The following is a 55,704-nucleotide window of genomic DNA, read 5'->3' as shown; positions in this document are numbered from 1 at the left end:
GTGAAGGCGCCGCTGGACAGTATCGACCCCGTGAAGGTCACGATGGGCGTAAGCTGGGAGGAGCCGGAGGAAGGCCGCTTCGGCGGCGAAATCTCGGCCGTCTATTCGGCATCCAAATCGGCGGGGCGCATCGCGGCGGCCTGCACCCCCTCCTGCTTCACGCCCGGCGATTTCATCGTGCTGGATGCCACGGCCCGCTGGCGCATCGGCGAGGCGGCGACCCTGCGGGCCGGCATCTTCAACATCACGGACCGCAAATACTGGTGGTGGAGCGATGTGCGCGGCCTGTCCTCCACCTCCGCCGTGCGCGACAGCTATACCCAGCCTGGCCGCAACGCCAGCGTCTCGCTGACCATCAAGATCTGACCGACCGGCCGAGCGATAAGGACGACCCCCGATGAAGACCCGTTTCAAATATGGATTGGCGGCTTTGGTGCTGCTGGCGGCGGCACCGGCCTTCGGCCAGACGGCCGTGGATTGCGGCAAGGCGGACTGCACCGCCTTCAACGCCGACCGTGCCGCCATTCTGGGCATGGCCGGCACCTACCGCGTGAAGTTCGACTTCCGCGAGACCGTGGCCTTCGTGCCCGATTACGAGCCGATCGAGCCCAAGCGCAGCGGCGGGTTCGAGGCCGTGCGTGTCATCGAGGATACCGGCCGCGTCATCCGCCTGCAGCACCTGCTGGTCGTGAAGGACGAGGAGGACAAGCCCTTCATCATCAAGCATTGGCGCCAGGACTGGACCTATGAGCCGGAAACGGTGCTGACCTATGAAGGGCCGGACCAGTGGAAGCTGACGCCAGTGCCCGCGGCCGACCGTGCCGACGCCTGGGCGCAGACTGTCTGGCAGACCGACGACAGCCCGCGCTATGGCGGTGTCGGCCAATGGAAGCACGACCGGGGGGAGCATCGCTGGATCAGCGGGGAGACGGCCCGGCCGCTGGCCCGCCGCGATGCGATCCGCAAGCCGATCTATGACCGCTATGTCGGCACCAACCGCCATGCCCTGACCCATGCCGGCTGGGTGCATGAGCAGGATAATGCCAAGGTCGGGACGCGCGGCGGCACGCTGGCGACCATCGTGCATGAGGTCGTGCTGAACAGCTATGTCCCGTCCACGGATTTCGATTTCGGGGCGGCCGACGATTATATGCGGAAGACGGCCGGCTTCTGGGCCGCCGTGCGCCGGCAATGGGACGACGTGGCTCTGCGCGATGGCGGCATCCATCTGATGCAGGAGGCGGAAAACGGCTCCAGCACGGGCAAGCAGCTTATGGAACTGGCCGACAGGCTGGCCAAGGAGGAGGTGACGCTGGGCGACGCCGTGTCCCGGGCCCGCTTCCTGATCGACGGTTCCACGAAACCGGCCGCCGCCACGGCCGGCGCGTCGCGGGGGTGACGCGCACCCGGCGGGGATGCCGACAAAGCGGGCCGGCATCCCCGCCGGGCAGATTTCCGAACAGGGCGGATGGTGAAATTCAGGCGCCATCCCGCCCTTCGGGGCCGGTTCCCATTGGGGCCGGCCCCCCAGGACCGGCCGCCGCCACGGCCGGCGCGTCGCGGGGGTGACGCGCAAGCGGCAGGGGGATGCCGACAAAGCGGGCCGGCATCCCCCTGCCGCCAGAACAGGGAAAAGGCCTTTCCGGTTGCCCGGAAAGGCCTTTCCTCATGCATGCCGCTTTTTCATGCATGCCGGTGTGGCACGGTGCGGCGGCCGGTCAGTCGGCCGCCAGCACGCCGCGTTCCACCTGGTCACGCTCGATGCTTTCGAACAGGGCGCGGAAATTGCCCTCGCCGAAGCCTTCATCCCCCTTGCGCTGGATGATCTCGAAGAAGATCGGTCCGATGACGGTGGAGGTGAAAATCTGCAAAAGCAGGCCGCCGCCCGGCGCCCCGTCCAGCAGGATGCCGCGCCGGCGCAGTTCCTCGGTCGGCTGGCCATGGCCGGGCAGCCTTTCCTCCAGCATGTCGTAATAGGTGCCCGGCGGCGGGGTCATGAAGACCACGCCGTTTTCCTTCAGCGCGTCGAAGGTCTTGATGATGTCGTTGGTGGAAAGGGCGATATGCTGGATGCCCTCGCCCTTGTATTCGCGCAGATATTCCTCGATCTGGTCGACCCGGCCCTCGGCGCCGGCGCTCTCGTTGATCGGGATGCGGATCCTGCCGCACGGCGCGGTCAGCGCCCGGCTTTTCAGGCCGGTCAGCTTGCCTTCGATGTCGAAATAGCGGATCTGCCGGAAATTGAACAGCTTGGCATAGAAATCATACCAATTGTCCATCCGGCCGCGGAAGACATTGTGCGTCAGGTGGTCCACCTCCACCAGGCCGCAGCCGGCCGGGTTCTGGTCCACCCCGTCCACGGGCACGAAATCGATGTCGTAGATGGAGGCCGGCGACTTGTACCGGTCCACCAGATAGATCAGGCTGCCGCCGATCCCCTCGATGGCGGGGATGTTCAATTCCATCGGGCCGACCGTGCCCTTGACATCCGTGGCCCCCAGTTCCAGGGCGCGCCGGTGTGCGGCGGCGGCATCCTTCACGCGGAAGGCCATGGCACAGGCACTGGGCCCGTGATCGCGGGCGAACTGCCGGGCCAGGCTGTCGGGCTCGCCATTGACGATGAAGTTGATATTGCCCTGGCGGTAGAGGCTGACATTCTTTGACCGGTGCCGGGCCACCTTCGTGAAGCCCAGGATCGTGAACAGCGCGTCGAGCTGTCCGACATCGGGGGCGGTATATTCGACGAATTCGAAACCGTCGGTCCCCATGGGGTTGTCCCACAGGTCGCCCACCAACTGCCCGTTTTCCACGCGCGCCGCGCCGCCGTCCGCCATCGTCAACTCCATCATTCATCGGATTGGTTGGGGAATGGTTCGATGATAGGGCCGAAGGGCGGGGCATGTCCTTGCGAACTGTCGCCGGAATCTGGCAGTGTCTGGTGAGAAATTGCGCGATATTTTGAATAAGGGGCAGATAATGAGTGCTAGCGGTTTGGATGCAGCAGATATCCGCATACTTGCTGCGTTGCAGCGCAACGGCCGGCTATCCAATGTCGACCTTGCCGACCAGGTGGGCCTGTCGCCCAGCCCCTGCCTGCGCCGGGTGCGCGACCTGGAGGAAAAGGGCTTCATCCAGGGCTATACGGCCATCCTGGACCGGCGCCGGCTGGGTATGGGGGTCGTCGCCTTCGTGGAGGTCAAGATCGACCAGAACGCGGAAGGCGATGTGGATTTCCGGCGGGGCATCCTGTTGCTGCCGGAGGTCGTGTCCTGCTTCGTCATGACCGGCGCCATGGATTACCTGCTGCAGGTGGTGGTGGAGGATCTGGACAGCTTCGCCGATCTGTCCATGCGCAAGCTTCTGTCCATCAAGGGCGTGAAGGAGGTGCGATCCAGCTTCGTGCTGGATGTGGTCAAACATTCCACCAACCTTCCATTGCCCAAACCGACATGATCGGGGCATGATATGCCCTAATTTGCCGAAACGGCAGTTTGAATATTGCGGGAGTCCCTTTCCGGTTTTTAACTGCGCAAGGAAATGCCCCCGGTTCGGCGCTATCATCCCTTCCAGGAAATCCGGCTTGCGGGAAGGGGAACGGCATGTGCGACCAGAACCGGGATGTGGCCATCCTTGTCACCGGTGGTGATGGCCAGGGTGCGGCACTACGCGGCGATTATGCCCGTTCCGGGGCCGGCTTCATGGTCGATCAGGGGTGGGACGGGTACAAGGCGGCCGATCACGCCCTGTGGCGCGCGCTTTACGACCGCCAGTCGGCGCTGATGGCGCGCTATGCCGCGCCGGCATTCATCGACGGGCTGAAACGGCTGGACGCACGCGACGGCATCCCCGATTTCCGCCGCACCAGCGAGGTGCTGCACCGGGCCATGGGCTGGACGCTGGTGGCGGTGCCCGGCCTGATCCCGGAGAAGGATTTCTTCGACCATCTGGCGGCACGGCGCTTTCCCGTCACCAACTGGCTGCGCCGGCCGGAGGAGATGGATTATCTGGTGGAACCGGATGTGTTCCATGATTTCTTCGGTCATGTGCCGCTGCTGACCCACCGTGTCTTTGCCGACTATCTGGCCGCCTATGGCGCCAAGGGGGCGCAGGCCATCGCCCTGGGCGGGCAGGAGGCGTTGGCGCGGCTTTACTGGTACATGGTGGAATTCGGGCTGATCGCCACGCCGGACGGCCTGCGGGCCTATGGTGCCGGCATGCTGTCGTCGCGCGGGGAAACGCGCTTCTGTCTCGACAGTCCCGAACCCCATCGCATTGGCTTTGACCTGGAACGGGTGATGCGCACCCGGTACCGCATCGATGATTACCAGCGGACCTATTTCGTCCTGGACAGCTATGACCAGCTTTTCCAGGCGACCGGGGCGGATTTCGCCCCGGTCTATGCCCGCCTGAAGGGCCTGCCCGATATCGCTCCGACCACGCTGCTGCCGACCGACCGCGTCTTCACCCGCGGCCGGCAGGTGGGCTGCCCCCGCGCCGCGTGACCAGGCCGGGGCGATCCGGATCAGCCGGCCCGGACCTTGGCCACAAACTGGGCGACCTGACGGTTCAGCGCCTGGCTCTCCCCGACCAGATCATTGGCCGCGCTCAACACGTCGCCCGCCATGCTGCCCGTTTCCGCGGCCGCGCGTGTCACCTCGCCGATGGTGGCGCTGACATTCTGCGTGCCCGTGGCGGCCTGGGCCACGGAACTGGCGATTTCCCGCGTGGCTGCCCCCTGTTCCTCCACCGCCGTGGCGATGGTGGCGACGATGCCGCTGATCCGGCCGATGGTGCCCCCCACGCCGCGGATGGCATCGGCGGCGTTGCCTGCGGCCGACTGCATGGCGGCGATCTGGTTGCCGATCTCGTCCGTGGCGCGGGCCGTCTGGGTGGCAAGCTGCTTCACCTCGCTGGCGACGACGGCGAAGCCCTTGCCCGCATCACCGGCGCGTGCCGCCTCGATCGTGGCATTCAGCGCCAGCAGGTTGGTCTGGCTGGCGATGTCACCGATCAGGCGCACGATTTCCCCGATCCGCTGGGCGGCATCGACCAGCCCCGCCACGGTGCTGTTCGACCGGTCCGCCTCGGCCACGGCATCGCGCGCGATGCCGGCGCTTTCACTGACGCGGCGGGAAATCTCGTTGATGGAAGCGGTCAGTTGCTCTGCCGCCGCCGCGACGGTGTTCACATTCTCCGCCGCCTGCTCGGCTGCGGTGGCCACGGCCTCGGACTGGCGGTTCGTCTCGTCGGCGACGCTGTTCAGCCCCTGGGCCGTGCCGCGCATGCGGTTGGCGGCCCCGCCCACGGCGCTGACCACGGCGTTCATGCCGCTTTCGAAATCGTCGGCCAGACGGACCAGTGCCTCGCGCTTCTCCATTTCGACCCGTTCCTCCATCGCGTCCTGCTCCTGGCGCATGCGTTCGGCGTCGCGCATGCCCTGCTGGAACACGGCCAGGGCGCGGGCCGTGGCCCCGATCTCGTCGCGCCGGTCGCCCCCGCGGACGGCGACGGACAGGTCGCCATCGGCCAGCCGGGTCATGGTCGCCACGATGCGCCGCAGGGGCAGGGAGATGCCGGCCATGCCCATGGCGATGCCAAGGCCCAGCACGACCGCCGTCCCCGTCAGGCCGACGATCAGCGTGACGGCCAGCGCCTGGTCGTACCGGTCCTGTGCGGCCTCCTTCCCGGCATTCATGGCGGTCTGCACGTCGGTGGTCGTGACCTCCAGCCGGTCCAGCACGTCGGTCAGCTTGATGTCGAACCGGTCGACCAGGACGGAGGCCGCCTGCTCGCCCTTGCCGTCCATGGCCAGGCGCCGGGCCTGTTCCACGATCTCCAGCATGCGGTGGCTGTCCTCGCGCACCTGGTCGATATCGGCCTTGCGCTCCGGCAGCAGCCGTTCGACCTGGGCCAGGAAGTCCAGCAACTGGTCGCGCTTCAGCGCCACCTCGTCTTCCATGCTTTCCAGGATGAAGCTGTCGGTCTCCGCCACCATCGTGTAGCCCAGCCGGCCCAGATCGGTCGCTGCCTCCCGCGCCATCAGGATGGCCTTGCTGCGTTCCGACCGGTCCAGCATGGCGCGGTAATCACCGCCCACCACTTCCATCTGCGACAGGGCGTAAAGCGAAGTGCCGATGGTCAGGCCGCCCATGAGCAGCAAGGGCAGGATCAGCTTCCACACGATGGGAAGATTCTTCAAAGCGCGCATATGCCCTCCCAAGCATTTCAATGGCCCCGTCGTTATCTTGCGGGGCCTTGGCTTTTCGTCAGGATGCAAGGATGCTATCAGTAAACTGACGGCTTTCCTAATCTGGAAGACGAAGGATTCTTACGTTTCTCAGGGGATGTGACAGAGATGTTTCGCTTTTTGTTGGTGCTGATTTTAGGTATGTCGAGAAAATGAAATTTATTGATTGGGTATAATTTGAAAATTACGATCATAATATCTAGTGATATTGATGCTTATCTAAGTCAATATTGCTCTTCGGGTAAGAAATTTTTCGACCTCCCTTAATGAAAGAAGGAGGATTTGATACGTTTTGTCGCAGGTGAACTGACCTTACGTAATCGTCAAGTAAGTGTGACGACTGCGGAAACCGGGGGTTTTAACCTGCAATTCGCGCATGGATGGATTGAAAATAAAAGGGGCGCCGCCATTGGCGACGCCCCGTTCGACCCGGTCGGATGATGCCCCCGCCAGGGGCCGCGGCTCAACTGCGCAGGGATGCGCCCGTGGCCTTGGCCACAGCGGCCACGACCTTGGCGGCGACGGCGTCGATTTCCGTGTCCGTCAGGGTCTTGCCGGTGGGTTGCAGGGTGACCGACAGGGCAACGGACTTGAAGCCCGGTTCCACGCCCTTGCCCTCATACACATCGAACAGGCTGACATCGCTGATCAGGGTCTTGTCCGCACCCCTGGCGGCCTTCACCAGCTTGTCGCTGTCGGTCGTGCTGGCCACCAGGAAGGCGAAGTCGCGGTCCACGGGCTGGAATGCCGACAGGACCAGCAGCGGCTTGGCCGTGCCGCCCTTCTTCTTGGGCGCGGGGATGGCGTCCAGGAAAAGTTCGAAGGCCACCACGGGGCCGGCAACATCCAGTACGGCCAGCAGGGCCGGATGCACCTCGCCGAAACGGCCCAGGATGGTGGGACCCAGGCGCAGCACGCCCGACCGGCCCGGATGGTACCAGCCCGGCGCATCGCGCGTGACCTGCAGGTTGGCCGTCGGTGCCCCGGCGGCTTCCAGGATGGCCATCGCGTCCCCTTTGGCATCGAAGGCATCGACGGGGCGCTCGCCCTTCGCCCAGTTGCGGGGCACCGCCGCACCGGCCCGCACGCCGGCCACCATCAGGTCCTGGCCCTTTTCCGATCCATCGCGGAAGGCGGGGCCGACCTCGAACAGGCCGACATCCTTGAATCCCTTGGCGGCATTGCGGCCGGCCGCGGGGATCAGGGTGCCCAGCAGCGACGGGCGCATGACGGCCAGATCGGCGCTTATCGGGTTCAACAGGCGCAATTCGTCCTTGTCGCCATCGAACAGGGCCGCGACCTTGGGATCGACGAAGGACCAGGTCACCGATTCGAGCAGGCCGCGCTCCGCCGCTGCACGGCGGGCGTTGAAGCGGCGGCGCTGGTCGGCGGTCAGGGCCGGGACGGGCGTGCCCACCGCACGCGGCAGCGGCGTGGCCGGAATCTTGTCGAAACCGGTGACGCGCAGCACCTCTTCCACCAGATCGGCCTCACCCTCCACGTCGCGGCGCCAGGACGGGACGTCTGCCGCCAGCACGCCGTCGTCGCGGCGGGCGACGGTAAAGCCCAGGGCGGTCAGGATACGGACCTGTTCATCGACCGCGACATCGACACCGCCCAGGGCGGCCACGCGGGCCGGTCGCAGGGTCAGCGTGCGTTGCCATGCGGGTTCGGCGCCGGTCAGGCTGACGGCACCGGCGGAACCGCCGCACAGGTCCAGGATCAGGGCCGTGGCCAGTTCGACCTTTTCCACGATGTTGGCGGGATCGACCCCACGCTCGAACCGGTAGCGGGCATCGCTGTCCAGTTGCAGGGCGCGGCCCGCCTCGGCGATGCGCACCGGCTCGAACGTGGCGACCTCCAGCACGACATCGGTCGTGTCGGCGGTGACGCCCGTCGTCTCCCCACCCATGACGCCGGCCATGGAGATCATGTGCGCATCGTCATAGATGCCGATCAGGCCGGCGGGCGGGGCATATTCCTTGCCGTTCAGGGCCAGCAGCGTGTCGCCCTCTGCCGTGGGGCGCAGGGTGATGCCGCCGGTCAGCCGGCCCGCGTCGAACACATGCAGCGGGCGGCACAGGTCCAGACTGAAATAGTTGGTGATGTCAACCAGGGCGCTGATCGGGCGCAGGCCCACGGCCAGCAGCCGGTCGGCCAGCCATTTCGGGCTGGGGCCGTTCTTCACGCCCCGGATCAGGCGGAAGGCGATCTGCGGGCAGCCGGGATGATCCAGCGTCACCTTCAGCGGATTGTCGAAGGCGGGGGCCACGGGCGTGGCGGCCAGCGGCTTCAGCGTGCCAAGGCCGGCGGCCGCCAGATCACGGGCCACGCCGCGCACGCCGGCGCAATCCACGCGGTCGGGCGTCAGCGCGATTTCGATCACCGGGTCGGACAGACCGCGCCAGTCGGCGAAGGAGCCGCCGACCGGGGCATCCTCCGGCAGCTCGATGATGCCGTTATGTTCGTCCGACAGCAGCAATTCGCGCTCCGAACACATCATGCCCCGGCTTTCCACACCCCGGATGGTGCCGATGGACAGGGTGTCGCCTGACACGGGGATGACGGTGCCGGGCGATGCGAAAACCACCTTGATGCCGGCCCGCGCATTGGGCGCGCCGCAGACCACCTGCACCGGGTCCCCCGCGCCGGTATCGACCATGCACAGGCGCAGCTTGTCGGCGTTCGGGTGCTTTTCGGCCGACACGACATGGGCGATGCGGAAGGCGGCCAGGGCGGCGCCGCGATCCTCGACCCCCTCCACCTCCAGCCCCAGGGCTGTCAGCGCGTCGGTGATCTGGTCCAGCGTGGCATCGGTGTCGAGATGCGTCTTCAGCCAGGAAAGGGTGAACTTCATTTGAACGTCCTTGGTATCCGGTCGTGGCTGATCAGCGGGAAAGGCCCTGGGCCAGGTTCGGCTGGTCCAGCGGCACGAAGCCGTAATGGCGCAGCCAGCGCAGGTCGGCATCGAAGAAGGAGCGCAGGTCGGGGATGCCGTATTTCAGCATCGCCACGCGCTCGATCCCCATGCCGAAGGCGAAGCCCTGGTACTTGCTGCTGTCGATGCCGCAATTCTCCAGCACCTTGGGGTGGACCATGCCCGAGCCCATGATCTCCAGCCAGTCGCCATGATTGCCCAGCTTCAACTCGCCCCCCTTGCGCGAACAGCCGATATCCACCTCGGCCGACGGCTCGGTGAAGGGGAAGAAGCTGGGGCGGAAGCGGATGGGCAGGTCATCGATCTGGAAGAAGGCGCGGCAGAATTCCAGGATGCAGCCCTTCAGATGGCCCATATGGATATCCTCGCCGATCACCAGGCCTTCGATCTGGTGGAAGACGGGCGTGTGCGTCTGGTCATAGTCGGAACGATAGGTGCGGCCGGGCGCGATGATGCGGATCGGCGGCTTCTCCTTCAGCATGGTGCGGATCTGCACCGGGCTGGTATGGGTGCGCAGCACGCGCGCCGCCCCTTCCGCCGACGGCGGCAGGTAGAAGGTGTCGTGCATCTGGCGCGCCGGATGCTCCGGCGGGATGTTCAGCGCCGTGAAATTGTTGAAGTCCGTCTCGATATCCGGACCTTCCGCGACCGTGAAGCCCATGGCGGCGAAGATGGCGACCATCTCGTCAACCGTCTGGCTGATCGGGTGGATGCGGCCCTGGGTCTCGGGTCGGACGGGCAGCGTGACATCGATGCGCTCGGCGGCCAGCCGCCTTTCCAGTTCGATGCCCTTCAGTTCCGCCCGGCGGCCTTCGATCGCGGCCTCCACGGCGGTCTTCACCGCGTTCAGGGCGGCACCACGGGCCTTGCGCTCGTCCGGCGTCAGGGACCGCATGTCGCCCATCAGCGCCGTGATGGAGCCCTTCTTGCCCAGGACGGCGACCCGCACCTCTTCCAGGGCGGCGCTGTCGGTGGCAGAGGCGATGGTGGCCAGCGTTTCGGCCTTGAGCGTATCGAGCGTGTCCATGATGGTCCTGGTTGGATCAGGCAGGGGAGGGGGCGGAAGCGCCCGGTTGGAATTCGGTGAGTGACGTGACGAGGCTGGCCCAGGGCGGGCGGGGAGTGATCTGCCTGACCTTTTCTGAGAGCCGCCGATCCGCGGTGATCAACGGTGCCGAAAGTTCCTGTGCCAGGGCGACATAGAACATGTCGTAAGCGGGATGCCCCGCCGTCCGGGCCAGCCATGCCGCATCCGTCAGAAGTACCTTCGACGGTGTGATGGACACTCTCAATTGGCCAATGACATCAAGTGCTTGAGCGGCAATGGCGTCTGTCAGTTCCTCACGGGCCAGCTTCTTCCACAGGATGTTGGCCACCTCGGCATACAAGAGATCGGGTGCATGAAGTTCTGCACGCAGCAAGGGTTCGGCCAGATGAGAATCCGGCTCCGCAATGGCCAGTTTGATGGCAACGGAAGCGTCCAGCTCGTATTTCATCGATGCTCGCCATCGCGGTCTTCCCGAAGCAGCACTTCCGAGGGGGTGCGGCACATGCCATGCGTGGCGGCACGCAGAGAGGCGAGACGGGCGATCAAATCTGGTGACTGGCCACCGCTGCCGACCTGTGCCGCAAGCACGGCAGCCGCCTCTTCCTCAATGGTGCGACCGGAACGCATTGCGCGGTCGCGCAGGCCCTGCAGCAGGCTGTCGTCAAGATTGCGGATGGTGAGCGAACCCATGGCGTCCTCCGGTCCCGGTGCGGTCCCGATGATAGCACAGATGGCAGACGCACAAGCAAAAGGGGGAGCGGGCCCGCCGGGCCTGCTCCCCCTTTCAACTTGCAACCGTTCTGAAATCCGTTACCGGAAATCAGGCGGCCTTGAGAGCAGCCTGGGCCTGATCGCACAGGCTCTTAAAGCTCTCCGGCTCGCGGGCGGCCAGATCGGACAGGACCTTGCGGTCCAGCTCGATGCCGGCGCGCTTCAGGCCGTGGATCAGGGTGCTGTACTTCAGCCCGTGCAGGCGCGCACCGGCGTTGATACGCTGAATCCACAGACCGCGGAAATCGCGCTTCTTGTTGCGACGGTCGCGATAGGCGTAACGAAGCGCCTTCTCGACCTTCTCGATCGCAACGCGATAGCACGTGGAACCGCGGCCGCGATAGCCCTTGGCCAGCTTCAGGATCTTCTTGTGACGGGCGTGGGTGGTGACGCCCCGCTTAACGCGTGCCATTGGTCAGCCTCCTCACTTAACCCGCAGGAAGTTTTCGGCGATCTTCTCGCCATCCGCCTTGAACATGACGAAGGTGCCGCGCGCGTTGCGCTTCATCTTGTTCGGACGCTTGCTCATGCCGTGGCGCTTGCCGGCGGCCTGGGCCTTGACCTTGCCCGACGCGGTAAACTTGAACCGCTTCTTCGAGCCGGAGTGGTTTTTCAACTTGGGCATTTTCGGTCCTTCTAACATATGAACGGCGGGCATGCCCCGGGCATCTCGCCCGGCCTCGCCGTTCGATAGAGCGGGTGTGTATAGTGGACCGGCCCCGGAATGACAAGGCTGAACAAGGGCGCCAGGCACGCAACGCCGGCATGGCCGCCCGGCAGGAGACCAGGACATGACATTGTTCACCATCGGGTACGAGGGTGCATCGCAGGGCGCGGTCATCGCGGCGCTGAAGGCGGCCGGGGTCCGGCTTCTGCTGGACGTGCGCGAACTGCCATCCTCCCGTCGGGCCGGCTTTTCCAAGTCCCCCTTGCGTGCCGGGCTGGAGGCGGAGGGGATCGGCTATCTGCACCTGAAGAAGCTGGGCACGCCGAAGGAGGGGCGGATCGCCAACCGGGCCGGGCGGATGGCGGCATTCTGGTCGATTGTGGAGGACGGGCTGGCCCGCGGAGAGGCGCAGTATGAACTGGCGCTGGCCGGCAGTCTGGCCCTGGAACAGCCGGCCTGCCTGCTGTGCTTCGAGGCGGATCACACCCATTGTCACCGGCTGGCCGTGGCCGACCGGCTGGTGGCCGCCCACGGGCTGGATGTCGTCCACCTGCGGCCCGACCCCGGATTCTGATCCCGCCGCCGCCTTTTCCACTGCGCCGGCGCCGGTTGGCGGGGCCTACTGTGCCGGCGCCGGCCGGCGGGGATAATCCAGGCGCGGCGGCAGCCGGTGATGCAGCATGGCGTACAGCGTCATGGCCAGCGACCCGGCCATGGCGATGGCCAGCAGTTCCAGTGCCGGCATGGCCGATCCCGCCACCACGACGGGCATGGCACCGGCCGGCGGATGCGTCAGGCGCAGCAGCGACATGGCGGTGATGGACAGGCCCACCGCCAGCCCCACGGCCCACCAGTCCGCAGGCAGCAGCAGATGCAGCGCCAGCGTCACCAGCCCGGCCAGCAGATAGCCGCCCACCACATTGACGGGCTGGGCCAGGGGGCTGGTGCCCTGCGCGAACAGCAGGACGGCGCTGGCCCCGAACGGCGCCAGCAGCAGGGGCAGATGCGTGACCCCCGCCAGCCAGCCGGCCGCCGCGATGGCCAGGGCAGCACCCAGGCCGGCCTTCAGATGGGCGGCCAGGCGGGGGTGGGGCTGTTCGTGACGGGTCAGCAGATGGCGGGGCATGGGGAATCCTGTGCGTTGGATGCCGGTTTTTCTTGCCGCTGGCTGCGCATTTTGCAATCAGCCTCTGCGATGGTGCCCGGTTGACGCCGATGCATGGCTTGCGACAAATTTCCATCGATTTCGGAATACATGCATAGTCGGATTTGTTTGGGCCGGTGCAGGAGTGGTGATGATGATGCGGGTAGTGATCTGCGGCCTTCTGGTGATGGGCACGTTGCTGGGCATGGCCGGCATCGACCTGATCCTGCCGGCCGTGCCCGCCATCGCCCAATGGCCGGGTGCCGGCCCGGCCCCGGCCCAGCTTGTCATCGCCGCCTATATCGGCGGGACGGTGCTGGGCCTGCCGCTGTTTGCCATGCTCAGCCAGCGCTTCGACCGGCGCTGGCTGCTGGTGCTGTCGCTGGCGGGCACCGCATTGCTGTCGGCGGCGGCGACCTGGCGGCAGGACATATGGATGCTGGTGGCCATCCGCTTTGTCCAGGGGGTGGTGGCATCGGCCCCGGCCGTCTTCGCCCCCGGCATCATCCGCCGCCTGTTCGACGAGATCGGGGCCATGCGGGCGCTGGCGGCGCTGGGCAGTATCGAGGCCATCGTGCCGGGTGCCGCCCCCATCGCCGGTGCTGCCCTGCTGGTCTGGGGCGGATGGCAGGCGCCGTTCCTGGTGACGGCCGTGCTGGCCGTCTTCGTGCTGGCCTGCCTGCTGGCCGGTTTCCGCGTGCTGCCGGCCGGCGGTGCGGAGGCCCGGCCGGATGGCAGCTACCGGCGCCTGCTGACCGATCCCGTGTTCCTGCGCTATGCCCTGTCGCAATCCTGCGTGCTGGGCGGGTTGCTGATCTTCGTGTTCGGCGCCCCCCTCACCATCACGGCCACCATGGGTGGGGAGATGCGGGACTTCATCATCATGCAGGCCATTGGCGTCACCCTGTTCGCCGTCACCGCCAATCTGGCGGGCGGGCTGGCGCGCCGCTGGGGGATCGAACGGATGATCAGCATCGGCACGGCGCTGGCGCTGTTCTCGTCGCTGTTGCTGCTGGGCGCGGCGTTGGCCGGCCTGGCGGAAGTCTGGATGCTGCCCCTGCTGATCGCGCCCCTGAATATCGGCCTGGGCCTGCGTGGCCCGCCGGGCTTCCTGCGCGCCATCATGGCCGGGCGCGGCGATGATGACCGGGCCTCGGCGCTGGTCATCCTGTTCATCACGGGCATGGCGTCGGGCGGCACGGCGCTGCTGGCGCCTTTCATCATGATGGGCCTGCCCGTTCTGGCTGCTGCCGTGTTGTTGATGCAGGTGCTTGGAATGGTCTGCCTGCTGACACTGCCGCGGCTGAAGGCGTGAGGCTTGTGCCTGCCGTGGCTTTGGCCCACGCTGGCGGGCGAGAGCAATGTTTCCGGTCAGCGGAAATACGCTGGAAAGCGCCGGCGCCGCATCCGCGGCGTGGGTTTCACGCGGCACGGGTCGCGCGGCGGCAGACCGCACGGGCTGCGCGGCGGCAGACCGAAGGATCGGAGTGGCGGGCGCATGGCCTGGAGCATGGGATTGGCGGGACGGTTGGCGGACTGGCGGCAGGCGGGCCTGATCGATGCCGATCAGGCCGGGCGCATTGCCGCGTTTGAAGCCGCCCGCGGCCGGCCGCGTCTGGCCATGGCCCTGGGTGTGCTGGGCGCCTTCACGGTGGCGGTCGGCATCATCGCCATCGTCGCGGCCAATTGGGATGCCATCCCTATCGTCCCGCGCCTGGCCGTCCATGTCCTGGCCAACCTGGCCCTGGGGCTGGTGGTCTGGTCCTGGGCGGGGCGGGGCGGGTCCGACATGCGGGTCGAAGGCGGGGTGCTGGTCCTGTCCCTGTCCACCCTGGCGCTGATCGCCCATGTCGGGCAGAGCTTCCAGTTGCAGGGCAGTGCCGCCGGCCTGATGGGCGGCTGGCTGCTGCTGGCCACGCCCTTCACCTTCCTTTGCGCCCGCGACGGCTTGAACCGCTGGGTCTGGGCGGCCGGGCTGTTCACGTGGATGGGGCTGCTGCTGGGCGACCATTGGCGCTGGCTGCACGAACATCGCCTGTCGGCCACGGCCGTCATGCTGTTCCTGGCACTGGTCTATGCGGCGCGGGCGGCTGCCCCCCGCTGCCGCCCGTCTGGGCCCGCCATCTGGGCCTTGTGGCGGCCGGCAGTGTCGTGGCCTGCCTGACGGTGCTGCTGCTGATCCTGCGCCCGCTGTTCGACGGCACGCCCGACGGGGCCACCATGACCGATGCCGCCATCGGCGGCGGCGTCGGGCTGCTGGCCCTGGGCGTGGCGCATCTGCTGGTGCCGGCCGACCGGCGCGGCGCGCGGGCCGGTTTCGGCCTGATGCTGGCCTTGTCGCCGCCGCTGGCCGTGCTGCCCTTTCTGCTCGACGGCACCTGGGCCGCCATCGTCACCGGTGTGCTGTTCTGCCTCTACTGGATCATTCTGGCGCGCCTGGCCCTGCTGGCGGAAAGGACGGGCTGGTTCCGCCTGGCCGTGGCGCTGATCGCCATCCGTGTCTTCGTCGCCTATCTGGATGCCACGGGCGGCCTGCTGGCCACCGGCTTCGGGCTGGTGCTGGCGGGCCTGCTGCTGCTGGGGCTGGCGCTGGCCGCCCGGCGCGTCATGGAATGGGGCACGGCCCGCCGGTCCGCGAAGGAGGGGATGTGATGAAGGCGTCCTGGCTGCGTGCCGTCCTGCTGCTGGTCCCCACGCTGGTTCTGGCCGGCTGGGCCCTGTCCATTCCCGTGTTGCGGGCCGGCGATCCCGTCATGCGCATCCGCCTGCTGGGCTATGATCCGCGCGATTTGCTGCGGGGCCATTACCTGTTGGCCCGGCTGGATATTGACGGGCTGGTGCCCGGCCGGCACGGGCCGGCGGATTGCGTCTGTGTGACCGCCCGCCCGGCCGATCCCGGCCGTCCGGGTTTCACGCCCCTGCCATCCTGCCGGCCGGCGGACCTGGCCGCCTGCCCCACGCCGCTGGCCGATCCGGGGCGTGAATTGCGGCTGTACCAGCCACAGGCCCGCGCCCTGCGGCTGGAACAGTTGCTGCGTGATGATGGGGTCGCGGTGGATATCGGTGTGCGGTTCGATGGCCGCGGCGGCATCGCGCTGGAGGATATCCGGGTCGATGGCCGGCCTGTGACGGATTGAAGACAGTATAAAATCACAAGGGGAACAGTGACATGGCGCGACAGGGCAAGTTGATCCGGGTGGAGGTGGCCCCCACCCATCTGGCGGATTTCCTGCGGCATTTCGGTGACAACATGCGCCACAGCCGGCAGGAACCGGGCTGCGTGCAGTTCCACGCGGCCCGCAGCCCGACGGAGGAGAAGCCCGGCGGCCCCGCCATCTTCCATGTGTGGGAGGAATTTGCAGACGAAGCGGCGGTGCAGGCCCATCATGACAGCCCGCATTTTCAGCGCTGGAGCCGGTGGCGCGCCGATCAGGGCGACGCCGTGGTCAGGGTCGGTCTGGCGACGGTGCCGCTGGATCCGGGTTGAGGGCGACCGCATCCTCCCCCGCCCAGCCGCAGGCCGTCAGGGCGGCGCGCATGTGCGGTGGCACGGGGGCCGTCACCGTCACGGGCGGCTTGGTCGCCTGGATGGGCAGGGTGACGGCGCGGGAATGCAGGTGCAACGCATCCCCGGCCCGGCCCGCCGCCCCGGCCGGCAGATAGATCGGGTCGCCCAGCAGCGGATGCCCCAGATGCTGCATATGCACGCGGATCTGATGCGTCCGGCCCGTCTTGGGGTTCAGCTCCATGAAGGCGACGGGGCCGATGCCGGGCAGTTCCCCCCGGCCACGCACGCGCCACAGCGTGACGGAAGGCTGGCCGTTCTCCTTGTCCACCACCATGCGCCAGCCCCGCCGGGCATCGCTGATCTTGGTCAGCCCGGCATCGACCTTGCCCGTATTGTCGGCCGGATGGCCCAGCACGATGGCCCAATAGGTCTTGGCCACCCGCCCTTCCTGGAACAGGATGCCCAGCCGGCGCAACGCCTTGGGATGCCGGCCCAGGATCAGGCAGCCCGACGTGTCGCGGTCCAGGCGATGGGCCAGCGACGGTGGCCTGGGAAAGCCGAAGCGCAGCGCATCGAAATGCCGTTCCAGATTGTCCCCGCGGCCCCGGCCCGTGTCGGGCCCCGCATGCACGGCGATGCCGGCAGGCTTGTCCAGCACCAGCATCAGCCCGTCACGGTAAAGGATGCGGGACAGGAGATCGTCGGGGGTCATCTTGGGCGGCGGCCTTGGGCGCAAAAGCTACAGGAACAGCGTCAGGACGCCTGTATAGCCATAAAGCCGGGCGTTGGATATTTCCCCGCCGGCAAAAAAGCCCGTCAGCGGAAAATCCCCCAGATGGTCGCGGATCAGCGCGGTTTCCGTTCCTTCCTCCCCGAACATCCGGGCCCCGCGCGCCACACAGGTGACATAGAGGCCGGCCTTCGGCGGCCCGGACAGCCGGCGCTTCAGCCCCTCCAGCATGCGCACCATGTCGGCATGGGCGGCATCGGCATCGCGGCGGCAGAACTGGACGGGCTGGCCATCGGCGACAGTCTCGCCAATGGCGATCCAGCCGCGTTCCAGATCGATGGCCGTCAGATCGCGCATCAGGCGGTCGCCGCGATCATCGCCGGCCACGGGCAGGCCGGCCTTGATCAGCCCGCCCGCGCGGCGCAGGTCTGCCGACAGTTCGGGGCCGATATCGGCCTTCAGCGCCGCCAGTGCGGGCTCGCCGTCGATCTCCATCACGACATGGGCGTCGGCGCGGGTGATGGTGCGCACCGGCCCGATGGGGGTGCAGCCCTGGGTCAGGCCGGTGGCCACGGGCAGGTCGGCATCGAACATGACGCCCGACAGGCCGGGCCCGTCCGCATGCCCGCACAGCACGGCCTGTTCGCCGCGTGATGCCGTCAGCCCGCCGACGAGAAAGCCCCCCGTGCGCCCGGCCACGTCGGTCAGCAGCCCGTCGATGCGCGCATGCCGGGGGTCGCCATGCATCAGCATCAGCAGCGGCGCATGGTCGCGCAGCCAGGGCTGCACGGCGTCCAGCGGCGCCAGCCCGTCTGCCAGCGGCCCCAGCAGGCAGAAGCCGTCATCGGGCAGGCGCGCGGTCAGGACGGAGACGGCGGGCCGGTCGTACAGCTCCACGCCCGTGCCGATCACGCCCAGCCCCACGGTGCCCACCCAGTGGGTAATGCCGGTCACCCCCCGCAGCAGGGTGGCGATGCTGCCCAACTGGTCCGCCAGATGGTCGGTGACGTAGAGCATGCCGAAATTGGCGCCGGGCAGCGGGGTCAGCGCGTCCAGGCAGGCCTTGGCCGCCCCCGACCAGTCCGCCCCGGTCCCTGTGGCGCTGGCGAAGGCGGGTGTGGGGGCAGGGATGCCGGTGCCGGTCATCACGGCGTCCCGGCCTTGATACGGTCCAGCGCCTGCGTGATGGTGGGCAGGATGCGGGTGACGATCACGGCCACCCCCTCGGCCGTGGGGTGCATCCCGTCTTCCTGGTTCAGCTTGGGGTCCATGGCCACGCCGTCCAGGAAGAAGGGATAAAGCGGAACATCATGCTTTTCAGCCAGTTCGGGATAGATGGCGTCGAACACCCGGCCATATTCCTGGCCCAGGTTGCGGGGTGCCATCATGCCGGCCAGCACCGCGGGGATGCCGGCTTCCTTCAACCTCATCAGGATACGGTCCAGATTCTCCCGCGTGCGGGCCGGGTCGATGCCGCGCAGCCCGTCATTGGCCCCCAGTTCCACGATCATCAGCGACGGCTTGTCGGCGAGCAGCCAGTCCAGCCGCGACAGGCCGCCCGTCGTGGTTTCCCCCGACACGCCCGTGTTGGGAACGGCGACATCATAGCCTTCCGCCTTCAGCGCGGTTTCAAGCTGGCTGGTGAACGCCGCCTCGCGCGGCAGCTTGTAGCCGGCCGACAGGCTGTCCCCCAGCACGATGATCTTCAGCGGGCCGTTTTTCTGCCCGTCTGTGACCTGCGCCACGGCGAAGGACGGCGTGCCAAGGCAGAAAAGCAGCAGGATCAATGCCCCGATTCGGTTGAAAGCCGTTCTCCAGGGGCCATATCCGTCCAGGTCCCCCCTGCTGAAAGAGTTCGTCATGGCGATGCCCATTGTCCCGGCCGATCCCGTTGTCCAGTTGCGCGATATCCATCTTAAGCTGGAGAGTGAGGCGGGCAGCGTCAACATCCTGAAAGGGATTGATCTGCAGGTCGGGCGCGGGGAGAAGGTGGGCGTGGTCGGTCCCAGCGGGTCGGGCAAGTCCTCCATGATGATGATCCTGGGCGGGTTGCAGCCGCCCACCACGGGATCCGTGAAGGTCAAGGGACACGAACTGACGCGCGTGAACGAGGATGCGCTGGCCCGCTTCCGCCGGGACGAGGTGGGGATCGTCTTCCAGTCCTTCCACCTGATCCCGACCATGACGGCGCTGGAGAATGTGGCCATTCCGCTTGAATTCGCCGGTGCGCCCGATGCGTTCGACCGTGCCCGCAAGGGGCTGGAGGCTGTCGGCCTGGGCCATCGCCTGACCCATTATCCGGGCCAGCTTTCCGGCGGGGAACAGCAGCGCGTGGCCCTGGCCCGCGCCTTCGCGCCCGAACCGTCCCTGCTGCTGGCCGACGAGCCGACGGGCAATCTGGACGGCGACACGGGCAAGCGCATCATCGAACTGATGTTCACCATGGCCGACCGGGTGGGGACGACCATCGTGCTGATCACCCATGATCCGGCACTGGCACGGCAATGCGACCGTGTCATCCGGCTGGTCGACGGGCTGATCGTCGATGATGCCCGCGGCGATGCCCGCATCCAGGCGGCGGCGGGGCGGTGATGACGGCGACGACCCTGTCGGGCCCGGCCCGCACGCCCGCCCCCGTCAATGGCGGCTGGCTGTCACAATGGAAGCTGGCCTTCACCATCGCACGGCGTGAATTGCGCGGCGGCCTGTCCGGCTTCCGCATCTTCATCGCCTGCCTGGCCATCGGCGTGGGCGCCATCGCCACGGTGCAGTCCATTTCCAGCGGCATCGAAGATGCGATGCGCAATGACGGGCGCGCCATCCTGGGCGGCGACGTCGCGGCGCGCATCCTTTACCGCGAGGCCACGCCCGAGCAGTTCGCCTTTCTGGCCGCGCGCGGCGAGGTGATGACCTCGGCCGAGATGCGCGCCATGGCCCGCGACCCCGAGGATGAGGGGTCCAGCACGCTGGTCGAACTGAAATCGGTCGGGCCGAACTATCCGCTCTATGGCACGTTCGCCATCCAGGGGCCGGACGGCCAGCCGCAGGCTGTGGATGTACAGACCCTGCTGGCCGAGCGTGACGGCCGTTTCGGCACCGTCATCGAGGATACGCTGGCCACGCGGCTGGGGCTGACGGTGGGACAGCCCGTCAGCATCGGCGGCATCCATCTGGAGGTGCGCGGCCTGATCGCGGCGGAACCGGACAAGGCCGGGTCCGGCAGCTTCACGCTGGGCCCGCGCCTGATGATGTCGGACGCCGCCCTGGCCACCACCGAACTGGTGCAGCCCGGCAGCCTGATCACCTGGTCCTATCAGGTGAAGCTCAATCCCGGCCTGACCATCGAGGAATTCCGCGAGCAGGCGAAGTCGGCGGTGGCCGACGCCCCGTGGCGCCTGCGCGACTACACCAACGCCGCGCCGCAGCTTTCCCGCTTCATCGACCGGATGACCCTGTTCCTGACGCTTGTGGGCCTGACGGCGCTGCTGGTGGGTGGTGTCGGCGTGGGCAATGCCGTGCGGGCCTATCTGGACACCAAGTCCAATACGATCGCCACGCTGAAATGCGTGGGGGCCGCCGGGTCGCTGATCTTCAAGGTCTATCTCATCCAGATCCTGGCGCTGGCTGCCATCGGCATCGCCATCGGGCTGGCCGTCGGCGCGGCCGGACCGCTGGCCGCCGGCAAGGCGCTGGCCGATCTTCTCCCCATCACGGCGCGCATCGGCGTCTATCCCTCCGCCCTGGCCATTGCGGCCGGGTTCGGCTTCCTGACGGCGCTGGCCTTCTCGCTCTGGCCGCTGGGCCATGCGCGGGAGGTGCCGGCCGTGGCCCTGTTCCGCGAACGGGTGCAGAAAGCCAGCGGCCGGCCGGCCGCCGCCTATCTGCTGGGCATCGCCGCTTCCGGGCTGGCACTGGCCGGGCTGGCCGTGGCCACGGCGCAGGAACGGGGCTTCGCCATCGCCTTTGTCGTCGGTGCCGTGGCCGTGCTGGGCCTGTTCTGGCTGGCCGGGCTGGGGGTGACGGCCCTGGCGCGGCGTGCCGGCCGGCCGCGACAGCCCGTGCTGCGTCTGGCCCTGGCCAATATCCACCGGCCCGGCAACCCGACCAGCGCCGTCGTGCTGTCGCTGGGCCTGGGCCTGACCGTACTGGTGGCCATCGCCCTGATCGAGGCCAATTTCCAGAAGGAGGTGGAGGACCGGCTGCCCGTCAACGCGCCCGCCTTCTTCTTCGTGGATATCCAGCCCGATCAGGTGGAGGATTTCCGCCAGACGGTGCTGTCCGTTCCCGGCACGTCGGACCTGCAGCTCGTGCCCAACCTGCGGGCGCGCATCGTCGCCATCGACGGGGTGGAAGCGGAAAAGGCGCTGAAGACCCGCGAATATTCCTGGGTTCTGAACGGCGACCGCGGCATCACCTACCGCGCCGACCGGCCGGAGAACGACAAGGTGCTGGCGGGCGAATGGTGGCCGGCCGATTACCAGGGCCCGCCCCGGCTGGCCGTGTCGAAGGAGGTGGCGGACAGCTTCGGCATCGGGCCGGGCAATGTCATCACCGTCAATGTGCTGGGCCGTGACATCGATGGCGAGGTGGCCGTGGTGCGCGACCTGGACTGGGACACGATCACCATCAATTTCACGCTGGTCTTCTCCCCCGGCGTGCTGGACGGCGCACCGCAGACCTTCCTGGCCACCGTGCGTGCCGAACCGTCGGCCGAAGCGGCCGTGCAGCGCAACGTTGCCGTGCGGTTCAGCAATATCAGTGCGGTGCGGGTGAAGGATGCACTGGATACCGTGTCGGCCATCATGGTCAATATCGGCGTGGCCGTGCGCCTGACGGCCGCCGTGACGCTGGTGGCGGGCACGCTGGTGCTGGCCGGCGCCGTCGCGGCGGGCCATCGCCGCCGCGTCTATGACGCTGTGGTGCTGAAGGTGCTGGGGGCCACCCGCACGACGGTGCTGCGGGCCTTCCTTTTGGAATATGGCCTGCTGGGCCTGATCACGGCGGCCGTGGCCGGCATGTTGGGCACCGTCGTGGCCTGGGTCGTGATCCGCGAGGTGATGGATTTCGACTTTGTTTTCATACCGCAAGCGGTATTCGCGACCACCCTTCTCTGCACCGCGATTACGCTGACCTTGGGTTTCATTGGAACCTGGCGTGCGCTGGGCCAGCCGGCGGCACCTGTCCTTCGGATCGATTGACGGGGACTGCCGGTTGCTGGTCTAAAATACCCCTGACCTTTGCGGCACGCGCCTTATCACGTGTGGGCAACGGATCGCAGGCATGTTCAGCCGATATTTTCAGCGAACATGTCCAGGGGGTGCATTGGAAACCGGACGGGGCGGCGGATGCGGGCGGCGATGAAGGAACCGGTGCAAGGAACGGGCGGTGATGGCCCCGAACCCGACGAGGCCCTGAACGCCAAGCTGCTGGCCTGCTGGCAGGCCGCCCTGAACACCGATGATCCCCAGGAAAGCCAGCGATGGGTGGAGATGGCCGAATGGCTGGCCCGTCGCGGTGGCGGGTTGCCGCCGGTTGCTGGTGGTGGGGTTCTGCCGGCTGGTCGGGATGGCGCGCCCGCTTCCGGCACCCCGGCGGCTGGGCCGGGCCCCGATCGCCGGCGGTTCCCGCGCGTGCCCCTGCGTAGCCCGGCCCTGCTCTCCCTTGGCGACCGGGTGATGCGGGGGGAGACCGTGAACCTGTCGCGCACGGGCGCCTGTTTCGCCTGTGTCGGCCCCGTGGGGTTGAGCCTGGGGGACACGGGCAGCTTTTCCGTCCGCGGCTGGGTGGAGGACAGGCCCGCCCGCATCGTCGGGCTGGAACCCGGACAGATCCGGCTGGCCTTCGGCTGATACAACCCCACCCCTTGCTGCTATTGGCTGCGTGCCAGCATGGCCCGGAACTGCGACAGCGCGGCGGACAGGAACAACCCGCCCAGCGCCGCCAGCACCAGCATCTGCGGCCAGACCAGATCCAGCCCCGCCCCCCTGTAAAGCACGGCCTGGGCCAGCTTCACGAAATGCATGGTGGGTGAGGCCTGGATCAGCCATTGCATGAATGGCGGCATGCTTTCCAGGGGCGATGTGGCGCCGGACAGCATGTTCAGCACCATGAAGACGGGAATGGCGATCAGCGAGAATTGCGGCATGGACCGTGTGACCGTGGCCAGCAGGATGCCCAGCGATGTGGTGGCGAACAGGTAGAGTGCCACACCGGCCAGGAACAACGCCAGCGACCCCTGCACTGGCACCTGCAGCCACAGTTCCACGACGAATTTCAAGGACAGGCCGGATGCGACCAGGATGACCAGGCCATTGGCCCAGATTTTCGCGGCGGCGATTTCAGACGCACCCAGCGGCATGACCAGCAGATGTTCGATGGTGCCGTGCTCGCGCTCCCGGATCACGGCGGCCCCGACCAGCAGCACGGACAGGATCGTGATATACTGGATCACGGCCATCACGGCCTGGAACCACATGCCTTCCAGATTGGGGTTGAAGAAGGTGCGCGACACCAGGGTGACGGGCGCCGGGCTTTCCCCGCGCGGGTCCAGCATGCCTGCCACCTCCTGCGCGATGATCTGTTGGATATAGGCGCTGCCGATGCCGGCCTGGGTCATGGCCGTGGCGTCGATATTGAGCTGGACGGTGGGGGAATGGCCGCGGCGCAGGTCCGCCTCCATTTCCGGCGGCAGGTCCAGCACGAAGGTGTATTCGCCCCGGTCCATGGCGCCATCCACCGCCCCCCGGTCCAGCCGGTCGGGCGGGCGGAAATAGGGCGGCAGCAGCGCATCGCCGATACGGTGGGACAAGGCCGACCGGTCATTATCCACGATGGCCACCCGCGCCTTGTCCACATCGGTCTTCACACCCGTGGCGACCGTGTGGACCGACAGGGTGAAACTGTACAGGATCAGGGCCAGCAGCACCTTGTCGGCCAGCAGGCTCGACAGTTCCTTGCGGCCCAGATACCAGACATTGGCCAGCCAGTGCCGCATCCTACACCTCCTGCTTGCGCAGAAGCGCGCAGGCCGCCGCCATGAAGCCCAGGGCGAACAGGGCCAGCATGATGAATTCCAGGTGGAAGGCGGAAAAGGCGCGGGCCTTGGCGAAGCTGCCCAGGCTGATGGTCTGGAACCACAGGGCGGGGAAGGACAGGCCGAACAGGCGGGCCCCGCCTTCCAGCGAGGCGGCGGGATAGAAGAAGCCGGAGAAGTTGATTGCCGGCACGGTGCAGACGATGGCCGTCACCACGATGGCGGCGACCTGCGTCTTCACGAAGGTGGAAACCAGAAGGCCCAGGCCCGTGCCCGCGAAGACATAAAGCAGCGCGCCCAGACACAGCGCCGCCAGCGACCCCTTGACCGGCACGCCGAACAGCAGCCAGGCTACGGTTGTCATGATCAGGAAGCTGATGAAGCCGACCAGCACATAGGGCGCCTGCTTGCCCAGCAGGAATTCCCCCACGCTGGCCGGCGAGGCGTAGAGATTGGCGATGGAGCCGATTTCCCGCTCCCGCACGACGCCGATGGCCGTCAGCATGGGCGGGATCATGATCAGCAGCACCATGATGACACCGGGCAGAATGGCCGGCGCGCTGCGGAATTGCTGATTGTAGCGGAAGCGCGGCTCCACATCGACCGTGGGGGTAACCGTTTCCGCCGCCCGCGACCGCCGCGTCAGGTCCTGGACATAGGCCAGCGCGATGCCCTGGACATAGCCCTTGGCCGTTTCGGCCCGGAACGGCATGGCCCCGTCCAGATAGACGGCCAGTTCCGGCTGCCGCCCCTGCAGAAGATCGCGCCCGAAGGATGGCGGGATGGACAGGACCAGCCGCAATTCGCCCGATTTCAGGCGCCGCTCGATCTCCGCTTCCGTATGGACGGGGGGACGTTCGGTGAAATAGCGCGAGCCCGTCAGGTTCTCCACCAATTGCCGGCTTTCCAGCGTCTGGTCGCGGTCATGCACGGCGAAGGGCAGTTCCTCCACATCGAAGGTGATGCCATAGCCGAAGGTCAGCAGCAGGACCAGCGGCCCCAGCAGGGCAAAGGTCAGGCGCACGGGGTCGCGCAGCACCTCCACCATCTCCCGCCGGGCGAAGGCCCAGATGCGGCCCAGGGAGGTGCGCAGGCCGGTGCGGTGCGCCGGCCCCGCTCCCGTGATCTCTCCCGCGCCCGCTTCCCCGTTTCCGGCCCGGGGGGCGGGTGTGGCGGGTGCCGCATCCTCCGTCAGGCCGCTGGCCTGTTTCAGCACATCGATGAAGGCGTCCTCCAGCGTGTCGGCCCCGCGTTCCCGGCGCAGATCGTCCGGCCGGCCCACGGCCAGCACCTTGCCGGCATGCATCAGGGAGATGCGGTCGCAGCGCTCCGCCTCATTCATGAAATGGGTGGACACGAAGATGGTCACACCGTCGCGGCGCGACAGATCGGCCAGATGGCGCCAGAAAAGGTCGCGCGCGCCGGGGTCCACCCCCGATGTCGGCTCATCCAGGATCAGCATTTCCGGCTTGTGCAGGCAGGCGGCGGCAAGCTGCAGGCGCTGGCGGATACCCAGCGGCAGGGCCGATGGCAGCGCCTCGGCCACCTCTACCAGCCCGAAATCGGCCAGGGATCGCCGGGTCCGCTCCTCCACCTCCGCCGCCGGGATGCGGTAGAGGCGGGCATGCAGCAGCAGGTTGGCGCGGACCGTCAGTTCCTCGTAAAGCGAGAAGCCCTGCGACATGTAGCCGACGCGCAGCCGGGTGGCCATGTCGGCCCGCCCCACCGGCCGGCCCAGCAGGGTGGCCGTGCCCGATGTGGCCGGCAGCAGGCCGGTCAGCATCTTCATGGTGGTGGTCTTGCCGCAGCCGTTGGACCCCAGGAAGCCGAATATCTCCCCACGGCGGATGCGGAAGCTGACATCATCCACGGCCGTGAAATCGCCGAACCGGCGGGTCAGCCCGTCTGCCACGATGGCATCGGGGCCGTCGCGCTCCACGAAGGCCGGCATGACCATTGGGGCGCCCCTGCCGGTATCCCCCGCCTGAAGGGCGGCATAGGCCTGTTCGGGGGTCGCCGCACCGGCCGCCGCCAGCACCTCGGCCTGCGTGCCGGCGGCCAGGATGCGGCCGCCATCCATGGCGACCAGATGGCCGAACCGCCCGGCCTCCTCCATATAGGCTGTGGCCACCACCAGGGTCATGCCGGGGCGCTCGGCGCGGATCGTGTCGATCAGGGTCCAGAACTGCCGGCGCGACAGCGGGTCCACACCCGTCGTCGGCTCATCCAGGATCAGCAGGTCGGGATCGTGGATCAGCGCGCAGCAGAGCGACAATTTCTGCTTCATGCCGCCCGACAGCTTGCCCGCCGGCCGGTCGGGGAACGGGTCCAGGCCCGTGGCGTGCAGCAGCCGGTCGATCCGCGCCCGCCGTTCCGTGGCGGACTGCCCGTACAGCCGGCCGAAGAAATCGATATTCTCCACCACGGACAGGGTGGGGTAAAGGTTGCGGCCCAGCCCCTGGGGCATGTAGGCGATGCGTGGCGAGACCGCCTCGCGGTGGCCGGCATCCCCCATGTCGCCGCCCAGCACCCGCACATGGCCCGTTTGCAGCCGGCGGACCCCGGCCATCAGGCCCAGCAGGGTGGATTTGCCCACCCCGTCCGGCCCGATCAGGGCGACGGTGGCGCCGGCCGGGACCGACAGGCCGACATCGTCCAGGGCGGGCTTGCCGCCATAGAGATGGCGCACGCCTTCCAGCAGGATGGCCGGTTCCGGCGCGGGCGCGTCAGCGGCCGGCATCGCTGGGCGCCGCCGGCAGTTTCGGGGCCAGCCGGTCCGGCCACGGCACCGCCGGGTCCAGCCGCACATAGGCCTGACCCGTCAGGCCGGCCCGCACATAGTCGCGATAGGTCGTCAGCAGGGCGGGGTCGATGGACAGTTTCACCCGGTACATCAGCTTTTCCCGCTCGTCGGCCGTTTCCACGGCCTTGGGCGTGAACTGCGCCTCGGCCGCCACGAAGCTGACCGTGGCGGGGACGACAAAGTCCGGGGCCGCGTCCAGCACGATGCGCGCGTCCGACCCGTGGGCCACCCGGCCCGTCTGCCCCGTGGGCAGGAACACGGTCATATAGACGTCCGACAGGTCCAGCAGCGTCGCCACGCGACCGCCGGCGGCCAGCACCTCTCCCGGATGGGCCAGGCGGTATTCGATCCGCCCGGCGACGGGACTGGTCAGATCGGTTTCCGCCAGATTGGTGTCGACCTGCAGCAACTGCGCCTTCGCCGCCTCCAGCGCGGCCTGGGCATCGCCCACGCTGGCGCGTGCGGCCTGCAGCGTGGCTCGGTCCACGTCATTCTGGGCGCGGCGGCGGTCCACCTCGCTGGCCGGCACGGCGTTGGTGCGGGCCAGGTCCATGCCGCGTTTCAGTTCCACGCCCGACAGCCGGAACGTGGCCTCATGCACGCTCACCTGCGCCTCGGCCTGCAGGATGGCCTGTTCCGCCCGGCGTACCGATGCCGCCGCCGCCGCGCGCTGGGCCAGCAACTCGGCCTTGTCCATGCGGGCGACGATGGCGCCGGCCGCCACATGGTGCCCCTCCCGCACGCCGATTTCCAGCATGCGACCCGGCAGCTTGGTGGCGATGTCGATCCGCTCCACCTCGATACGGCCATTGGCGCTGGCCAGGCCCGGCGGCAGCTGGCGGGCCTGGGCGTTCCACCAGTAAAGGCCAAGGCCGACACCGACGATGGCAATGGCCGCCAGGGCGAACAGAGGGGGCGCGCGCATGGGTTCAACTCCGCCTTTCCCGCGATGATGCGGTCACCATACCGTGTGGAAACGGCATTGGCATTGCGGCATGTCAATGCCGCAGGTGCGAACAGGCGGTTTCCCTTTTCAGCCCTTGCCCGTCAGCCCCTTGAACAGGCCTTCCGGCGTGTCGGTGAACACCCCCGCCACCCCCCACTGGAAAAGCTGCCGTGCCTGCTGTGCGTCATTAACGGTATAGGCCAGGACGGGCCGTCCCGTGGCGCGGAAGGCGGCGATGCTGCCGGCCGACTGGCGCCTGGCATCGATGTTGATGGTGGCGGCGTCCAGCCGGTCGGCGATGGCGGCCCAGTCGGCGGGCTCCTCCTCCATCAGATAGCCGCGCGGCCAATGGGGGGCGACCGTCCTGGCCATGGCCAGCGCCTCGGTGGAAAAGCTGGAGACCAGCGGCGGCGGCCGGTCGGCCGGCCACAGGTTCAGCGCCATGGACAGCGCGATGCCGGCCGTCTGCTCCTCGCGCCCCGGACAGGGCTTGATCTCCAGGTTCAGGTTGATATCCAGGAAACGTGCGGCCTCGATCGCTTCTGCCAGCGTGGGCACCCGTTCCCCCCGGAAATCGGGACCGAACCAGGACCCGGCATCCAGTGCGCGGACTTGCGTGAAATCCATGTCCGCCACCAGGCCATGGCCGTTGGTGGTGCGGTCCACCTTATCGTCATGCATCAGGATGGGTACGCCGTCGCGCGTGATCTTCACATCCACCTCCACCCACAGCGCCCCCTGCAAGGCACCGGTGCGCATGCCGGAAAGCGTGTTTTCCGGGGCATGGCGGGCGGCACCGCGATGGCCGATCAGGCGGGGGATGGACAGGGTCATGGGACAGGGCCTCGGGCTTTCTGGACAGATGCCGACGATAGCGTATTTCCGCCCCTGGGGCATGTCCGGCAGGGATACCCGCATGTTCCATGTGCGCTGCTGTGACATCGGGGATGCCGACCGGGTCCATGTCTGTCAGGCTGGGGGGCCCTTGCCTTTGGCAGGAAATCCCCAACCTATTTCCAATGTCCATCATGTCCATGCCTCCGCAAACAGCCCCGACCCGCCTGCGCCTGTCCGTTCTGGCGCATCTGGCGGGCTGCGTGGCCGGCGTGGCGCTGGGCGCCTGGGCCGTGATGCAGCATCAGGAATGGCCGGAAACCTATATTGCAGCCTGTCTGGTGGCCTTGCTGCCGGTCGCCTGGCTGGCACTGACGCGCCTGCAGGGACACGGGCATGGTGCCTGGGGCCATGCCAATCGCGTAACCCTGCTGCGCGCCGGGTTGCTGGCGCTGCTGGCCGGGATGCTGCCTTTCACGCCGGCCATCGCGGCCGATGCCCTCTGGCTTCCGGCCCTGATCGCTGTCGCGGCCCTGGGGCTGGACGGGGTGGATGGCTGGCTGGCCCGGCGCCAGGGGCTGGCCAGTGCCTATGGCGCGCGGTTCGATATGGAGGTCGATACGCTGGCCATCCTGGTCCTGGCCCTGCTGCTCTGGCGGACGGGGGAGGTGGGGGCCTGGGTGCTGGCCCTGGCATTGCCCCGGCCGCTATTCGTGCTGGCGGCCCGCATCCGGCCCTGGCTGTCGGCGCCGCTTCCCCCTTCGCAGCGCCGCCGCGTCATCTGCATGCTGCAGGTCGCGGTGCTGGCCTTCTGCCTGACGCCCGTTGTCGGCCCACCGCTGACCGGCTTTGCGGTAGGTGCAGCGCTTGCGCTTTTGCTTTTCTCCTTCGCGGTCGATACGGTTTGGCTGGAAAGCCGCCGCGATAACGCCGGTGGAACGAATAATGGATAACATGGTTCTGGAATACGCCTCCGACGACCTCGCCACCCCGCTGGACCATGCGGCCCAACGTGCCGTCGATCGCGCCTTGTCCGACCTGCGGCGCGGCGAGGCGGTGGTGATTGCCGGTGCCAATGGGCGCGCGCTCCTGGCCATGGCGGCGGAGGCGGTGACCACCCGGACGCTGAACCAGCTTGCCGCCCTGGCCGGAACGCCCGTGGCCCTGGTGCTGACGGGGCAGCGGGGCCGGGCCCTGGGCCTGGAGGTGCCGGCCGACCAGCCCGTGCGTATCGATCCGCCCGCCGGCCTGTCGGCCGATCTGGTCCGCGACCTGTCCGACCCCACGCGCCCGGCCCGTGCCGGCCGTCCCGCCGGTGCCGCCAGCCTGGGCGGTGGTGCCGGGCCGGAAGGTGCGGCCACCATCCTGGCCAAGATCGCCCGCCTGCTGCCGGCGGCCATCGTGGCTGACCTGCCTGCGGCGCGCGGCGGCGCAGATGCCGCCGGCTTTGCCCGCCGGCACGATCTTCTGTGTGTGCGTGCCGCCGATATCGTGGATTACCGCCGCCGTTCGGCCCGCAGCCTGGCGCGCGTGGCCGAAGCCGCGGTTCCGCTGGAGGATGCGGAGCGGACCCGCATCGTGGCCTTCCGCCCCAGCGATGGCGGCCCGGAGCATCTGGCCATCATCATCGGCGACCCGGCCCCCGGCCAGCCCGTCCTGGCCCGCCTGCATTCGGAATGTTTCACGGGCGACCTGCTGGGCAGCCTGCGCTGTGATTGCGGCCCCCAGCTTCGCGGCGCCATCCGGGAAATCGCGTCGGCCGGGCAGGGCATCGTGCTGTATCTGGCCCAGGAAGGGCGCGGCATCGGCCTGATGAACAAGCTGCGGGCCTATCGCCTTCAGGATGGCGGGCTGGACACGGTGGATGCCAATACCGTGCTGGGCTTCGATGCGGACGAGCGTGTCTATCTGCCCGCGGCCGGCATGCTGCGGCAGATGGGGTACGGCCAGGTGCGGCTGATGACCAACAATCCCGACAAGATGGCCCAGCTTGCCGCCTGCGGGGTGGAGGTGGTGGAGCGCGTGCCCCACATCTTCCCCGCCAATGGCCATAATGAGGCTTATCTGCGGACCAAGGCGGAGAAGTCGGGCCACCTGTTCTGACCGGTGCGGATCGGCCCGCCAGCCACCCGGCAAAATTGGCCGCCTTTCCGCCCGAGAGGCTTGGCACGGTGCCTGCATATTCCCTGACGAACCAGGGAGGACCGTCATGCCGCCGAGCGCCATCCATATGGACCATGTCCGCAGCCAGCATCGCCATCACCAGATGGCGGCCCTGGAACGCCATGGCATGGAGGCATCCGGAGCGGCCCGCGAAACCCCGGAAACCGGGGCTTCCCGGCCGGCTGCGGCAGAGGGGGACACGGGCGGGGGCATGTCCTTCTGGGATGTGCTGGATGTCATCAACCCGTTGCAGCACATCCCCGTCGTCAACAAGATCTATCAGGCCGTGACGGGCGACACGATCGGCACCCCGGCGAAAATTGCCGGGGCCGCCCTGTTCTTCGGCCCTGTCGGCGTGGCGCTGGCCAGTGCCGATGCCGTGGTGGAAAAGACCACGGGCAAGGACACGCTGGGCCAGGTCGCCGACCTTCTGGGACTGGACACGGACAAGCCGGCGGCAGCCCCGGCCGGGGAAGATGATCCGTTCACCGTCACGGCCCCGCGGCCCCGGCGGACGGCCGATGCGGAAGGGGTTCCCGCTGCCCCGGTTGCCGGTGCCCCCGCCACCCAGCCCGTTCTCGAACTGACCGATGGGCAGGCCGCCCTGCTGGAAAGCCTGATGGCGCAGCAGGGGGCCGCCGTGACGGCCGCGTCGGGCGCCACGCCATCCACCGGCAGCGCGCCTGCCGGCGCCCTGTCCGCCAGCGCCACGTCCGCCAGCGCCACCTCTCCGGCCGCCGGCGGGATCGCCACGGCCGGGCAGTTGAAGAAGCTGGAATCCACGCCCGGCGCCGATGCCGCCCTGGCCGCGGCGCGCGGTGTGGGCCTGACGGGTGTGGTGGCCAGCCTGCCGACGCCGGGAGCGCCCGCCTCCGGCAGCAACCTGCTGACCGCGATGAGCCAGGAGCAGCAATCGGCCCAGCCCGCCCGGACCGGCCGCAGCCTGGCCGATTACCGGGCCAACGCCGTCCATTCCGGCAGCATGGTGCCCAAGCCGATGCTGACCTCCCGGTCTGAACAGATGGTTCGCAACATGGGCGGCGGCATGCCCGGCGCCGCCTTCACCCCGGCCGCCGCCGCCGCGCCCAAGCCGCCGGCCGCATCGCAGGATGGCGGGACCGCCACCCGGCAGGCGGCGGCCTGGCCGCCCGAAGGGCCGGCAGCACTGCCCAAGGAACTGATCGCCGACATGATGGCCCAGGCCATGAACAAATATGAAAGCCAGGCCCGCCGCCGCGCCGACGCGGCCGCCGCCGGCACAGGCGGGACGACGGTCCACTGATGGCGGGCCGCTGATGGCAGGGGCGCGCCCCTGTCGCCGGCGGATGCCGGTCCGTTCAGGCGCTCAGGCGCTTGGCGGCCAGGTCGATGGGGGTCGGCGGCGGGGGCGCCGGGAGGTCCCCGGTCGCCGCCAGGGGTGCCTTGGCGGGGAACCGGGCCGTGAAGCAGGTGCCCTGGCCGGGCGTGCTGGCCACGCTCATGCTGCCGCCCAGCTTCTGCACGACCTGGCTGTAGGCGAGGTACAGGCCCAGCCCGCTGCCGCCCCGGTCGCGGCGGGTGGTGAAGAAGGGCTCGAACACGCGATGCATCTGGTCCGGGGCGATGCCGCTTCCATTGTCGCTGATGCGCAGTTCGACCCAGCCCTGCTCGTCGCCGCGCAGGTCCAGTTCCACCCGCCCCGCCCGGCCGTCGGGAAAGGCGTGGGTCACGGCGTTCACGACCAGATTGGTGACCAGTTGCGCCACGGCACCGGGATAGGTATCCACCGTCAGCCGGCTGGCCCCGGTCAGCGCGATGGCATGCGGCGTCTTGCGGGTCTGGGGGCGCAGGGAGATGACGATCTCCTCCAGATATCCGGCAAGGTCGAAGCGCCGCCGGTCCTGCCGCGTGCGGTCCACGGCCACATGCTTGAAGCTTTCGATCAGCCGGGCTGCCCGTTCCATGTTGGATTGCAGGATACGGGCGGCCAGCGAGGTGCCGTCGATATAGTCGTTCATCTGTTCCCGGCGCAGCGTGGCGCCGGCCAGGGCCTGTTCGATGCCGCGCGTGTCGTTGGCCAGCCGCGTGGCGGCCGACAGGGCGGTGCCCACGGGCGTGGCGATCTCATGCGCGATGCCGGCGACCAGCCGGCCGAGTGAAGCCATCTTTTCCGCCTGCACCAGATCGTCCTGCGTCTGCCGCAGGCGGGTCAGGGCCTGTTCGGCCTGCTGTCGGGCCTCCCGCTCGGACAGGATGGCGCGGCGCAGTGTGGCCATCGTGGTGGCCAGGATCAGGCCGGCCACGGCCAGCACGGCCAGCGCCGCCAGCAGCGTGGCGAAACTGGTGTGGTAGCTGTCGCTGGCGAAGGGGCCGGCGCGCTGCGCCGTCATCGCGGTCAGCCCGGCGGCGACCAGCAGGGTGTAAGTGGAGGTGCCCAGCAGCCCCAGCCGCAGCCCCGCGCCCAGCGTCAGGCAGAAAAGCGCCAGACGCCCGGCCTCGTGCAGCCAGACCGCCTGCGGCAGGGACAGGCCCCACAGCAGCAGGCCGGCGGCCAGGACGAGCGCCAGCGCTTCCCGCCAGCGGCGGCGGATCAGCGACAGGGCACCGGGTGCCGTGGCCAGGATCAGCGGCGGCGCCACCAGCAGCACACCCATGGCATCGCCCAGCCACCAGCTTGTCCAGCCGCTGGCCACGCTTTCGCCCAGACCCGTGCCGCCCGCCAGTGCCGCCAGGATGCCCACGCTGGCGCTCAGCATCGGGGCCAGCAGCACGGGAAGGATCAGGAAGGCGACCAGGCCGCGGACGCCATCAAACAGCGGACGGTGCCCGCGCAGCCGGCGCAGCAGCGCCCAGGCGACCAGGGCGGGCAACCCATTGCCGACACCCACGGCCAGCGCGAAAAGCGGATCGCCGAAATTCAGATAATTCAGGCCCGCCGCCGCCAGCATGATCCCCGGCAGCAGGGCGGGACCACCGCACCATAAGGCGGCGAATGCGATGCCGCTGGGCGGCCATACCAGGGTTACGGCCTCTCCCGAGAACGGAACCAGCAATCCAAGTTGACCACTGCCGGCATAGGCCAGGCCCAATGCCAGGTTCGCCATCACCAGCCTGAGGCTGTACGCCATCAGCCACCCCCGTGAAGCCATGCCTTGCAAGCATGGACTGTTCACCCCGCATTCACATACTGGCTGAAGTCGGTCCCGGAATGGAAGTCTTCTATTACGGGCGGATCGTGTTCGTTGCGCCGCACCATGTGATGTAAATGTTACATCCATTTCAAATGACGGGCCGGGCGGATGTTCCGGGCTGGCGTGGGGCGATGTTTCGCGTATTGTCCGCCGTGCCGTGTGGCGTTCGGTTCAACCGCGCCACACCGGGATGAACCCTGGACGTGTCTCGCCGATCCGGGGATGATCATCTACAGCCGGCGTGCAAGGCACAGCCGGCTTTTCTTTTGCCTGCATCCTTTTTGTCCCACATCCCTTTTGCTTCGCATCGCCCGTCCGCAATTGCGCTATGCTGGCTGCATGTACAGCGATGTCCTCGACCTGCGTGAATTCTACCGCGGCAGCACGGGCCAGATGGTCCGCCGGCTGATCCGCCGCCGCATCCGTGCCATGTGGCCCGATATGCGCGGGCAGCGGGTGCTGGGCATCGGCTATGCCACGCCCTATCTGGGCATGTTCGCGGAGGAGGCGGAGCGGGTATTGTCCGTGATGCCGGCCAGCCAGGGCGTGGTCTTCTGGCCGCCGGAGGGGCCGGGCCGCGTCACCCTGGCCGACGAGGCGGAACTGCCCTTTCCCGACATGTCGGTCGACCGCGTGCTGCTGGTTCATGGGCTGGAATGCACGGAAGAACTGCGCCCCCTGATGCGGGAGATGTGGCGCGTCCTGGCTGGCGGCGGCCGGCTGATCGCCGTGACACCGAATCGCTCGGGCATCTGGGCAAGATCGGACCGCACCCCGTTCGGCCTCGGCAGCCCCTTCTCCCCCTCCCAGCTTCGCCGCACCCTGAAGGACAATATGTTCGTGCCGGAGCGGGAGGATTGCGCCCTGTTCCTGCCCCCCACACAGCGGCGTTTCCTGCTGGCCTCCGCGCCGGCCGTGGAGGAGGTGGGGCGCCGTTGGTTCCGCGCCTTCGCCGGCGTCAACATGGTGGAGGCATCCAAGCAGATCTATGCCAGCGCCGCACGGGCCAAGGGCCGGGAGCGGTCGCGTGCCCTGTCGCCGCAGGCCCAGCCCGTGTTCGGTCGCATGGCCGCCGAACGCCGCCGCTCCACGGAGCCCTGATCCATAAATCCCTGTTGCGGGGTCCCGGACCGCCCCCCCGGCAGTACGGCTTCCGCCAGTACCTATCAGGCGATGTCGCCTGCCAGGTTCGCCGGATGGGCGGCATCATGGCAGGTCAGGCACCAGATATGGCCGGCGCCGGCATGGCTCCTGTCCCGGCCGGCCCCCCCTATCGTCGGGCTTCCGCTGTCGCATGGATGGCCGGAATAAATCAAATCTGGCCGTTCTACGGACCAGACAGGGCTTTTCCCGAAGGATGCGGGTGAAAATGACTGTATCCACGCCCTGTGGTGGTGGTGGATTCCTGCCCCGGACTGACCTTCTTCGGCGATGGGACTTGGCACGGCGGAAAGGCCTGCCGCTACCGCACCCCATACAAAGGGTTAGGTTGTGCTGGTGGCACGGCGACCGTTGCAGATGGCAATGGTCGTTGCATTATGAGTTATGCATTTCGCAGTTTTGCATAGTGCAATATGGCCCACACCCGCTTGGACATACCGGAAAGGCGCAGTTTCCCTCAACCGCAACGTCAATCACCAACTTGGCATCGATCCTGCTCTCCTCCCTCGGCATGACGGCGACAACGCCGCATCACAACGAACCGACGGAGCCCGATCATGAACAAGTTCTTCGCCAAGACCGCCGCCGCCTCCCTGCTGGTCGCCGCCATCGCCGCACCCGCCTTCGCACAGAACGCCACCGGCACCATCCAGTTGCGCGGCAATGTCGCCCAGTCCTGCACCATCACCGTCCAGGACCAGGGCCAGAACCTCTCCCTGAAGAATGGCGAGAACAACAAGACCATCGGCTCCGTCACCGAAAGCTGCAACGCCGGCAACGGCTACAAGATCACCCTGGCCTCCACCAATGCCGGAAAGCTCAAGTCCGGCAATTTCGAGATCGCCTATCAGGTCAATTATGATGGCCAGGGCGGCAACCTCAACAGCCAGATGGTCATCGACCGCGCCAACGCCCAGTTCAACAAGAAGGCCGACCTCAAGGTCACCATCCCCGCTTCCGAGCAGTATATCGCCGGTGACTATGCCGACACCGTCACCGTCACCATCGCTGCAAAGTAAATACTCCAACCCTTCCGAACACCTTCATCGGGCAGTTCCAGCCTGAACCCCCGCCCGGCCTGCCGGGCGGGGGATTTTTAATTGCGCGTGACCGCCGGGCCCCCGATCGCCTATATCGACAAGTCCAGGGCGGGTTTCGTGGCGCACGGGTGCATCCTTGTCGGACTTTGAACAGAGATTTGGCGAGCCGCTCGCCAAGGTGATGATGCGGTTCGAGGAACTACGTGATGGGCTGGCGTCGGGCGCGCTGGCCGGTGACGCCTATGTCAAGGCCAGCCAGGAATATGCCGAACTGGAGCCCGTTGCCGCCGCCATCGCCCAGATGCGCCGCGCCCATGCCGACATGGCCGACCTTGAGGCCATGGCGCGGGGCGACGACAGGGAGATGCGCGCCCTTGCCGAGGAGGAACTGGCCGAGGCCCATCGCCGCCTGCCGGAGCTGGAGCGCCGCATCCTGCTGGCCCTGCTGCCCAAGGACGAGGCCGACGAGCGCAACGCCATCCTGGAAGTGCGCGCCGGCACGGGCGGGGACGAGGCGGCGCTGTTCGCCGCCGAACTGTTCGAGATGTACAAGCGCTATGCCGCCGGCCAGGGCTGGCGTTTCGAGGTGATGGAGATCTCCGGGACGGGTATCGGCGGGTACAAGGAGGCCAGCGCCACCATCACGGGGCGCAGCGTGTTCCGCCGGCTGAAATTCGAATCGGGCGTGCATCGCGTGCAGCGCGTGCCGACCACGGAGACACAGGGCCGCATCCACACATCCGCCGCGACGGTCGCCGTCCTGCCAGAGGCGGAGGAGGTCGATGTGCATATCGACGAACGCGACCTGCGCATCGATGTGTTCCGTTCATCCGGCCCCGGCGGGCAGTCGGTGAACACCACCGACAGCGCGGTGCGCATCACCCACCTGCCGACCGGAATCGTCGTCAGCCAGCAGGACGAGAAAAGCCAGCACAAGAACAAGGCCAAGGCGCTGAAGGTGCTGCGCGCCCGGCTGTACGAGGCGGAGCGCCAGCGCCTGGCCGCGGAGCGCGCGGCCGACCGCAAGAGCCAGGTCGGCTCCGGCGACCGGTCCGAACGCATCCGCACCTATAATTTCCCGCAAGGGCGTATCACCGACCACCGCATCAACCTGACGCTTTACGGCAAGATCGACAGGTTCATGGCCGGCGAGATGGACGAGGTCATCGACGCGCTGATCGCCCAGGAAGAGGCGGAAAGGCTGGCCGAGTTGCAATGACCGGCCCCCGACGGCGCCGTCCCCGTTGCGGTCAGCGCAGTTCGAACACGAAGCGCAGCGTGTCGGTGACCGATCGTGCCGGCACGCTCATATGCCCTTCCTCCGGATAGCGCAGCAGGCGTGTGCGCAGCCCATGGACGGACAATTGCTCCATCCGCCTGACGAAGATGGCGGCCGGTTCCGGGTCGTCATCGATGTCGCGGTCCCCCACCACGACCAGCAGCCGGCTGGTCCTGCCGACCTTGCCGCTGGCCATCCGCGCGGCGAAGGTCCGTTCGTCCGGCAGCATCCCCTGTTCGTTCCAGTCGAAGGACGGGCTGGCAGCGACGATGGAATGGAAGGCCTGGGGACGGGTATAAAGCGCGTGCAGCGCCAGCAGCCCGCCCAGTGAATGCCCGAACAGGGACTGGCGTTCCGGATTGATCTTGTAACGGTTCCCGATTTCCGCGCGCAGCCGGCCTGTCAGGAAATCCAGGAACATGTCGCGCCCGCCGCTCTTGTACTGCGCCAGATGGCGTACATTGGACGGCGGCGGGTCCAGCAGCGGCTGGGTGTAATCGTTCAGCCGGCGCACATCATAGGCCTGGTCGGTGGGATAGCCGACCCCCACCACGATGCCCTTGCCCGCATCGGAATATTCCTGGATGCGCCGCGCGTCGGCGAAGCCGGCGAACATCGCGTTGCCATCCAGCACGTAAAGCACGGGATAGCCATCGGCCGGCATCTCCGTGCCGGGGAAGGACACCATGATGCGGTAAACCTCGCCCTGGTCGGACGTCAGGTCCCAGACATGGGTGGACGGCATCACATAGCCGGGCGGGGCCGGCGGGGTGGTTTCCGCCCGTGCCGCCTGCTGCGTCATCGCGGGCAGGGCCACGGCCATCAGGGCGACCGGTGCCATCCGCTTCCATTTCCTGGCCAACCGCAACATTCCTGTCCTCCCGTCATCGCCTGTGCCGTTCGGCGCCGGGGCACCGGAACCGGTGGCCCCCTATGGCCCGCATGGACCGATGGAACCGTTTCCAGGGGCGGGGCGCCAGACTGCGGGGCGGGTAACGGACCGGGCAATCGGGTAATGCCAAGGTGCGGTGAGTTGAACTCATCGCAACATTGGTTGGCGCGTTGAGCGCCCGCGAAGATCGCACTGGGCCTACAAGACAAAACGCCGCCCGGCTTGCACCGGGCGGCGTTCCATCACTGACCTGGCAATACCGGGGACCGGATCAGAGATCCTTGGCGATGTTGTTCAGGCGCAGGCGCAGGGCGTTCAGCTTGATGAAGCCCTCTGCATCCTTCTGGTTATAGACGCTGTCGGCCTCGAACGTGACGTAATCCAGGCGGTACAGGCTGTTGGGGCTCTTGCGGCCGACGACGCGGGCCGAACCCTTGAACAGCTTCAGCCGGACGACGCCGTTCACGCGCTCCTGCGTCTTGTCGATCAGGGCCTGCAGGGCCTCGCGCTCCGGGCTGAACCAGAAACCGTTATAGATCAGCTTGGCATAGCGGGGCATCACCTCGTCCTTCAGGTGCATGGCCTCGCGGTCCAGGGTGATGCTTTCGATCCCGCGATGGGCGACCGACAGCAGCGTGCCGCCCGGCGTCTCGTACACGCCGCGGGACTTCATGCCCACGAAGCGGTTCTCCACCAGATCCAGCCGGCCGATGCCATGCTTGCCGGCCAGGCGGTTCAGTTCCGTCAGGATGGTGGCCGGGGTCATCTTCTGGCCGTTGACGGCCACCGGGTCACCCGCCAGATACTCGATCTCGACATACTCGGCCTCGTCCGGGGCCTTTTCCGGCGCCACGGTGCGGGTGAACATGTCCTCGTCCGGCTCCACCCACGGGTCCTCCAGCGCCTTGCCCTCGTAGCTGATGTGCAGCATGTTGGCGTCCGTGGAATAGGGGGCCTCGCCGCGCTTGTCCTTGGCGATGGGGATCTGGTGGCGCTCTGCGAATTCCAGAAGCTGGGTGCGGCTGTTCAGGTCCCATTCGCGCCAGGGCGCGATGACCGTCACGTCGGGCTTCAGCGCGTAATAGCCCAGTTCGAACCGGACCTGATCGTTGCCCTTGCCGGTGGCGCCATGGGCCACGGCGTCGGCGCCGACCTGACGGGCGATCTCGATCTGGCGCTTGGCGATCAGCGGCCGGGCGATGGAGGTGCCCAGCAGATAGGTGCCCTCGTAAAGCGTGTTCGCCCGGAACATGGGGAACACGAAGTCGCGCACGAATTCTTCCCGCAGGTCATCGATGAAGATGTTTTCCGGCGCGACGCCCAGCAGTTCGGCCTTCTTGCGCGCGGGCTCCAGCTCCTCGCCCTGGCCCAGGTCGGCGGTGAAGGTCACCACCTCGCATCGGTAGGTCTCCTGCAGCCATTTCAGGATCACCGAGGTGTCGAGGCCGCCGGAATAGGCCAGCACGACTTTCTTCACGCCGCTCTTCATGGGAAATATCCGTTGCGGTTACAGGTTGAACCGGGCAGGGAAGGTATCGGGGGCGGGTAGCGCTGTCCAGACCATGGCGCCCGCTTTTGCCGGGGGGCTGGGCGGCGATGGTGACAGACCCCATATGGACTGCGATGAACCGCGGGAGTTCGAGGGGATGAGCCGGGGTGGCCGATGGATGCTGATCTGCCTGCTGGTGCTGCTGCTGCTTGCGGCGGGGGCCGGCATCTGGGCCTGGAATGTGGCTGGCGGCGGCGGGGATGCGGGGATCAGCCTGCATGGCTTCATCGCCCTGGTGCTGGGCGTCATCGGATCGCTGGCCGTGGGCGGCGGGCTGATGGCGCTGGCTTTCTTCTCCAACCGCAGCGGCCATGACAAGGCCGTGCATGAGGAAACCAGCCGCCACTTGCCGCCCGACCGGCATTCGGACTAAAAGATGCGTAGGTGCTTTTAAGCGGATGACGCTACGGCCGTTCGCTCCTATGATTATAACGATATGTTAATAATGGCCCCGCATGTTCGGCGGGGCCGCGTCCGGCCCGTCCCACCCCTATCGGAAGAAAACCCGGTTCATGGCGCTGTTATTGGCGATTGAGACCGGAAGACGATCTCCCGTCTTCGCCTATGGGTTCGCGCTGGCCTCCTTCGCGGTGGCCGTGATGGTGCGTTTGTGGGCGGATTGGGGTCTGCCGCCGGGTTTTCCGTTCCTCACCTTCTTTCCTGCCGTCATCCTGACCACCTTCTTCGCGGGTCTGTGGCCGGGCGTGCTGGTTGCCGTGCTGTCGACCCTGGCCGCCTGGTATCTCTTCATCCCGCCCGACGGTTTCGGCCTGAACGGGCCCGGCGCGCTGGCGCTGGGGTTCTTCGTGCTGATCGTGGTGATCGACATCGCCGTCATCCATGTCATGAACGTTTCCCTGACGCGCGTGCGGCTGGAACGCGCTCGCGCCCAGCGGGCGGAACAGGAAGCTTCCGACCTTGCCGCGCACCGGGCGCTGCTGTTCACCGAATTGCAGCATCGGGTGTCGAACAATATCCAGATCGTCTCCGCCCTGCTGGCCCTGCAAAAGGCCGATGTCACGGACGAGAAGGCGCGCCGCGCCCTGTCGGATGCCGCCAGCCGGTTGGCCACGATCGGCCGCATCCAGCGGCGCCTGCACGATCCGGGCATGGCCCACAGCAATTTCGCCGGGTTCCTGTCGGAACTGGTGGAGGATGTGGTTCGGGCAGGCGCACCGGCCGGCATCGATGTCCAGGTGACGGCACCGTCCCTGCCCCTGCCGCCGGAAAAGATCATTCCGGCCGCCCTGATCGTGGCCGAACTGGTCAGCAACAGCCTGGAGCATGCCTTCATCGGCCGTCACCAGGGTACCATCAGGGTGGATGCCAGACAGGCGGCGGACAGCCGGATCGAACTGTCGGTGTCCGATGACGGCAACGGCCTGCCACCCGGCTTCGATGCGGCCACGGTGTCCAGCCTGGGACTGCGGCTCGTCCGGCTGATGACCCAGCAACTCGGGGGCCATTTCTCCATGGATGAGAATGGTGGCCGGGGGGCGATGGCCCGCATATCCTTCGCCGCCGCCTGACGGCGCGGTAGCGGCCGCGGATTTCCGCAAAACCGGCTATCAAAGCGACAGGCCGCGCCCGGCCATGACCTGGCGCAGCAGGGTGGGGCGGTCGCTGATCAGGCCGTCCACGCCCATGTCCAGAAGGCGGTTCATCTCGTCCGCCTCGTCCACCGTCCAGACATGTACGAAAAGCCCGCGCGCATGGGCGGCGCGGACAAAGCCGGGGGTGACCAGCGGCACGCCGCGCCAGCGCACGGGGACCTGCAGGCAGTCCGGCGCCCGGGGGCCGGGCAGGGGCAGGCCATGGCCGGCGGCCCAGACCCGGGCCACCTCCCCCGGTCCGGCCGACGAACAGAGATCACCACCCAGTTCGGCGCGCAGCCGGGCCAGCCGCGCCCCGGAAAAGGACCCGACGCAAACCCGGTCCAGCGCCCCGTGATGCCGTAACGCCGCCGCCAGCGCCCCGGCCGCAGCATCGGATTTGGGATCGATGTTCAGCCGCAATCCGGGCCAGCGCTCCAGGATCTCGTCCAGCAGGGGGATGGGTTCCCGTCCACCGATGCGGGCCTGCGACACGGCCGACCAGGGCAACTGGTCCAGGCGGCCCTGTCCGTCGGTCAGCCGGTCCAGCTCGCCATCATGGAAGACGACCAGCCGCCCGTCGGCGGTCAGTTGCACATCGGTTTCGATATAGCGATAGCCCAGATCGATGGCGTGCGCGAACGCGGCCACGCTGTTCTCCACCGCTTCCAGTCCGCCGCCGCGATGGGCGAAGGCGATGGGGCCGCCATGGTCCAGATAGGGATGATCGGGCCGTGGTCGTGCCGTCATGGCTTGCGGTCGAGCCGCGGCCAGCGGGACAGCGCCACATACCAGAGCCCCAGGGTCAGCAGCGGAAAGAACACGAAGACGGCCAGGGCCCAGAGCGGGTTGCGTCCCGTCTTGCCGAGCGCCAGCCCCGCCATGCAGACGGTCCAGGTGATGGTCAGCACCACGATCAGCATCGACAGCCAGTGGGGCAGGAAGGCCAGCATGTCCAGCAGGTCACCAAAGCGTGGCATGGATCAACCCTCCCCGGCGGCAGCGGCGGCCTTGCGCGCGCGTTCCCGCTTCAGCCGCTCGCGCGGGTGCAGTTTCTCCGGCCGGGCCGGCAGGGCCGGCCAGGGGCGGAAGGCCAGCAGGGTGGCGAAGACGGCCCAGCCGAACAGCGGCAGGGCCAGCCAGCCCATCCAGCCGGCCGGCAGGCCGGCACGGCGCAGCAATTGACGTGCGGGCCACAGGGCCAGGATCGTCAGGGCGGCATGCACCCCCATGGCAATCTGCCAGCCCTCGATACTTGCATGCGCCGCATCCATCGCGCGATCCGTTCCTGATATCCGTCAGGGGGAGATAGCATGAAACATGCTCCCGTCAATATAAACGCCCACCTTCAACGGTTCGGTCCACTGGCGGCGGAAACAAAAAGGCCCGGCTTCCGCGCGCCTTTCGCGGAAACCGGGCCGAACCGCGACCGACCGGGCAGCGGCAAGGAGGGTTCAGGGTCGGAAAACCGGGATCAGAAGCGCACCCGCGCGCCCGTCATGACGGCGGTCACATCGTGGAAATTGGTGGTGGGCGTCTTGTATTGATGGTTGCGCACGCCGGCGTAAAGGTCGGTGGCCAGTCCGTCGATGACCTGCACGATCCAGGCGCCATAGGCATCGCCCTCCGACCCGCGGACGCCCAGGTCGTCCTGCGTGAAGTAATCGATGGAGAAGGCGGTATTGCCCAGGCTGTTCATCTTGGCCATGTAGCCCAGCTTGCCGTACCAGAAATTGGTGTCGAAGCCGGCCTTCTGGTCGCGCGTGCCGCCCGCAACGGTCACACTGAACCCGTTCTCCAGCCGGACGGAGATGGAGCCGTTCACCTGGTCGCCGAAATCGAAGCCGGCCAGATCGCGGCTGTCGGAGTTGGAATAGGCCAGCGCGCCGGCCACCGTGGCCCCACCCATCTTGCCACTGTAGCGCAGCACGGCATCCATCGCGCCGCCTTCGGTCACGCTGGTCGACCCCACGAAGCCGCCGCCGAAGGTGGGCGTGTCATAGCGCACGCGGTCCTCGCGGTGCAGGCCGTCCAGATTGCTGAACAGGGCGTTGATGGTGCCGCCGAAGGCGCCCGTTGCCTTGTTGCGCATCTGGATGCCGCCGAAGGTGGCGCCGATATCGCTGTAGCCGCCCAGGTTCGCGGTGCCCGACAGGTCGACTTCCGACGCGATGTTGGACGCCGTGTCGCCCTGGCCCACCGTCAGCCGGCCCAGCCGGGTGCTTTCGATGTAGAACTCGATCTTGCGCTCGTTGAGGGAGAAGCTGCCGCTGTCGGTGTAAAGGCCGGAGGAGCGGGAATTGGCGGAGATCGCCTCCAGCTCCAGGTCGGTGCCGGCCGACCATTCGTCGTTCAGCTTGGCGGCGCCCGTCAGGCGGAAGCGGGAGGAGGCGCCATTATTGTCGGTGAAGGTGAAGTCGTTGTCGACGCCATCATCGGCATAAGTGACCATGCGGTTGACCCAGCCGGTCAGGGTCAGCTTGTACTTGTTGTTCCCCGACTGCACGATCTGCGGCGCCTTATAGGCATCGGCGGCGACCATCGGCGCGTCCTTGCCGGCCGGCGGGCCGGCGGGGGTGCTGGGCGCCCGCTCCAGCTTTTCGATCCGCGCCATCAGCGCCTGCACCTGGGCACGCAATGCCTCCACCTCGCCGGCCGGCGCCTGCTGGGCCATGGCCGGCGCGGCGCCGACGGCCAACAGGGCGGCACCGGCCAGAAGCGCGGATGCAATCCGGGACGAAACTCTCATAAGCCAATCCTCCCATGGGCGGACCCCCTTCGGGGGTACTCGTTCGTTTGCGTTCGGGGGCCAGGCCGGCCATGGTCACACCCAAGAAGCGGGAAACTGTCGGGTTCTTCCCCGAAATGTGACCAGAATCCAGCAATGCCTGTAGTGATATGCCGCACGAATAGCTGCGCCGATGATGGGATCGGCGCCGAATACTGGCCAGCACATCGGAACAGGCCCAGAATGAAGGTTAATTTCATGAAACTGTAACCCCGACCTTTGGCGAGGGCCTGACAGGGGAAGTGGGGCGTGCCTTTTTCGCCACAGGCATCAGGCATGGCCCGGCCGGGGCCGGCGGGCATGGCACCCTGTCGGGGCCGGCACTGGTCAGCGCGACCGCTTGCCCTTATGGTCCGCCCGCCTTTCCCGCCACCCTTCAGCGCCAGGGCCGACGACCATGATCCCCCGCTACTCCCGCCCCGAAATGACCCGCATCTGGGACCCGGAGAACCGGTTCCGCATCTGGTTCGAGATCGAAGCCCATGCCTGCGATGCGCAGGCCAAGCTGGGGGTGATCCCGGCCGAGGCTGCCAAGGCCGTGTGGGAACGCGGCGCCTGGGAGATCGACCGCATCGACGAGATCGAGCGGGAGACCAAGCACGATGTCATCGCCTTCCTGACCAACCTGGCCGAACATGTCGGCCCGGAGGCGCGCTTCGTCCATCAGGGCATGACCAGTTCCGACGTGCTGGATACCTGCCTGGCCGTACAATTGACCCAGGCCGCCGACCTGCTGCTGGCCGATCTGGACCGGCTGCTGGATGCGCTGAAGCGCCGGTCGCTTGAACATAAATATACGCCCACCATCGGCCGCAGCCACGGCATCCATGCCGAGCCGACCACCTTCGGCGTGAAGCTGGCCGGCCATTACGCCGCCTTCGCCCGCAATCGCAAGCGTCTGGAAGCGGCCCGCGCCGAGATCGCCACCTGCGCCATTTCCGGTGCGGTGGGCACATTTGCCAATATCGATCCGTTCGTTGAGGAATATGTGGCGGAAAAGCTGGGCCTGTCGGTGGAGCCGCATTCCACCCAGGTGATCCCGCGCGACCGCCACGCCATGTTCTTTGCGACCCTGGGCGTGATCGCCGCCAGCCTGGACAATCTGGCCACCGAGGTCCGGCACCTGCAGCGCTCCGAAGTGCGCGAGGCGGAGGAATATTTCTCCCCCGGCCAGAAGGGCAGCAGCGCCATGCCGCACAAGCGCAACCCGGTTCTGTCGGAGAACCTGTCGGGCCTGTCGCGCATCGTGCGCGGCTATGTCACGCCGGCGCTGGAGAATGTCACGCTTTGGCATGAGCGTGACATCTCGCATTCGTCGGTGGAACGCATGATCGGCCCCGACGCCACCGTCACCCTGGATTTCGCGCTGGTCCGCGCCACGGGTCTGGTGGAAAAGCTGGTGGTCTATCCGGAGAACTTGCAGAAGAACCTGGACATGCTGGGTGGCCTGCACAATTCCCAGCGCGTGCTGCTGGCGCTGACCCAGGCGGGGATGAGCCGGGAGGATGCCTATCGCGCGGTGCAGCGCAATGCCATGCCCGTCTGGCTGGAGGGCAAGGATTTCCGCACCATGCTGAAATCCGATGCCGATGTGATGAAGCATCTGACGGCGTCGGCCATCGATGATGCCTTCGACCTTGGCTATCACACCAAGCACGCGGACACGATCTTCCGCCGCGTCTTCGGCGTGTGATCCCGGGGAATACGACGGTCGAAACATTCGGCCGTTGATATGGCGGCGGCGGTCGCCGCGCGGCCCGTGCCGCCGAGCCCTTGCCGGGGCATGCCGGCACCGGCGACTGTGGCGCAATCGATAGGCCGAAGGTCGATCAATTGTGCCAGCAGTATGAAAGGGCCGCATCGCCCGGACATCGTTGTTCCGGCCCGTGCGGCCCTTCCCCCCTCGGGCGGCGCCACCGGCACTTGCCAGCACCACCGCGTCTGCTACGCTTTCACCCCGCACGGCACGGCACGGCAGGGGGTGGGCATGGCCTACAGCGCGACCTTGGCAGGGACGGTCCATCGCTTCGATGACCTGGCGTGCCTGCTGGCCCGCGCCACGCCGGCCCGGTCGGGTGACCATCTGGCCGGTGTGGCGGCCCGCAGCGACGCCGAACGGGTGGCGGCGCGCCTTGCGCTGGCCGACCTGCCGCTGGCAACCTTCCTGTCCGAACCGCTGATCCCCTATGAAAGGGACGAGGTGACGCGCCTGATCATGGACAGCCATGACGCGGCCGCCTTCGCGCCCGTGCGCGCCATGACGGTGGGGCAGTTTCGCGACTGGCTGCTGTCCGACGCGGCCACGACGGGGGCACTGGGCGCGCTCGCACCCGGCCTGACGCCGGAGATGGTGGCCGCGGTGTCCAAGCTGATGCGCAATCAGGACCTGATCGCGGTGGCGCGCAAGGTCCGGGTCGTCACCGCCTTCCGCACGACGATCGGCCTGCCGGGCCGCCTGTCGGTTCGCCTGCAGCCCAACCATCCGACCGATGATCCCAAGGCTATCGCCGCCTCCATCCTGGACGGCTTGATGTATGGTTGCGGTGATGCCATCATTGGCATCAATCCGGCCACCGATTCGGTGGGGCGCTGCCTGGACCTGCTGTCCATGATCGATGAGCTGCGCCACCGTTTCGATGCGCCCGTTCAATCCTGCGTGCTGGCCCATGTCACCACCCTTTTGCAGGTGATGGAACAAGGCGGGCCCGTCGATCTGGTGTTCCAGTCCATCGCCGGGTCGCAGGCGGCAAACCGGTCGTTCGGCATCGACCTGGCGATCCTGCGGGAGGCGCACGCGGCGGCACAGGCGCTGGAACGCGGCAGCATCGGCCGCAATGTGATGTATTTCGAGACGGGGCAGGGCAGTGCCCTGTCCGCCGATGCCCATCACGGCATCGACCAGCAGACGATGGAGGTGCGGGCCCAGGGCGTGGCGCGGGCCTTCGACCCGTTGCTGGTCAACAGCGTCGTGGGCTTCATCGGCCCCGAATATCTCTATGACGGCAAGCAGATCATCCGGGCGGGGCTGGAGGATCATTGCTGCGGCAAGCTGCTGGGCCTGCCGATGGGGGTGGATGTCTGTTACACCAACCATGCCGAGGCCGATCAGGATGACATGGACAATCTGCTGACCCTGCTGGGCGTGGCCGGCTGTTCCTACATCATGGGGGTGCCGGGGGCGGATGATGTGATGCTGTCCTACCAGAGCACATCCTTTCATGATGCCAATTATGTCCGCGCCGCCCTGGGCCTGCGTCCCGCACCGGAGTTCGAGGCGTGGCTGGGGCGGATGGGCGTGATGGACGGCCGGGGCTGCATCCGTCCCAGCCTGTCCGATGACAGCGGGGCCCGGCGGCTCATCGAAGGGGTGATGCCATGAAGCATGGGGATGCCGGCGGTTTCGACTTCGACCCTTGGGCCCGACTGCGCCGCTTCACCCCGGCCCGCATCGCGCTGGGCCGGGCGGGCGACGGGCTGCCCACGGCCCGGCTGCTGGAATTCCAGGCCGCCCATGCGCTGGCCCGCGATGCGGTCCACCAACCTTTCGATGCCGATGCCCTGGCCGATGCCCTGGCCGGCCATCCCGTTCTGACGGTGCGCAGCCGGGCGCCCGACCGCGCCACCTATCTCCAGCGGCTCGACCTGGGCCGGCGTCTGCATCCGGATGACGGGTTGCTGCTTTCCGGGGCGCGCTGCCAGGGGGATGGCACCGGCAGAACCTCTTATGACGCCGTGATCGTTCTGGCGGATGGCTTGTCCGCCCATGCCCTGCAGGATCACGGCGCGGCGCTGGTGGGGGAATTGCTGGGCCATCTGGCGGGTTGGGACCTGGCGCCCCTGGTCATGGCGCGGCAGGCGCGGGTGGCGCTGGGCGATGATGTCGCCGCCACCCTCAATGCCGCCATGGCGCTGGTGCTGATCGGGGAACGGCCGGGCCTGACGGCGGCCGACAGCATCGGCGCCTACCTCACCTTCGCGCCGCGGCCGGGCCTGACGCGGGATGCGGATCGCAACTGTGTTTCCAACATCCGGCCCGACGGCTATCCCCCGGTTCCGGCTGCGGAGATGATCGCCTGGCTGATGGGGCAGGCGCGCCGCCTGGGGTTGACGGGGATCGGGCTGAAACAGGACCGGCCGGCCGCCTTGGCCGGCGCCTGACGGCCGGGATCAACCGCCCGAGGACCCTTTCATGGCGGCCCGCACGCGATGGCTGATACCGGCATCCTTGGGCAGGCGGCGTTCCAGGGCCCAGATCAGCGGCGGGGCCAGCAACGTGACACCCAGGGCCACCAGGGCCACCACCTCCATATGCCGTAGCTCGCCCTGCGGGCCGGTATCCAGCACGGCGGAGGCCAGCAGGGCGGCGGAACCGCCGGCAATCTGCGTCACCGATTGCACCAGCGCCATGAATCCCGCCCGGTCGGCCGGTGCCGGCACCTTCGATATGGCGGCACTTTGCGCCACCATGCGGGCGCTGTTGAAGATCATGAAGCCGGGGACAAGCGCGATGATGGGCAGTGCCGCCCACTGCCAGTCATAATAGAGCAGCCAGATCAGCATCGACAGGCCCAGCGCCGTGCCCGTCGTCACCGGCGTCGACCCGTAACGGTCCACCAGGCTGCCGGTGGCGCGCATGCCGAAGAAGCTCAGCACCCCGCCCACCATGTAGAGCATGCCAAGCTGTTCGCGCGGGAAGCCCAGGTTGAACTGCACGAACACGGCCATATTCGTGATCAGCATGAAGCTGGGCACGATGGCGATGAAGGACAGTGCGAAGGCCAGCGTCGGCAAGGGGCCGCGCGCGATGCGCCACAGATGGGCCGGGGCCTCCGACAGGGTGATGGGCGGCCCCGTCATGTGCAGGCGCTGCGGGCCCAACAGGCGCACCGCTGCCACGATGATCACCAGGCCCAGCCCGGCCACGGCCAGGAAAGGCACGCGCCAGCCGAACAGGTGTGACAGTTCCAGGGCGACCGGAACCCCCAGCACGGCACTGATCGACAATGCGCCCATCACCATGCCCATGGCCTTGCCCCGTCGCTCGGGCGGGACATTGTCGGCCACGATGGCGACCGACAGGGCGCCGGCCGGCCCGCCGAACAGCCCGGCCAGGGCGCGGGCGGCCATCAGGGTCCACAGATCCACGGCGAAGGCCGCTGCCACATTGCACAGCACCAGCCCGATCATGCAGAGGCCCAGCGCCGGGCGCCGGTCGAACCGGTCCAGCACCGTGGCCGCCATCAGCCCGATCACGGCCGATGATATCGTATAGGAGGCCAGGACCCACCCGACCCGGGATGCGTCGATGCCCAGGTCCAGCGCATAGTCCGGCCCCAGCGGCATGACCACCATGAAGGACAGCACGCTGACGAACTGCACGGCCGTCATCAACCAGGCGACACGGCGTTCTTGCGCGGGAAGGGCGGACAGGGCGGGGCTCCACCGGTTGCAACGCGGGGTAGGCGTCTTGATAGACCGCAGGCGCGGGCGCGTCCATCCCGCTTTGCGCAACTTGCCCCCGCTCCCTTGCCCCCGCTCCCTTGCCCTTACCCCCTTGTCATACCAGCTTGCGATGAAATCAACTCATCGCAAGCTGGTCCGGCGGCGACCGCCGCCGCGCCGTTCGTGCGGCGTCGCCCGCGCCAACGAATGGTGGCGCCGGCGATTGAAGGGGATCATCAGAACCAATTGGGTCTGATCACCGCAAATAGTATCAGTCCATGCCCTGTCCGTTCCACCGGCGATGCGGGTCCCATACGGCACTCATCCCCAGGCCAAGGAAGCGGTCGGCCGCATCGGCCATCAGGGCCAGGCCGACCAGTATGGCGATGATCAGCAGCAATTCGCGCAAGGGACGGGGCGGAACGGCGCCAATCGCCTCTGTGGGGAAGGAGGGGGAGGGCCGCCGGCTGGTGAAGCCCGTGGCCGTGGCCAGCACGGCCGTGCGGCCGGACCCCATCTCGATATGGACATATTCCAGCCCGGCCAGGATATCGGCGCCCCGGTCCACCGCCGCCCGGCGCAGACGCAGCAGTGTCTCTCGCCGGGCGCGCTCGACATCGCGCTGCCTCGTCACGATGGGGCCGCCGATCATGCGGCGCAGCAGGACGCTCAGCCGGCCCAGCGGGGGCGATGCCAGAACCATGATTGCCTGCAGAAGGATGGGGTTGCCGGCACCGGCCGGGGGCCGTCCCGACAGAAGCAGGATGCCGGCCGTCGGCGTCGCTATCTCCGTCAGGCGCCGGTGGTGGCGTCGTTCCAGCCAGAAACTGGTGGAAAACCAACTCACGTTGAACAGCAAGGCCAGGGCCACGCCGGCCAGCCACCATTCATCAAAGAACCGGCCGGCCGTTTCCAGCCATTCCAGCCATTCCATGCCAGTCGGCGGCCGGTCAGGCGGCTGATCGGGCATCAGGCGGCTCCATCGGTCAGCATCTCCAGTTCCACGGCTGTGCCATAGGCCAGGATCTCCGCGGCCCCGCTGCCGATGCTGGCGCTGCCGAACCGGATGGACAGGATGGCATTGGCCCCCATTCCGGCGGCCGCCGCCCGCATGCGGGCGGTCGCCTCTTCCCTCGCCTCGTTCAGCAGCTCGGTGTAGCCGCGCAGTTCCCCGCCGATCAGTTCCTTCATGGCCGCCGCGATGTCGCGTCCCAGATGCTTGGACCGCACGCTGCTGCCCTGGACGAGCCCCAGGTGCCGGATGATGCGGTATCCCGGCGGTGTGTCCAGGGTCGACAGGATCATGACCGGCTGCTCCTCCAATGTTATGCGGGGGGAGCATGACAGTGCCATCGGGGCCGGACAAGGCATCCCCGCCGCCGGTGCTTCCGGCGACGGGGAAATCGGCTCTCCTCTGCGGACCTGGTGCAGACCTGGCGGGTCAGGCCGCTGCCGGCGTGCGCGGATGCAGCCTTGGCGCCAGATAGTGGATCAGGGTCCGGGCATCGGCAGGGGGTGCCCGCTCGATGCGGCGATAATCGCGGCAATCGGGGGTGCGGCTGACCAGCCCCTGTTCGACCAATTCGCGGCGCAGCAGCGCGAAATCGCCGAACAGGTGTTCTGCCTGGATGGCTTTGCTGATGCCGCGCTCGGTGAAGCTGGTCCGCGCCGGCAGCCGCGACCAGATCACCCACAGGCAGGTGGCCTGCTCGTTGAACTTGTTGGGCCAGCGGACCAGCCGCCCCTGTTCATCGAAATGGCGCAGCAGCCGCCTGATGCGCCCCAGATCCACCTCCGGACCGGGGGCCACAGGGGATGGGGGCTGTTCCAGCCGTTCCAGCGCTACGGCCTGGGTCCGGTAATGCTGGAAATTCCGGTAACCGGCCCCGCGGGCAAGCATGTTCAGCAGATGGACATGACCCAGCGGCCCCTCATGGACACCGATCTGGGATTTCAACGATTTGGCCAGGGCACCAATATCGGTCACCTGGAAGGAAAGATGTTGCTTCGACATGGGAATCCACCATCTGCGCGCCTTTATCCATCGGGAACCGTCGGTGGTCGCCATCTTGCCGACGCGGCACGCCTGGGTGACGGGTCGAAACGGGTTTGGGACGGGATTGCGTCTCAAGGCAGGTTTAGCGGCCCGATGGACGGGCTGGCGACGCCTGGGTGAACTGCCGACCGATGAACGGTTTCATATCATGCTGACGGCCCCTTGACCAGCGGACGGCTGCGCGCAACTCAGGCATAGAGCTGCGGGCACCTCCCGCATAGATGAGGATCTTCTTCAGCGGGGGCATCCACCCCGCATCCGTGGGCCTTCCTGAAGAAAGTGTCTGAGCAGTTCAGATTTTTGTTGCGCATGAGTGAAGGTCTGTCCTATACCCCGGCTCCCGCAGCGAGGCGGCCCTGGTGGTTGTGGCGGTGCGGGCGGTTCTTGGTGGTTTTAAGCCACTGACATTGTTGGAAAAGATCATCGTGGCTGTGGGCATTTTTGCCTGCGTCTGTTGGCTGGTTTGTTTTGTCTTTGTTGTTTTGGGTCGTCTGTCTGGGCGGTTTAAAAAAAAGACGGGACGGTGAAAAAAACTGGTTGACGGGGTTTGGTGGAGCGAGTAGAAAGCGCCCCACCGACGCGCCGGAGACGCTCTGGCGGCGATGGTTGAATGATCCCTGGATTTGGGGCTTGACGGTTTAGACCGGAAGGCCTAGATGAGAAGGGGTCGGGCGGTGGCCTTGGGGTCGCTGCCATTGATGCCTTCCTCTTCTTTATGTTGGGGTTTGGTTGGCCGGTGTTGAGCCGGTTGGCGGGTGTCGTTTGGCTTGCCTTGTGGCGGCCAAGGTTCTTGGACAAGTGAATTTGTTGAGAAGGGATGCGCAGGCGGCGGGTCTTTATGAGCTGGAGGGTCTGGTTCGTATGGATACGTATGGCGCTTGAGCATCCTGGTACATGTTGCTCTATACGCCATCCACGCTATTGACCTTATCGGGTCTATGGATGGTGGATGGGTTAGGGCAGACGATTGGGAAGTTTGGCGTTTTTTCGTATCCGTCAACGAGGTTTGTTTGCTTAGGCGAGCGAGCCGCATAAAACCTGAGAGTTTGATCCTGGCTCAGAACGAACGCTGGCGGCAGGCCTAACACATGCAAGTCGAACGCATTGGTCTTCGGACTGGTGAGTGGCGCACGGGTGAGTAACACGTGGGAATGTACCCTTTGGTTCGGAATAACGTCTGGAAACGGACGCTAATACCGGATGAGCCCTGTGGGGGAAAGATTTATCGCCAAAGGAGCAGCCCGCGTCTGATTAGGTAGTTGGTGGGGTAACGGCCTACCAAGCCGACGATCAGTAGCTGGTCTGAGAGGATGATCAGCCACACTGGGACTGAGACACGGCCCAGACTCCTACGGGAGGCAGCAGTGGGGAATATTGGACAATGGGCGGAAGCCTGATCCAGCCATGCCGCGTGAGTGATGAAGGCCTTCGGGTTGTAAAGCTCTTTCGCACGTGACGATGATGACGGTAACGTGAGAAGAAGCCCCGGCTAACTTCGTGCCAGCAGCCGCGGTAATACGAAGGGGGCTAGCGTTGTTCGGAATTACTGGGCGTAAAGGGCGCGTAGGCGGCTTGTCAAGTCAGGCGTGAAAGCCCCGGGCTTAACCTGGGAACTGCGCTTGAGACTGGCAGGCTAGAGTACCGGAGAGGTGGGTGGAATTCCCAGTGTAGAGGTGAAATTCGTAGATATTGGGAAGAACACCGGTGGCGAAGGCGGCCCACTGGACGGTAACTGACGCTGAGGCGCGAAAGCGTGGGGAGCAAACAGGATTAGATACCCTGGTAGTCCACGCCGTAAACGATGTCGGCTAGACGTTGGGGCCCTTAGGGTTTCAGTGTCGCAGCTAACGCATTAAGCCGACCGCCTGGGGAGTACGGCCGCAAGGTTGAAACTCAAAGGAATTGACGGGGGCCCGCACAAGCGGTGGAGCATGTGGTTTAATTCGAAGCAACGCGCAGAACCTTACCAACCCTTGACATGCCTGGACCGCCACAGAGATGTGGTTTTCCCTTCGGGGACCGGGACACAGGTGCTGCATGGCTGTCGTCAGCTCGTGTCGTGAGATGTTGGGTTAAGTCCCGCAACGAGCGCAACCCCCACTGTTAGTTGCCATCATTCAGTTGGGCACTCTAGCAGAACTGCCGGTGACAAGCCGGAGGAAGGCGGGGATGACGTCAAGTCCTCATGGCCCTTACGGGTTGGGCTACACACGTGCTACAATGGTGGTGACAGTGGGCAGCGACCATGCGAATGGAAGCGAATCTCCAAAAGCCATCTCAGTTCGGATTGCACTCTGCAACTCGGGTGCATGAAGTTGGAATCGCTAGTAATCGCGGATCAGCACGCCGCGGTGAATACGTTCCCGGGCCTTGTACACACCGCCCGTCACACCATGGGAGTTGGCTTTACCTGAAGCCGGTGCGCTAACCTTCGGGAGGCAGCCGACCACGGTACGGTCAGCGACTGGGGTGAAGTCGTAACAAGGTAGCCGTAGGGGAACCTGCGGCTGGATCACCTCCTTTCTAAGGAAGAACCTTCCCTTTGGACGTAATCCCGGGCTTATCCGGGACATCACCTTGGTGATGGGTCCGCCGTCTCCGCATCCCTTCTCATGGATCAGATGATAGGGCCTGGTGCTTGATCGCACCGGGCTTTGTCATTGGGGTCACCGCTTGACTTTTCCCGAGAGATTGGGGGCGTAGCTCAGTTGGGAGAGCGCGTGCTTTGCAAGCATGAGGTCGTCGGTTCGATCCCGTCCGCCTCCACCAAGCTCCGTTGCGTAACGTTGAGTTTGAGGCGGTGGTGAGGATCCATGGGAAGCAACAGATCGGTTGCCTGAAAGGGTGACTGTAGGCAGCAAGGGCTGCCGGTTCTTGGACATCGTGAAAATGGTTTTGTGAAGTGTGACCGAATGGGTTCCGCTTTGCAGGGGATCTGGCCTCTTAGCCGAGAAGGTCTGGTTCTGTCGTCATTCTGCGTCAGCGGGATGAGGGACACCTGGAGAGCGGATAGTGCTGTTTGTTGTGTTCATGATGTGTGGGCTTGTCCCTGCGCGTGAGCGTGATGAATGGATCAAGCGTCTTAAGGGCATCTGGTGGATGCCTTGGCACTGAGAGGCGATGAAGGACGTGGCACGCTGCGAAAAGTCATGGGGAGCTGCGAGCAAGCTTTGATCCGTGAATATCCGAATGGGGAAACCCACCTGGCAACAGGTATCCCAAACTGAATCCATAGGTTTGGGAAGCGAACCCGGGGAACTGAAACATCTAAGTACCCGGAGGAAAGGACATCAACCGAGACTCCGCTAGTAGTGGCGAGCGAACGCGGACCAGGCCAGTGGTTGATCTTACATAACTGGAACCGTCTGGAAAGTCGGGCCAAAGCGGGTGATAGCCCCGTACAGGTAAATCGAGATCAATCCTTGAGTAGGGCGGGACACGTGAAATCCTGTCTGAACATGGGGGGACCACCCTCCAAGCCTAAGTACTCCTCAGTGACCGATAGTGAACCAGTACCGTGAGGGAAAGGTGAAAAGCACCCCGACGAGGGGAGTGAAAGAGCACCTGAAACCGGATGCCTACAAACAGTCGGAGCCTCCTTGCGGGGTGACGGCGTACCTTTTGTATAATGGGTCAGCGACTTACAGTCGGCAGCGAGCTTAAGGCGATAGCTGGAGGCGTAGCGAAAGCGAGTTTGAATAGGGCGCTTATAGTTGCCGGTTGTAGACCCGAAACCTGATGATCTAGCCATGGCCAGGTTGAAGGTGCAGTAACATGCACTGGAGGACCGAACTCACGCCTGTTGAAAAAGTCGGAGATGAGCTGTGGCTAGGGGTGAAAGGCCAATCAAATCAGGAAATAGCTGGTTCTCCGCGAAAGCTATTTAGGTAGCGCGTCGGATGG

51 protein-coding genes, 1 tRNA gene and 2 rRNA genes (2 of these 54 only partly in view) are annotated in these 55,704 nt (G+C 66.8%); 27 read left to right on the top strand and 27 right to left on the bottom strand.

Features of this window, described 5'->3' with window-relative positions; genetic code table 11:
- Positions 1-366, top strand: partial view of a TonB-dependent hemoglobin/transferrin/lactoferrin family receptor gene (locus ABC728_RS14960; RefSeq protein WP_416620881.1) — the final stretch only. 1,866 nt of this gene lie to the left of the window's left edge; only the last 366 of its 2,232 coding nucleotides appear in the window; the start codon falls outside the window, past its left edge; the stop codon is at positions 364-366.
- Between the two features lie 31 nt (positions 367-397).
- Entirely contained in the window at positions 398-1,399 is a 1,002-nt protein-coding gene (locus ABC728_RS14955; protein WP_416620880.1) for a DUF6607 family protein, read from the top strand.
- Positions 1,400-1,718: 319 nt separating this feature from the next.
- Here ABC728_RS14955 and hppD read toward each other — a convergent pair whose 3' ends face one another.
- Positions 1,719-2,834 (bottom strand): 4-hydroxyphenylpyruvate dioxygenase, encoded by a 1,116-nt coding sequence (gene hppD / locus ABC728_RS14950; RefSeq protein WP_416620879.1) that lies wholly within the window; start codon positions 2,832-2,834, stop codon positions 1,719-1,721.
- Positions 2,835-2,976: 142 nt separating this feature from the next.
- Here hppD and ABC728_RS14945 point away from each other — a divergent pair, with 142 nt between their 5' ends.
- Positions 2,977-3,453 carry an Lrp/AsnC family transcriptional regulator gene (locus ABC728_RS14945; protein WP_416620878.1) on the top strand — a complete coding sequence of 159 codons (477 nt, stop codon included), beginning with the start codon at positions 2,977-2,979 and terminating at the stop codon, positions 3,451-3,453.
- Positions 3,454-3,599: 146 nt separating this feature from the next.
- A complete protein-coding gene (gene phhA / locus ABC728_RS14940; protein ID WP_416620877.1) occupies positions 3,600-4,502 on the top strand; it encodes a phenylalanine 4-monooxygenase in 903 nt (300 codons plus the stop codon).
- Positions 4,503-4,522: 20 nt separating this feature from the next.
- Here phhA and ABC728_RS14935 read toward each other — a convergent pair whose 3' ends face one another.
- The 7 genes from ABC728_RS14935 to rpmI form a co-directional block, all read right to left on the bottom strand.
- The gene (locus ABC728_RS14935) at positions 4,523-6,208 is read right to left on the bottom strand and encodes a methyl-accepting chemotaxis protein (protein WP_416620876.1); all 1,686 of its coding nucleotides are present in this window, start codon (positions 6,206-6,208) and stop codon (positions 4,523-4,525) included.
- A 502-nt stretch (positions 6,209-6,710) separates the two neighbouring features.
- A complete protein-coding gene (gene pheT / locus ABC728_RS14930; RefSeq protein ID WP_416620875.1) occupies positions 6,711-9,104 on the bottom strand; it encodes a phenylalanine--tRNA ligase subunit beta in 2,394 nt (797 codons plus the stop codon).
- A gap of 31 nt (positions 9,105-9,135) precedes the next feature.
- Positions 9,136-10,212: a phenylalanine--tRNA ligase subunit alpha gene (pheS, locus tag ABC728_RS14925; protein ID WP_416620874.1), complete on the bottom strand. Its 1,077-nt coding sequence runs from the start codon at positions 10,210-10,212 to the stop codon at positions 9,136-9,138.
- A gap of 16 nt (positions 10,213-10,228) precedes the next feature.
- Positions 10,229-10,681 (bottom strand): type II toxin-antitoxin system VapC family toxin, encoded by a 453-nt coding sequence (locus tag ABC728_RS14920; protein ID WP_416620873.1) that lies wholly within the window; start codon positions 10,679-10,681, stop codon positions 10,229-10,231.
- Positions 10,678-10,923 carry a FitA-like ribbon-helix-helix domain-containing protein gene (locus ABC728_RS14915; RefSeq protein ID WP_416620872.1) on the bottom strand — a complete coding sequence of 82 codons (246 nt, stop codon included), beginning with the start codon at positions 10,921-10,923 and terminating at the stop codon, positions 10,678-10,680. Before ABC728_RS14915 ends, ABC728_RS14920 begins: the two co-directional genes overlap by 4 nt.
- 130 nt (positions 10,924-11,053) lie before the next feature.
- Positions 11,054-11,416, bottom strand: coding sequence for a 50S ribosomal protein L20 (gene rplT, locus ABC728_RS14910; protein ID WP_416620871.1), 363 nt, complete (start codon positions 11,414-11,416; stop codon positions 11,054-11,056).
- Between the two features lie 12 nt (positions 11,417-11,428).
- Positions 11,429-11,629, bottom strand: coding sequence for a 50S ribosomal protein L35 (gene rpmI, locus ABC728_RS14905; RefSeq protein ID WP_416620870.1), 201 nt, complete (start codon positions 11,627-11,629; stop codon positions 11,429-11,431).
- Between the two features lie 166 nt (positions 11,630-11,795).
- Here rpmI and ABC728_RS14900 point away from each other — a divergent pair, with 166 nt between their 5' ends.
- On the top strand, positions 11,796-12,245 hold the full coding sequence (locus ABC728_RS14900; protein ID WP_416620869.1) for a DUF488 domain-containing protein: 450 nt from the start codon (positions 11,796-11,798) through the stop codon (positions 12,243-12,245).
- 45 nt (positions 12,246-12,290) lie between these two features.
- Here the strand turns inward: ABC728_RS14900 and ABC728_RS14895 are convergent, their stop codons facing one another.
- On the bottom strand, positions 12,291-12,797 hold the full coding sequence (locus ABC728_RS14895) for an HPP family protein (RefSeq protein WP_416620868.1): 507 nt from the start codon (positions 12,795-12,797) through the stop codon (positions 12,291-12,293).
- A 169-nt stretch (positions 12,798-12,966) separates the two neighbouring features.
- On the opposite strand from ABC728_RS14895, the gene ABC728_RS14890 reads away from it, so the two are divergent.
- The 5 genes from ABC728_RS14890 to ABC728_RS14870 all read left to right on the top strand — a co-directional run bounded on the left by ABC728_RS14890 (position 12,967) and on the right by ABC728_RS14870 (position 16,302).
- A complete protein-coding gene (locus tag ABC728_RS14890) occupies positions 12,967-14,130 on the top strand; it encodes an MFS transporter (RefSeq protein WP_416620867.1) in 1,164 nt (387 codons plus the stop codon).
- Positions 14,131-14,313: 183 nt separating this feature from the next.
- Positions 14,314-14,979 carry a DUF2157 domain-containing protein gene (locus ABC728_RS14885; protein ID WP_445376589.1) on the top strand — a complete coding sequence of 222 codons (666 nt, stop codon included), beginning with the start codon at positions 14,314-14,316 and terminating at the stop codon, positions 14,977-14,979.
- A complete protein-coding gene (locus ABC728_RS14880; protein WP_445376588.1) occupies positions 14,967-15,467 on the top strand; it encodes a hypothetical protein in 501 nt (166 codons plus the stop codon). The genes ABC728_RS14885 and ABC728_RS14880 overlap by 13 nt, the downstream gene beginning before the upstream one ends.
- Complete coding sequence (locus tag ABC728_RS14875; protein ID WP_416620865.1) at positions 15,467-15,952, top strand: hypothetical protein; 486 nt, start codon at positions 15,467-15,469, stop codon at positions 15,950-15,952. The genes ABC728_RS14880 and ABC728_RS14875 overlap by 1 nt, the downstream gene beginning before the upstream one ends.
- A gap of 32 nt (positions 15,953-15,984) precedes the next feature.
- Positions 15,985-16,302, top strand: a complete 318-nt coding sequence (locus tag ABC728_RS14870) for a putative quinol monooxygenase (protein ID WP_416620864.1) — start codon at positions 15,985-15,987, stop codon at positions 16,300-16,302.
- On the opposite strand, the gene ABC728_RS14865 is transcribed toward ABC728_RS14870, so the two are convergent.
- Genes ABC728_RS14865 through ABC728_RS14855 form a run of 3 tightly spaced genes read right to left on the bottom strand, consistent with a single transcriptional unit; the run spans position 16,262 to position 18,915 of the window.
- On the bottom strand, positions 16,262-17,035 hold the full coding sequence (locus tag ABC728_RS14865) for an RluA family pseudouridine synthase (protein ID WP_416620863.1): 774 nt from the start codon (positions 17,033-17,035) through the stop codon (positions 16,262-16,264). The genes ABC728_RS14870 and ABC728_RS14865 overlap by 41 nt on opposite strands.
- Before the next feature lie 27 nt (positions 17,036-17,062).
- Positions 17,063-18,199 (bottom strand): FIST signal transduction protein, encoded by a 1,137-nt coding sequence (locus tag ABC728_RS14860; protein WP_416620862.1) that lies wholly within the window; start codon positions 18,197-18,199, stop codon positions 17,063-17,065.
- A complete protein-coding gene (locus ABC728_RS14855; RefSeq protein ID WP_445376587.1) occupies positions 18,199-18,915 on the bottom strand; it encodes an arylesterase in 717 nt (238 codons plus the stop codon). Before ABC728_RS14855 ends, ABC728_RS14860 begins: the two co-directional genes overlap by 1 nt.
- Between ABC728_RS14855 and ABC728_RS14850 the strand changes: the two genes are divergently transcribed.
- The 3 genes from ABC728_RS14850 (at position 18,914) to ABC728_RS14840 (ending at position 22,902) form a co-directional block, all read left to right on the top strand.
- The gene (locus ABC728_RS14850) at positions 18,914-19,645 is read left to right on the top strand and encodes an ABC transporter ATP-binding protein (protein WP_416620860.1); all 732 of its coding nucleotides are present in this window, start codon (positions 18,914-18,916) and stop codon (positions 19,643-19,645) included. The genes ABC728_RS14855 and ABC728_RS14850 overlap by 2 nt on opposite strands.
- The gene (locus ABC728_RS14845) at positions 19,645-22,251 is read left to right on the top strand and encodes an ABC transporter permease (protein WP_416620859.1); all 2,607 of its coding nucleotides are present in this window, start codon (positions 19,645-19,647) and stop codon (positions 22,249-22,251) included. Before ABC728_RS14850 ends, ABC728_RS14845 begins: the two co-directional genes overlap by 1 nt.
- A gap of 159 nt (positions 22,252-22,410) precedes the next feature.
- Positions 22,411-22,902 carry a PilZ domain-containing protein gene (locus ABC728_RS14840; protein WP_416620858.1) on the top strand — a complete coding sequence of 164 codons (492 nt, stop codon included), beginning with the start codon at positions 22,411-22,413 and terminating at the stop codon, positions 22,900-22,902.
- 20 nt (positions 22,903-22,922) lie between these two features.
- Here ABC728_RS14840 and ABC728_RS14835 read toward each other — a convergent pair whose 3' ends face one another.
- From ABC728_RS14835 to ugpQ, 4 genes are all read right to left on the bottom strand, one after another.
- Positions 22,923-24,047, bottom strand: coding sequence for an ABC transporter permease (locus ABC728_RS14835; protein ID WP_416620857.1), 1,125 nt, complete (start codon positions 24,045-24,047; stop codon positions 22,923-22,925).
- Between the two features lies 1 nt (position 24,048).
- Positions 24,049-26,826, bottom strand: coding sequence for a ribosome-associated ATPase/putative transporter RbbA (gene rbbA, locus ABC728_RS14830; RefSeq protein ID WP_416620856.1), 2,778 nt, complete (start codon positions 26,824-26,826; stop codon positions 24,049-24,051).
- Positions 26,813-27,814 (bottom strand): HlyD family secretion protein, encoded by a 1,002-nt coding sequence (locus ABC728_RS14825; protein ID WP_416620855.1) that lies wholly within the window; start codon positions 27,812-27,814, stop codon positions 26,813-26,815. Before ABC728_RS14825 ends, rbbA begins: the two co-directional genes overlap by 14 nt.
- Before the next feature lie 108 nt (positions 27,815-27,922).
- The gene (ugpQ, locus tag ABC728_RS14820) at positions 27,923-28,669 is read right to left on the bottom strand and encodes a glycerophosphodiester phosphodiesterase (RefSeq protein ID WP_416620854.1); all 747 of its coding nucleotides are present in this window, start codon (positions 28,667-28,669) and stop codon (positions 27,923-27,925) included.
- Positions 28,670-28,863: 194 nt separating this feature from the next.
- Here ugpQ and ABC728_RS14815 point away from each other — a divergent pair, with 194 nt between their 5' ends.
- From ABC728_RS14815 to ABC728_RS14805, 3 genes are all read left to right on the top strand, one after another.
- Positions 28,864-29,622 carry a CDP-alcohol phosphatidyltransferase family protein gene (locus tag ABC728_RS14815; RefSeq protein ID WP_416620853.1) on the top strand — a complete coding sequence of 253 codons (759 nt, stop codon included), beginning with the start codon at positions 28,864-28,866 and terminating at the stop codon, positions 29,620-29,622.
- Between the two features lies 1 nt (position 29,623).
- Positions 29,624-30,772, top strand: coding sequence for a GTP cyclohydrolase II (gene ribA / locus ABC728_RS14810; protein WP_416620924.1), 1,149 nt, complete (start codon positions 29,624-29,626; stop codon positions 30,770-30,772).
- A gap of 106 nt (positions 30,773-30,878) precedes the next feature.
- Entirely contained in the window at positions 30,879-32,114 is a 1,236-nt protein-coding gene (locus ABC728_RS14805; protein WP_416620852.1) for a hypothetical protein, read from the top strand.
- A gap of 55 nt (positions 32,115-32,169) precedes the next feature.
- On the opposite strand, the gene ABC728_RS14800 is transcribed toward ABC728_RS14805, so the two are convergent.
- Positions 32,170-33,939 (bottom strand): MASE1 domain-containing protein, encoded by a 1,770-nt coding sequence (locus ABC728_RS14800; RefSeq protein ID WP_416620851.1) that lies wholly within the window; start codon positions 33,937-33,939, stop codon positions 32,170-32,172.
- A gap of 402 nt (positions 33,940-34,341) precedes the next feature.
- Between ABC728_RS14800 and ABC728_RS14795 the strand changes: the two genes are divergently transcribed.
- From ABC728_RS14795 to prfA, 3 genes are all read left to right on the top strand, one after another.
- Entirely contained in the window at positions 34,342-35,103 is a 762-nt protein-coding gene (locus ABC728_RS14795; RefSeq protein WP_416620850.1) for a class I SAM-dependent methyltransferase, read from the top strand.
- 617 nt (positions 35,104-35,720) lie between these two features.
- Entirely contained in the window at positions 35,721-36,182 is a 462-nt protein-coding gene (locus tag ABC728_RS14790) for a spore coat protein U domain-containing protein (protein ID WP_416622391.1), read from the top strand.
- Between the two features lie 202 nt (positions 36,183-36,384).
- Positions 36,385-37,422, top strand: a complete 1,038-nt coding sequence (gene prfA / locus ABC728_RS14785; RefSeq protein WP_445376647.1) for a peptide chain release factor 1 — start codon at positions 36,385-36,387, stop codon at positions 37,420-37,422.
- Between the two features lie 31 nt (positions 37,423-37,453).
- Here prfA and ABC728_RS14780 read toward each other — a convergent pair whose 3' ends face one another.
- Both ABC728_RS14780 and ABC728_RS14775 read right to left on the bottom strand, forming a co-directional pair.
- On the bottom strand, positions 37,454-38,323 hold the full coding sequence (locus tag ABC728_RS14780; RefSeq protein WP_416622202.1) for an alpha/beta hydrolase: 870 nt from the start codon (positions 38,321-38,323) through the stop codon (positions 37,454-37,456).
- Positions 38,324-38,645: 322 nt separating this feature from the next.
- On the bottom strand, positions 38,646-39,863 hold the full coding sequence (locus tag ABC728_RS14775) for an argininosuccinate synthase (RefSeq protein WP_416622201.1): 1,218 nt from the start codon (positions 39,861-39,863) through the stop codon (positions 38,646-38,648).
- Positions 39,864-39,987: 124 nt separating this feature from the next.
- Here ABC728_RS14775 and ABC728_RS14770 point away from each other — a divergent pair, with 124 nt between their 5' ends.
- Both ABC728_RS14770 and ABC728_RS14765 read left to right on the top strand, forming a co-directional pair.
- Complete coding sequence (locus ABC728_RS14770) at positions 39,988-40,296, top strand: hypothetical protein (protein ID WP_416622200.1); 309 nt, start codon at positions 39,988-39,990, stop codon at positions 40,294-40,296.
- 139 nt (positions 40,297-40,435) lie between these two features.
- Positions 40,436-41,452 carry a sensor histidine kinase gene (locus ABC728_RS14765; protein WP_416622199.1) on the top strand — a complete coding sequence of 339 codons (1,017 nt, stop codon included), beginning with the start codon at positions 40,436-40,438 and terminating at the stop codon, positions 41,450-41,452.
- Positions 41,453-41,491: 39 nt separating this feature from the next.
- Here the strand turns inward: ABC728_RS14765 and ABC728_RS14760 are convergent, their stop codons facing one another.
- The 4 genes from ABC728_RS14760 to ABC728_RS14745 form a co-directional block, all read right to left on the bottom strand.
- On the bottom strand, positions 41,492-42,265 hold the full coding sequence (locus tag ABC728_RS14760) for a glycerophosphodiester phosphodiesterase (RefSeq protein ID WP_416622198.1): 774 nt from the start codon (positions 42,263-42,265) through the stop codon (positions 41,492-41,494).
- Positions 42,262-42,495 carry a hypothetical protein gene (locus ABC728_RS14755; RefSeq protein WP_416622197.1) on the bottom strand — a complete coding sequence of 78 codons (234 nt, stop codon included), beginning with the start codon at positions 42,493-42,495 and terminating at the stop codon, positions 42,262-42,264. Before ABC728_RS14755 ends, ABC728_RS14760 begins: the two co-directional genes overlap by 4 nt.
- A gap of 3 nt (positions 42,496-42,498) precedes the next feature.
- The gene (locus ABC728_RS14750) at positions 42,499-42,789 is read right to left on the bottom strand and encodes a hypothetical protein (RefSeq protein WP_416622196.1); all 291 of its coding nucleotides are present in this window, start codon (positions 42,787-42,789) and stop codon (positions 42,499-42,501) included.
- Positions 42,790-42,989: 200 nt separating this feature from the next.
- On the bottom strand, positions 42,990-44,264 hold the full coding sequence (locus tag ABC728_RS14745; protein ID WP_416622195.1) for a hypothetical protein: 1,275 nt from the start codon (positions 44,262-44,264) through the stop codon (positions 42,990-42,992).
- 436 nt (positions 44,265-44,700) lie between these two features.
- Here ABC728_RS14745 and purB point away from each other — a divergent pair, with 436 nt between their 5' ends.
- From purB to eutC, 3 genes are all read left to right on the top strand, one after another.
- A complete protein-coding gene (gene purB, locus ABC728_RS14740) occupies positions 44,701-45,996 on the top strand; it encodes an adenylosuccinate lyase (protein ID WP_416622194.1) in 1,296 nt (431 codons plus the stop codon).
- A gap of 294 nt (positions 45,997-46,290) precedes the next feature.
- A complete protein-coding gene (locus ABC728_RS14735) occupies positions 46,291-47,682 on the top strand; it encodes an ethanolamine ammonia-lyase subunit EutB (protein WP_416622193.1) in 1,392 nt (463 codons plus the stop codon).
- Positions 47,679-48,461: an ethanolamine ammonia-lyase subunit EutC gene (gene eutC / locus ABC728_RS14730; protein ID WP_416622192.1), complete on the top strand. Its 783-nt coding sequence runs from the start codon at positions 47,679-47,681 to the stop codon at positions 48,459-48,461. Before ABC728_RS14735 ends, eutC begins: the two co-directional genes overlap by 4 nt.
- A 9-nt stretch (positions 48,462-48,470) precedes the next feature.
- On the opposite strand, the gene ABC728_RS14725 is transcribed toward eutC, so the two are convergent.
- From ABC728_RS14725 to ABC728_RS14710, 4 genes are all read right to left on the bottom strand, one after another.
- The gene (locus tag ABC728_RS14725; RefSeq protein ID WP_416622191.1) at positions 48,471-49,691 is read right to left on the bottom strand and encodes an MFS transporter; all 1,221 of its coding nucleotides are present in this window, start codon (positions 49,689-49,691) and stop codon (positions 48,471-48,473) included.
- 325 nt (positions 49,692-50,016) lie between these two features.
- Positions 50,017-50,715, bottom strand: coding sequence for a hypothetical protein (locus ABC728_RS14720; protein ID WP_416622190.1), 699 nt, complete (start codon positions 50,713-50,715; stop codon positions 50,017-50,019).
- Positions 50,715-51,050: a YbjQ family protein gene (locus ABC728_RS14715; protein WP_416622189.1), complete on the bottom strand. Its 336-nt coding sequence runs from the start codon at positions 51,048-51,050 to the stop codon at positions 50,715-50,717. Before ABC728_RS14715 ends, ABC728_RS14720 begins: the two co-directional genes overlap by 1 nt.
- A 136-nt stretch (positions 51,051-51,186) precedes the next feature.
- Positions 51,187-51,759 (bottom strand): DUF2087 domain-containing protein, encoded by a 573-nt coding sequence (locus ABC728_RS14710; RefSeq protein ID WP_416622188.1) that lies wholly within the window; start codon positions 51,757-51,759, stop codon positions 51,187-51,189.
- Between the two features lie 1,076 nt (positions 51,760-52,835).
- Between ABC728_RS14710 and ABC728_RS14705 the strand changes: the two genes are divergently transcribed.
- The 3 genes from ABC728_RS14705 to ABC728_RS14695 all read left to right on the top strand — a co-directional run.
- Positions 52,836-54,324 (top strand): 16S ribosomal RNA (locus ABC728_RS14705).
- 170 nt (positions 54,325-54,494) lie between these two features.
- A tRNA-Ala gene (locus ABC728_RS14700) sits at positions 54,495-54,570 on the top strand.
- A gap of 302 nt (positions 54,571-54,872) precedes the next feature.
- Positions 54,873-55,704 (top strand): 23S ribosomal RNA (locus ABC728_RS14695); it runs 1,918 nt beyond the window's last position.
- The 16S and 23S rRNA genes sit together here with 1 tRNA gene alongside, the layout of an rRNA operon.

Source organism: Niveispirillum fermenti (assembly GCF_052474395.1).
Note: the sequence above shows the minus strand (reverse complement) of the source record. Positions and strands in the feature narration are given on the sequence as shown.

What these genes read in the sequence shown, in the direction of transcription:
- purB (WP_416622194.1), top strand. Translation starts at nt 44,701, where the DNA reads ATGATCCCCCGCTACTCCCGCCCCGAAATGACCCGCATCTGGGACCCG.
- eutC (WP_416622192.1), top strand. Translation starts at nt 47,679, where the DNA reads ATGAAGCATGGGGATGCCGGCGGTTTCGACTTCGACCCTTGGGCCCGA.
- ABC728_RS14850 (WP_416620860.1), top strand. Translation starts at nt 18,914, where the DNA reads ATGGCGATGCCCATTGTCCCGGCCGATCCCGTTGTCCAGTTGCGCGAT.
- ABC728_RS14890 (WP_416620867.1), top strand. Translation starts at nt 12,967, where the DNA reads ATGATGATGCGGGTAGTGATCTGCGGCCTTCTGGTGATGGGCACGTTG.
- ABC728_RS14885 (WP_445376589.1), top strand. Translation starts at nt 14,314, where the DNA reads ATGGCCTGGAGCATGGGATTGGCGGGACGGTTGGCGGACTGGCGGCAG.
- ABC728_RS14765 (WP_416622199.1), top strand. Translation starts at nt 40,436, where the DNA reads ATGGCGCTGTTATTGGCGATTGAGACCGGAAGACGATCTCCCGTCTTC.
- rpmI (WP_416620870.1), bottom strand. Translation starts at nt 11,629, where the DNA reads ATGCCCAAGTTGAAAAACCACTCCGGCTCGAAGAAGCGGTTCAAGTTT.
- ABC728_RS14720 (WP_416622190.1), bottom strand. Translation starts at nt 50,715, where the DNA reads ATGCCCGATCAGCCGCCTGACCGGCCGCCGACTGGCATGGAATGGCTG.
- ABC728_RS14920 (WP_416620873.1), bottom strand. Translation starts at nt 10,681, where the DNA reads ATGAAATACGAGCTGGACGCTTCCGTTGCCATCAAACTGGCCATTGCG.
- ABC728_RS14725 (WP_416622191.1), bottom strand. Translation starts at nt 49,691, where the DNA reads ATGACGGCCGTGCAGTTCGTCAGCGTGCTGTCCTTCATGGTGGTCATG.
- ABC728_RS14870 (WP_416620864.1), top strand. Translation starts at nt 15,985, where the DNA reads ATGGCGCGACAGGGCAAGTTGATCCGGGTGGAGGTGGCCCCCACCCAT.
- ABC728_RS14815 (WP_416620853.1), top strand. Translation starts at nt 28,864, where the DNA reads ATGTCCATGCCTCCGCAAACAGCCCCGACCCGCCTGCGCCTGTCCGTT.
- ABC728_RS14760 (WP_416622198.1), bottom strand. Translation starts at nt 42,265, where the DNA reads ATGACGGCACGACCACGGCCCGATCATCCCTATCTGGACCATGGCGGC.
- ABC728_RS14755 (WP_416622197.1), bottom strand. Translation starts at nt 42,495, where the DNA reads ATGCCACGCTTTGGTGACCTGCTGGACATGCTGGCCTTCCTGCCCCAC.
- ugpQ (WP_416620854.1), bottom strand. Translation starts at nt 28,669, where the DNA reads ATGACCCTGTCCATCCCCCGCCTGATCGGCCATCGCGGTGCCGCCCGC.
- ABC728_RS14855 (WP_445376587.1), bottom strand. Translation starts at nt 18,915, where the DNA reads ATGACGAACTCTTTCAGCAGGGGGGACCTGGACGGATATGGCCCCTGG.
- hppD (WP_416620879.1), bottom strand. Translation starts at nt 2,834, where the DNA reads ATGGCGGACGGCGGCGCGGCGCGCGTGGAAAACGGGCAGTTGGTGGGC.
- ABC728_RS14800 (WP_416620851.1), bottom strand. Translation starts at nt 33,939, where the DNA reads ATGGCGTACAGCCTCAGGCTGGTGATGGCGAACCTGGCATTGGGCCTG.
- rplT (WP_416620871.1), bottom strand. Translation starts at nt 11,416, where the DNA reads ATGGCACGCGTTAAGCGGGGCGTCACCACCCACGCCCGTCACAAGAAG.
- ABC728_RS14895 (WP_416620868.1), bottom strand. Translation starts at nt 12,797, where the DNA reads ATGCCCCGCCATCTGCTGACCCGTCACGAACAGCCCCACCCCCGCCTG.
- ABC728_RS14770 (WP_416622200.1), top strand. Translation starts at nt 39,988, where the DNA reads ATGGACTGCGATGAACCGCGGGAGTTCGAGGGGATGAGCCGGGGTGGC.
- ABC728_RS14750 (WP_416622196.1), bottom strand. Translation starts at nt 42,789, where the DNA reads ATGGATGCGGCGCATGCAAGTATCGAGGGCTGGCAGATTGCCATGGGG.
- ABC728_RS14795 (WP_416620850.1), top strand. Translation starts at nt 34,342, where the DNA reads ATGTACAGCGATGTCCTCGACCTGCGTGAATTCTACCGCGGCAGCACG.
- ABC728_RS14835 (WP_416620857.1), bottom strand. Translation starts at nt 24,047, where the DNA reads ATGCGGCACTGGCTGGCCAATGTCTGGTATCTGGGCCGCAAGGAACTG.
- ABC728_RS14915 (WP_416620872.1), bottom strand. Translation starts at nt 10,923, where the DNA reads ATGGGTTCGCTCACCATCCGCAATCTTGACGACAGCCTGCTGCAGGGC.
- ABC728_RS14805 (WP_416620852.1), top strand. Translation starts at nt 30,879, where the DNA reads ATGCCGCCGAGCGCCATCCATATGGACCATGTCCGCAGCCAGCATCGC.
- ABC728_RS14780 (WP_416622202.1), bottom strand. Translation starts at nt 38,323, where the DNA reads ATGGCACCGGTCGCCCTGATGGCCGTGGCCCTGCCCGCGATGACGCAG.
- phhA (WP_416620877.1), top strand. Translation starts at nt 3,600, where the DNA reads ATGTGCGACCAGAACCGGGATGTGGCCATCCTTGTCACCGGTGGTGAT.
- ABC728_RS14865 (WP_416620863.1), bottom strand. Translation starts at nt 17,035, where the DNA reads ATGACCCCCGACGATCTCCTGTCCCGCATCCTTTACCGTGACGGGCTG.
- rbbA (WP_416620856.1), bottom strand. Translation starts at nt 26,826, where the DNA reads ATGCCGGCCGCTGACGCGCCCGCGCCGGAACCGGCCATCCTGCTGGAA.
- ABC728_RS14955 (WP_416620880.1), top strand. Translation starts at nt 398, where the DNA reads ATGAAGACCCGTTTCAAATATGGATTGGCGGCTTTGGTGCTGCTGGCG.
- ribA (WP_416620924.1), top strand. Translation starts at nt 29,624, where the DNA reads ATGGTTCTGGAATACGCCTCCGACGACCTCGCCACCCCGCTGGACCAT.
- ABC728_RS14840 (WP_416620858.1), top strand. Translation starts at nt 22,411, where the DNA reads ATGAAGGAACCGGTGCAAGGAACGGGCGGTGATGGCCCCGAACCCGAC.
- ABC728_RS14935 (WP_416620876.1), bottom strand. Translation starts at nt 6,208, where the DNA reads ATGCGCGCTTTGAAGAATCTTCCCATCGTGTGGAAGCTGATCCTGCCC.
- ABC728_RS14875 (WP_416620865.1), top strand. Translation starts at nt 15,467, where the DNA reads ATGAAGGCGTCCTGGCTGCGTGCCGTCCTGCTGCTGGTCCCCACGCTG.
- ABC728_RS14945 (WP_416620878.1), top strand. Translation starts at nt 2,977, where the DNA reads ATGAGTGCTAGCGGTTTGGATGCAGCAGATATCCGCATACTTGCTGCG.
- ABC728_RS14775 (WP_416622201.1), bottom strand. Translation starts at nt 39,863, where the DNA reads ATGAAGAGCGGCGTGAAGAAAGTCGTGCTGGCCTATTCCGGCGGCCTC.
- ABC728_RS14900 (WP_416620869.1), top strand. Translation starts at nt 11,796, where the DNA reads ATGACATTGTTCACCATCGGGTACGAGGGTGCATCGCAGGGCGCGGTC.
- ABC728_RS14715 (WP_416622189.1), bottom strand. Translation starts at nt 51,050, where the DNA reads ATGATCCTGTCGACCCTGGACACACCGCCGGGATACCGCATCATCCGG.
- ABC728_RS14710 (WP_416622188.1), bottom strand. Translation starts at nt 51,759, where the DNA reads ATGTCGAAGCAACATCTTTCCTTCCAGGTGACCGATATTGGTGCCCTG.
- ABC728_RS14735 (WP_416622193.1), top strand. Translation starts at nt 46,291, where the DNA reads ATGGCCTACAGCGCGACCTTGGCAGGGACGGTCCATCGCTTCGATGAC.
- prfA (WP_445376647.1), top strand. Translation starts at nt 36,385, where the DNA reads ATGATGCGGTTCGAGGAACTACGTGATGGGCTGGCGTCGGGCGCGCTG.
- ABC728_RS14790 (WP_416622391.1), top strand. Translation starts at nt 35,721, where the DNA reads ATGAACAAGTTCTTCGCCAAGACCGCCGCCGCCTCCCTGCTGGTCGCC.
- pheT (WP_416620875.1), bottom strand. Translation starts at nt 9,104, where the DNA reads ATGAAGTTCACCCTTTCCTGGCTGAAGACGCATCTCGACACCGATGCC.
- ABC728_RS14825 (WP_416620855.1), bottom strand. Translation starts at nt 27,814, where the DNA reads ATGCGCGCGCCCCCTCTGTTCGCCCTGGCGGCCATTGCCATCGTCGGT.
- ABC728_RS14845 (WP_416620859.1), top strand. Translation starts at nt 19,645, where the DNA reads ATGACGGCGACGACCCTGTCGGGCCCGGCCCGCACGCCCGCCCCCGTC.
- ABC728_RS14745 (WP_416622195.1), bottom strand. Translation starts at nt 44,264, where the DNA reads ATGAGAGTTTCGTCCCGGATTGCATCCGCGCTTCTGGCCGGTGCCGCC.
- ABC728_RS14860 (WP_416620862.1), bottom strand. Translation starts at nt 18,199, where the DNA reads ATGACCGGCACCGGCATCCCTGCCCCCACACCCGCCTTCGCCAGCGCC.
- pheS (WP_416620874.1), bottom strand. Translation starts at nt 10,212, where the DNA reads ATGGACACGCTCGATACGCTCAAGGCCGAAACGCTGGCCACCATCGCC.